Here is a 57,671-nt window from a genome sequence, read left to right on the forward strand (position 1 = left end):
GATATTTCTCTCCTTTAGCTTTTGCTGATAATAACACATATGATAATGCCAACCTTGGTCGGAATGTAAAATAGGAAAATCGTCTTTTTTGAGTTTATTAATGGCTTTATCCAACATATCACCAACCCAAAAAGGCCCGATTTTCCGCCCAAAAAACGTTCAGGAAAGATATTGATTTTATTAAAGTTTTTTCTTGCTGTTTTTTACCAAAAATCACCTTATAAAAAAACAATATCACTTCCCTTGATTTGTCAAAAACAATTGAAGCGATGGATTTTGTGTTTCATTATGAAAACCATAACCCAGTTCAGTCAAATGTTCATCAAATTCACTATTACTATTTTCACTAATTTCAAACGCGGCAAGCACTCGACCATAATCGGTGCCATGGCTACGATAATGGAACATTGAAATATTCCAATTAGTGCCTAATGTTTGTAAAAATTTAAGCAAAGCGCCTTGTGATTCTGGGAATTCAAAGCTGTACACTTGCTCTTGTAGTGGTTTGCATGGTTTGCCGCCAATCATGTAGCGTACATGCAGTTTTGCCATTTCGTCTTCGGTTAGATCGACAACTGGGTAGCCTGCGGCAGTAAGCTCTTGCATGATGTCGTCTTTTTCGTTGCTTTGTGCTATTTTGATGCCGACAAAGATGTAAGCAGACTTTTCGTCATGATAGCGGTAATTAAATTCGGTCACTGAGCGCCCACCAAGAAGTTGGCAGAATTTTAAGAAGCTGCCTTTCTTTTCTGGAATTGTGACGGCTAAGAGTGCTTCGCGTTTTTCGCCAAGTTCGCAACGTTCTGATACATAGCGTAAGTTGTGGAAATTTAAGTTCGCTCCCGATAATATGTGAGCAAGGTTTTCGCCACTGATGTTGTGCTGTTCTACGTATTTTTTTAGCCCTGCTAGTGCAACAGCGCCAGATGGTTCGGCGATTGCACGGACGTCGTCAAACAGGTCTTTTACTGCGGCGCAAATTTCGTCGCTATCGACGGTAATAATATCATCAATATATTGTTGGCAAAGTCTGAATGTTTCATCGCCAATTCGTTTGACAGCCACGCCTTCGGCAAAGAGCCCGACACGCTCTAAATCAACAGGATGACCTGCATCTAATGCGGCTTTTAAGCAAGCGGAGTCTTTAGGCTCGACTGCAATGACTTTGATTGATGGCATGATTTGTTTGATTAATACCGTAACACCCGCCGCAAGTCCACCCCCGCCCACGGGTACAAAAATACGATCAAGCTTGGCGTTTTGTTGTAATAATTCCATGGCAATACTGCCTTGCCCTGCAATCACAAGCGGGTGATCAAACGGTGGAATAAAGATACGTTTTTGTTCTTTTGCCAGTTCCATGGCTTTCGCTTTGGCTTCGTCAAAATTGGCGCCATAAAGGAGTACTTCGCCACCAAAGCTTTTGACTGCTTCAACTTTGATATCGGCAGTTGTTAGTGGCATAACAATTAAAGAACTGATGCCTAATTTTGTAGCCGAAAAAGCCACTCCTTGCGCATGGTTGCCAGCCGATGCGGCAATAACGCCGCATTTGCGTTCTTCTTCACTTAAGCTGGCTATCATGGCTTGTGCTCCACGGATTTTGAAGCTGTGGACGAGTTGGCGGTCTTCGCGCTTGACAAAAATTTGGTTGTTTAATCTTGTTGAGATTTTTTCCATTTTTTCAAGTGGAGTGACTTCGGCCACGTCGTATACGGCGCTGCACAGTGTTGCCTTTAAGTAATCAGCACCGGTGAGCTTGTTATTTTGTTGTTTCACGTTAACCACCTAGTTTGCTTTTATCACGAACAGCACCTTTATCTGCACTTGTTGCTAGACTTGCGTAAGCTTTTAGTGCATAAGAGACATAGCGATCGCGATTATGAGGGGTAAAGGCTTTGTCACCACGGGCAAGTTCGGCTACGCGACGGCGTTCAAGTTCGTCTTCTGGGACTTTTAACGATAATTTGCGATTTGGAATGTCAATATCAATAATATCTCCATCGCGCACAAGACCAATTACACCACCATTTGCAGCTTCGGGTGAGATATGACCAATAGATAAGCCTGAGGATCCACCCGAAAATCTGCCATCGGTGATCAGTGCGCAGGCTTTGCCAAGCCCCATTGATTTTAAGTAGCTTGTTGGATAAAGCATCTCTTGCATTCCCGGGCCACCTTTTGGACCTTCGTAAATAATAACAACTACATCACCAGCCACAACCTTGCCCCCTAAGATGGCATCAACAGCATCTTCTTGGCTTTCAAATACTTTGGCTGGTCCTTGGAAAATTAAATTTTCAGCAGCGACCCCTGCGGTTTTAACTATTGCTCCATCTTGTGCAACATTGCCATAGAGCGTTGCCAGTCCGCCGTCTTGGCTATAGGCGTGAGCTTTATCACGTATACAGCCATTTATACGGTCATTGTCAAGTGAATCCCAATAGCAATCTTGTGAGAACGCTTTGGTGGTGCGAATTCCGGCAGGACCACTGCGATACATTTTTTTGACCGCTTCGTCGTTGGTTTGGTTGATGTCATATTGGGCAAAAGTTTCTTGCAATGATAAGCCTAGTACGTTGTGAACGTTACGGTTGAGTAGGCCGGCTTTGTCTAATTCAGACATGATTGAGACAACCCCACCTGCGCGGTGTACATCTTCCATATGGTATTGGGCAGTACTTGGTGCTACTTTGCATAGGTGTGGAACTTTGCGTGATAGTCTGTCGATATCTGACATGGTGAAGTCGATTTCGCCTTCTTGAGCTGTTGCTAGCAGATGTAAAACGGTGTTGGTTGATCCCCCCATGGCGATATCTAATGACATGGCGTTTTCATAAGCGGCTTTGGTTGCGATAGCGCGCGGTAGGTAAGATTCGTCATCATGCTCGTAATAGCGTTTGGTAATTTCAACAATACGTTTTGCCGCTTGTAAAAAGAGTTGTTCACGTTGTTTGTGGGTAGCAACTAATGAGCCATTGCCCGGTAGTGAAAGCCCTAATGCTTCTGTTAAGCAGTTCATGGAATTGGCGGTAAACATGCCAGAGCAAGATCCGCAAGTCGGGCAAGCTGATTCTTCAATCGCTTTGCTATCTTCGTCACTAACATTGGGGTTAGCACTTTGGATCATGGCATCGACCAGATCTAATTTAATAATTTGATCGGAAAGTTTGGTTTTGCCCGCTTCCATTGGGCCACCAGAAACAAAGATGGTTGGAATATTTAAGCGTAACGAGGCCATTAACATGCCGGGGGTGATTTTGTCGCAGTTTGAGATGCAGATCATAGCATCAGCACAATGCGCATTAACCATATATTCAACAGAATCTGCAATGAGTTCGCGTGATGGTAATGAGTACAGCATTCCACCATGCCCCATGGCGATGCCGTCATCAACGGCGATAGTGTTGAATTCTTTGGCAATACCACCTGATGCTTCAATTTGTTTGGCGACAAGTTGACCAATGTCTTTTAGATGGACATGTCCAGGTACGAATTGGGTAAATGAGTTGACCACCGCAATGATGGGTTTACCAAAGTCTTCATTTTTGACGCCAGTTGCACGCCATAATGCACGAGCGCCAGCCATATTTCGACCTTCGACCGAGGTTGCTGAACGATATTTAGGCATTTCTTGCTCCCAAGTTTTTATTATGCAAACGATTTAATTTTGTTTTGACAATAAATCGGTATAGTTAATTCGATGTTTAAAACAAATCCCCACTAAGCTAGTTAGTGGGGGATGATTTTTTATTTAATTGGATCTAACCAACCGTATTTATCTTCGGTTTTACCATTAAATAAACCAAAGAATGTTTGTTGAATTTGTTTGGTGATTGGACCACAGCGACCAAGGCCAATTTGAATGCGGTCAACACTACGTACTGGTGTGATTTCGGCCGCAGTGCCTGTCATAAAGACTTCGTCAGCTAAATAAAGTGATTCCCGAGACAATGTTTGTTCACGTACTTCAATGCCAATGTCGCGCGCTAGCGTTAATACTGCATCACGTGTGATGCCCGGTAGCGCAGAAGATGAAAGAACTGGCGTGTATAAGATACTGTCTTTAATGATAAATAGGTTTTCGCCAGCACCTTCAGATAGATGACCATGTACATCTAACGCAATACCTTCTTGGAAACCATTGGCCCGTGCTTCAGAACCAATTAATAATGATGATAAATAGTTACCACCGGCTTTAGCGGCTGCAGGAATGGTGTTGGATGCAACACGGTGCCATGATGAGACCATTGCATCAATACCTTGGTCTAAGGCTTCTTCACCTAGATAAGCACCCCATGGGAATGCGGCAATCATGACATCGGTTTTATAACCCTCAGGTGGGTTAACGCCCATACCCACATCACCAATAAAGACTAGTGGGCGAATATAAGCACTTTTTAAATTATTTTTTTTGATGGTTTGGCGAGTCGCTTCCATGATCTCTTCAAGCGAATAAGGTACAGGAAAACGATAAATCTTGGCAGAGTTTAATAATCGTTGTGCGTGTTCTTTGTGGCGAAAAATAGCTGGCCCTTTGTGTGTGTCATAACAACGAACTCCTTCAAATACCGATGTGCCATAATGTAAGGCGTGTGACATGACGTGTACTTTGGCATCTGCCCATGGAACCATTTCGCCATTAAACCAAATATAATCCGATTTTGCTGTAGAACTCATTTTTATTTTCCTCTTTATTTTTTATTTGATAAGCATCTATTTTGCTTTTTAAGTATCTTGCTTAATTTATTATTAAATAATAAGTTATTTTTAAAGTTTTATTATTCAATCGCGATGACATCTTCTAATTTTGCGACTTGATTTTGTAATGTTGATAACGTTCTTTCGGTGGTTAATTTTAGTGTCATTATCAATGCGTTGTTTTCAATTGTTTGCATTTGTATTGATTTGATATGCCCACCCCGATGACGGATTACACGTAATATTCGTTCTAGCGTTCCTAAGTTATCATACGCTTTTATAGTCAATTGATATTGCGTTTGTTCATTCATTGATTACTCCTTACCACTTTTATCTAGCATGTTTTCATTGGCAGCGCCGGGCGGTACTAGTGGCCATACGTTTTCTAATTCATCTATGCAGACATGTAACAGGTAAGCGCCTGTTGAGTTAAACAGGTTATCAAGCGCTGTATTAATTTGTGATTTTTTGCTGATACTTTGCCCCGGTATGTCAAACGCTTTGGCTAACATTAAAAAATCGGGGTTATCAGATAGGTCTGTTTCGCTGTATCTTTCGTTAAAAAATAGCTCTTGCCATTGGCGAACCATGCCTAGTCGCTGGTTATCAATTAATACAATTTTTATTGGTAGTTGTTTACGTTTGATGGTAGTTAATTCTTGAATATTCATCATAAAAGAACCATCGCCCGATATGCAAATAACGCAGTCATTCGGTCTTGCCATTTGCGCTCCAACAGCGGCAGGTAAACCAAATCCCATAGTACCAAGCCCACTCGATGTAATGAAGTTTTGTGGGTGAGTAAAACTCATATGTTGGGCTGTCCACATTTGGTGCTGTCCAACATCGGTTGTGATAATGGTATCGGCCGATTTACGTTCCGATAGGTTTTTTAATAATGCTGGCGCATAGATAGCCTCGCCAGGGTGATCGTAACGGGTTGGGTGCAATGCTTTTAATTCATTAATTCTTTGATGCCATGCGTTTATTGATACGGTTTGGTTTAGAAGCGGTAAGACTTGTTTTATGTCTCCTTGCAATCCTAAATGGGTTTGACGTAATTTGTTGATTTCAGCTTGGTCGATATCGATATGTAACACTTTTGCATGTCGTGCAAACTCGTTAAGGTTGCCTGTTACTCTGTCATCAAAGCGTACTCCTAAGGCGATTAATAAATCGCATTCTTGTACCGCTAAATTAGCCGCTTTGGCACCATGCATACCAATTAATCCTAAATAGTAGGGGTTGTTAAGATCAGCCACGCCAAGCCCTTTTAATGTTGATACACTTGGAATGTGTGTTAATGCCATGAACTCCCTTAGTTCTGTTATTGCGCCAGAAAGCCCAACACCACCTCCAATGTAAAGTATCGGTTTTTGGGCATGGGCGATCATTTGTTTGGCTTGGTTTATATCATCAGGTTGAATTGGATATAATTGGGTATTATCTTGAGTTGTTTTTGATAAGGATGGCGATAAATAGTGTTGGTAGTCTAGGTTTGCAAGCTGTATATCTTTGGGTATATCAATCAATATTGGCCCTGGTCTTCCTGCATTGGCTAAGTTAAATGCCTGTTCTAAGGTGTTGGGTAAGTCTTTGGCATCGTCAATTAAGTAGCTGTGTTTGGTGCAGGCTAGTGATAATCCTAATACGTCCACTTCTTGAAAGGCGTCAGTGCCAATAAGTTTAGTGGGTACTTGGCCTGTTATAGCAACAATTGGTACTGAATCAATTAAGGCATCGGCAAGCCCTGTAATGATATTTGTTGCACCTGGGCCTGATGTGGCAATACAAACGCCGATTTTTCCGGTTGCACGAGCATAGCCAATAGCCGCCATAGCCGCACCTTGTTCATGTCGGCATAGTACATGCTCAATTCCGCCATCATAAAGCGCATCGTATAAAGGCATAATTTGTCCACCGGGATATCCAAAAACGGTGGTAACGCCTTTTTCTTTTAAGGTTTTTACTATCCACTGTGTTCCTAACATTGATACCTCACTTGTTCCTTTTTGCCCATTCATTGTTCATAAAAAAACCCCCGCTTTTTGGGAGCGGGGGTTTTTGATTTATGTATGAAGATATTTTTAATTCAAAAACGCCCCCGCGTTGGAATAATGACCACGCTGACAATAATGTTGATGAGGACGATTTTGAGTGAAAACTTCATAATGTTATTATATGGTTAAATTTTTTGTTATTTTTAAAAATTATTGTTAACAAAATACTCGTTTTAAAAAAAAGTGCAACAGTTTTTTGTCGTTTTTATTATACGGTATAAATATCATATAGAAAAATTTAAAGAAAACATTTGTTTTAGTATAAAAGTTCAAGTTTTGAGGGTTGTTTTGGTGTTTTTACTGATTTAGTATATAAATAGTAAACATAAGTAATATTCAGAAATATTAAATATCTAAAACGCTAAAAGAGATATCAGTATGAAAATATTGCAACTAAGTGTTTTTGTTTTTTTAAATCTATTTTTAGTAAGTTGTGATAATGTTAAGAATCCTTCGCAAAATGTGTCTGCTACGGACTCGCAAAATAGTGATCTTGATGATGCTCAAAATTCAGTGATTGAACCAATAAAAAAAGCGTTACCAATTGATATTGATGAGCTTACTACGTTAGTAGGTATATCAAGAGATCATGATACGATTAACTATACCTATAGTGTTAAAAACACACCTGAACAAGCTCTATTATTGCCAAGCACTATTGATACTATTCGCCAAAAATTACTCAAAGCGTATTGCAAAAATAGTGATGAAATGAAAGAGCTAAAAAACGATTTTCCTGATGGTGTTAACTATCACTACGATATTAATAATAAAGAAATTATAATAATCGAATTAAAATCAACAGATTGCAAGATTGATTAGCCATTTTTTTTATTCGAGATCGCTAGCTTAGTTAATTTTAATTTGCTACACTAAATCATATAAAAAATTATGCAGTATAAATGGCTTTGATATGACTAATTTCACCAATTTCACCAAGCCCAATCAAAGTCACCTTTCATGAATTTTTAGTCTTGATTTTTAATTTATTTAAAAATTTGGAGGATGTTACCAGGTAGCTGAATTCAGTTCTAAAAATAAAAGTCCCAACCTTAAGTCATATAATTTATTAAATTTATTAATTATTTTTAATATTGATATAAGTACACATAGGAATTTGTGAGTATTAATCGATTTTATTTAAATCATATGGAAGTATCATGAAAATATAGATTAAATTAGGAGCAAATTATGCGTAAACAAATCTATAATCCACTTACAAAATATCATCATGACAAGTTCCCAAAACAAAAACAAGTTGCACCAGCTTTACAGTGCGAAATGAATCCAATTCCTGATTGCGGTGAAAAGAGTTATGAAGGTCACGGTCGCTTAGAAGGGCGTAAAATGCTTGTGACTGGTGGTGATTCCGGAATTGGGCGTGCAGCGGCGATTGCTTATGCTAAAGAAGGTGCCGATGTCGCAATCAATTATCTTCCTTTTGAACAAAAAGATGCAGAAGAAGTTGCTAAAGTTATCGAAGCCGCGGGGCGTAAAGCCGTTTTAATTCCCGGTGATCTAAGTGATGAGGCTTTTTGTAAAAAATTAGTTGATGAAGCACACCATAAATTAGGCGGATTAGATAATTTGACATTGGTTGCAGGTAAGCAAACTGCAGTTGAAGATATTATGGAGCTTACCACCGAGCAAATTAAAAAAACTTTTGAAGTGAATGTGTTTTCACTTTTTTGGGTCACTAAAGCGGCTTTAGGATATTTAAAACCGGGTTCAACAATCATTACAACTTCGTCTGTTCAGGCTTATCAACCTAGTGGTAATTTATTAGATTATGCTGCAACTAAAACAGCTATTATCGCGTTTACTCGAGGCTTAGCTAAGCAATTAGCGCAAAAGGGCATTCGTGTAAATAGTGTGGCACCAGGTCCAGTTTGGACACCACTACAAATCTGTGGAGGTCAGCCAAGTGATGTTATCCCTGAATTTGGTAAACAAACTCCACTACAAAGAGCTGGACAACCGGTTGAGCTTGCTGGCGTTTATGTGCACTTAGCGTCAGAAGAATCAAGCTATACAACTGGCGAAACCTATGGTGTTACAGGTGGTATGCATATTAACTAATTAATATTTGTTAGCGCAAAATGGCTTGACTAAGTCATTTTGCTGACAGTGCTATATTCGATTAATTTATTTTAAATAAACGGACTATGATAACTTGATTCATTGTAGTCCTATATAAAATAGAAAACCAAAAGGATAATAAAATGAAACTTTTTAAAGTGATCACTTTAGCTGTGTTGGGACTTTTTTTAGTTAATTGTGATAATTCAAAATCAACAACTAATGATATGAAACAAAAAGCGGAACAAACAGGTTCAGGAATTAGCGATAAGACCAATCAAATGGGATCAGACGCTAGCGAAAAAGCCAAACAAGTGGCCTCGGAGCTTAGCGATAAAGCTAAGCAAACAAGCGCTGCCGTTAGTGATAAAGCCAAAGATTTGTATGAACAAACAAAATCGGAAAGCGAAGAAATTATGAACAAGCTAAAAGATGGCAATTATAGTTTTGCTCAAGATTTGGTGGTTAAAGCGATTAAAACAAAATTGCCTGTAGTTATTGATCAAAACACGACTTTAGTTGATGTGTCAAAAGGTAATAATGTTATTGATTATAAATATACAGTAAAAGATATAACTAAAGATGCGTTACAAACCGAAAGCAATCAAAAAAATATACGCACTAATTTGCTTGGGATTTATTGTAGTAATAATGCCAATATGAATACACAAAGGTTAGTATTCCCTGAAGGTGCTAGTCATAGTTACTATATTAACAACGAAAAAGTCTTGACGTTAGATGTAAAACCAAGTGATTGTGGTGCTAATCAATAATGATTGATTAATGACAAGAACGTTTAATTTATTGGTAATAAAAGGGCTCTATTTGAGCCCTTTTTTATTGGTATGAGTTACATTATGGTTGGGTTTTCTTCTAGTATGTCTGACCAGTTGGTTATTAATTTAGCTAGGATTTTGATGCCTTGTTCTATTCTTTCTTCTGGTACGGTGACAAAAGCAAGTCGCATACAATTAGTTTGAATAGCATTGGCAAAAAAGGTTTCACCGGGTACAAAAGCGACTTTATGTTCAATGGCTTCGCTGAGTAGTTCAGTTGCATTAATATTTTGAGGCAATTCAACCCAAATAAACATGCCGCCTTCGGGTTTGTTCCAAGCAACTGTGGTTGGCATGTATTTTTGTAATGCCTTTAACATTGCTTGGCAGCGATGGCTATATAATTCACGGATAGTGGGGATATGGCTATCAAGAAAACCATCTTTTATCACATGGTAAGCAATACGTTGAGTTAGGCTTGGTGTATGTAGATCGGCAGCTTGTTTTAGTTGTACTAATTTGTTGATTAATTTTTCATTGGCTACGATATATCCAAGGCGTAGTCCAGGTGCTAAAATTTTCGAGAAAGATCCTAAATAGATGGTATTTTCTGGTGCTAGTTTATATAAGCTTGGTAAACGGTGACCTTGATAATCTAACTCTCCATAAGGATCATCTTCGACCAAGGTGAGGTTGTTACGAATTGCCTTTTCCGCTAATTGTTGTCGTCGCTCTAATGATAAACGACGTCCTGTAGGGTTTTGAAAGTTAGGAATGATATACATAAAATTGGCATCGGATGCAGTTTTGTCGTTAAGTTTTTCTGGAATAATGCCTTTTTCATCACTTTCTAACGAAATATACTCGGGTTCATATTGGGTAAAAGATTGTAATCCACCTAAATAGGTTGGGGTTTCAACTAGGACTTTGCTTCCTTTGTCTATCAATGCTTTACCGATAAGATCTAAGGCTTGTTGAGAACCTGTTACAATCAAAATTTGATTAGGTTTAATGTTGGTGTGATCGCGTCGAGATAAATATTCAGCTAACCAGATGCGTAACGGTGCATACCCTTCAGTTGGACCATATTGCAAAGAGCCACTCATTTCGTCAGCAGTAATAATATGGTTAAAGGCATCTTTTATTTCTTGGATCGGAAAGGTATTTGGCGAAGGTAAGCCCCCAGCAAATGAAATTACATCAGGTTGTTCGGTGATTTTTAAAATCTCACGAATAGCGGAGCTTTTTAATGCTATAGCTCGGTTAGATAGTTTCCACAACATAAATACACACCTTAATTTTTATTGATAGTTAGTTTTATTAGTTCATCACTATATCTTGACCAATATGCTTCTGTTTAAAATGGTTTGGATATCGACAATATAATAGTCACAGTATCGTTTTAATCTTCACTATAATATCAGGTGTTTAATTTGTCATTAAAACAAATTAAACAATTTAAGAGTGTTTGAGGTAGTTAATGTGTCTGGCATAAAGAAACAGGGCAATTGCCCTGTTTGTTTCTAATTTTATTCGAGTTCTTTGCCTTTTGTTTCAGGTATTAAAAAGACAAATGCAGCGGCCGATAATAAATAAGCAGCTGATAGTAAAGCTAATGCGTAGCTAATTGAGTAAACGGTGGCTAAATAAGCAATTAGTACTTGTGATGCACCGGCAATGCCTCGACCGACATTAAAAATAATATTTTCAGCACTTGAACGAGCATCTGTTGGGTAATGTTCAGCAAGTAATGCGCCATATCCGCCCATCATGCCATTGACAAAAAAGCCAATTACTGAGCCAAAGATAATTAATATAAACATATCGGTTTGATGAAAATAGAACCAAATTGAAACAGCCGAGATGAATAAAAAGAAGATATAAGAAGGGCGACGACCAAACTTATCACATAACCAACCAAAAATTAGAATTCCTAATGACATACCTATAGTGGTTGAAATAGTCCAAAACATGGTATTTTTAAATGGCAATTTGAGCTCAGTTGCAATCATATTTGGCATCCAAATCATGAGTCCATAAAAACCGAAGTTTTGTACTGCACAAGCGATGGTTAATCCTATTGTGGTTGCTATGGTTCTTGGGTTTTTAAATAATTTGCCAACGGCTATTTTGTTTTTGTTTTGGTCTTTTAGATTTTGCCAGATTTCTGGTTCTTTTAGACCTTTACGTGTCCATGCAACAAATAGAGCAGGTAGCACACCCATCGCAAAAGCCCAGCGCCAACCATGAATTTCGCCAATAAAGTTGACCGTTAATGCAGCTAAAATAATGCCGACTTGAAAACCTAATGCAACAATAGAGGTTGCTCTTGAGCGTTTATTTTTAGGCCAGCTTTCAGAAACTAAAGTCATTCCTATCCCAAATTCACCGCCAAGTCCAAGTCCACTTAAAAAGCGAAATATTAAAAAGCATTCGTAATTAGGTGAAATTGCACATAATCCAGTAAAAAGAGAAAATATTAAAATAGTCCATGAAAAGACTCTTACTCGACCATATTTATCGGCAAGTATACCAAATAAAATGCCACCTAATACGGCGCCAAGTAAGGTTACTGAGGTTAAAGTGCCTAAATCTGTTTTTGTTAAGTTGAAGCTGACTGAAATTAGACTAAAACACACACCTAAAATCATCATATCCATGCCATCTAGTGCGTAACCAACGGTGGATGCAAATAGAGTTCTTTTTTGATATGGGGTTGTGCATTTGCTTTCACTTTCTGCTTGCAGGGCTGCGTTTGCTTCGGTTTTCATGTATACCTCTAGTTTTTAAAATTAGATAGTTACTTAAAATTTCCATTTTATGATGTTTAATTTTTGATTAAACGGCGGGTAAATTAAAGCGGGGCAAGTATATCCTTAAAAGTTAAAAAAAGCCAAGCTTAAAGCTCTAAATAGTCGTTTTATCTGCCGATTTTATTATCGGCAGAGATGTGATGTTATTCTTCGGCAAAGTACCAATAGCCTTTGTTAACAAGATCAAGCATGACTTGAAGCGTGTTTGTATCTTGTAACTGTTGGTAAGAGAGTGTTTCAGTTTTACAAAGAAGATCAATGACGGGCATTGGTAGATCAATTTTTTCGCCATGGATGTAGCCACAATCGCCCACCTTAAGGATTCGAATACTTTGTACTCGGTTTAGTTCTGCTCCATTTTTTAGTAGCGATTCAAATTCGTTATAATCGTATGGTGGTTCAACTGGCAGAATATTTAAATCGTGCATTGGTAGTGTAATGTGTTTACCGAACCAATCGTTAAATAACTCTGGTTTTTTGATTAAATCGATGATTTGATCTTGTAGTTTTGTTAGTTCATAAGGCTGAACTTGGTATGGATCTTTAGGTCGTTTTAAATCTGGATCTTGATAATAAATACCATTTGGCAGATTATCAATGACATAATCTGCAAAGCTACTTAATAGCTCTTGTGAGGTTCGTGTCATAAAACCAACAGAATAACTGAGTGATTCACCAATGGATGTGCCATTATGCGGGCAACCTAGTGGAATGTATAAGATGTCGCCAGCAGTGATTTCTTCATCAATGATGGGTTGATATTCTTCAACATGCAATAATGCTTTGTGTGCATTAAATTGTTTATAATGTTGGTTGCGATCGCCAACTTGCCAACGTCTGCTGCCCATGCCTTGAATGATAAACACATCATAATTATCGATATGGGGTCCAACGCCAGCACCTTGTGTTGCGTAAGAAATCATTAGATCATCAAATTGCCATTGTGGCATGCATTTAAAAGGCTCAAGTAGTGTGGCAGCTTGTTCGTGCCAGTGATCAACAGCTTGTACTAGCAAACTCCAATGATCTTCTCCTAAGTTATCATATTGAGTAAATGGCCCAAATCTAGCATCCCAAATACCATCTTTATTAGAAACAATCCGGCTATCGATTTCTTCTTCCATTGCTAAACCCGCTAGTTCATCGGGTGTGATGGGATCAATAAAATGCGCAAATGCTTTGCGTAGGATTACCGGTTTTTTTTGCCAATAGTTTGTTAAAAAATCATCCCAATCAATGGCTAACTTATAATTCATTTAATTTTCCTTGAAGATTGAATAATTGACAAAAGTTAGATGTGGTCTTTTGCGCTATCTCTTCTAAAGAGACACCTTTTAGAGCAGATAAATATTGTGCCACTTCACGAACATAAGCGGGTTGGTTTTCTTTGCCTCGATATGGAACGGGGGCAAGATAAGGTGAGTCTGTTTCGACCAAGATACGATCAAGTGGCACATATTTGGCAACTTCGCGTAGGGCTTCGGCATTTTTAAAGGTGATTATTCCTGAAAATGAGATATAAAAACCGATATCTAATAGTTGTTTTGCTGTTTCGATATCTTCTGTAAAACAGTGCAATACGCCCGAATGAACATGCTCATTTTTTAAGATTTTTAAGGTATCTTCTTTGGCATTACGTGTATGGACAATGACGGGCTTACTTAGTTTTCGACCTAATCGAATATGCTCTTTAAAATTCTCTTGTTGTTGCTCTAAATTGTCTTGTTGGTAATAATAGTCAAGACCTGTTTCACCTAGTGCTACGACGTTATCTTCTTGGGCTAACTTTTGAAAACGCTCTGCATCGTATATTTCGTCATCAAGGTTAAGTGGGTGAATTCCACACGAAAAAGAGCATTGGTTTTGATAAGGTGTAAGCTTATGTTTCATGGTTTCATAGCCCGACAGCGTTGTTGCCACGCTTAGGCAATGTTTAACGTCGTTGTTGGAAGCTTCTTGTAACACATCTTTGATAGATTTAGTACTAAGGTCTAAACTATCTAAATGGCAGTGAGAGTCAATTAAAAACATAAAAATCTCTTTTTTATTTATCTGAATGTTGTTCAAAATCACGAACAGGTTTTATTGTAGACCACGAACGGCAAGCAGGGCATAACCAGTAGATTGAGTTAACTGTGAACCCACATTTTTGGCATCGGTAATTGGGCACAGTTTTTATTTGTTCGCCAACCATGTTTCTTAAAAGTAAAAGGCTTTCTTTAGCTTTACCTTGTTCTGCATCGGCAACATGATAGTTCATTAATCGATAAAATCCTTTTAAGTTAGGATGTTTAAGTAATTCACGATACATGAAGTATTGTGCAGAATCTAAACCTTTTTGTTTTTCAATAAGATCAGCAAGCATCAGCTCAGCTACATTACCGGTATCTTGATCGACACATAATTGTAAAAATTGCTGAAATTCATGTTGGTTATTGAGTTTTAAATAGCACTCTTTTAATAAAGGTAGTGCTTCGCCAACAAAGGCTTTGTCTTGTTGCAATATTTGTTGAAAAGATTGGATAGCTTGCTCTGTTTTATCTTGTACCATAAGAACTCGCCCCAACATGAGTGAAGTACGAGCACATTTATTATCTGCCATTGCTGATTTTTGTAATAGGCTATTTGCCTTATCAAGATCATCATTAGCAATAGCTTGTGATGCTAATTCACAATAAAATTGTGCGATATCAGTTTTGTATTTTTCATTGCCAAGCTTTACTAGTTTTGTTGCCGCGTGAATGGCATTTATCCATTCACTGGTTGATTGGTATATAATGATAAGTTGCTGTAATGCATGTTGTTGAAAGTCTTCTTCATCGATTAATTGCAAAAACATCTCTTCGGCTCGATCGTAAAGGCCTGCAACCATGTAATCCCGACCCAGTTGTTGAATAGCTAATAATCGTTGTTCAAATGTTAAAGACGAGCTTTCTAAAAGTGCTTGATGAATGTGTATCGCTCTATCAAGTTCGCCTCGAGAGCGAAATAGGTTTCCTAATGTTAAATGTGCCTCAAGTGTGCCATCGTCTTCTTTTAACAGGTCTAAGAAAAGATCAACAGCTTTGTCTTTTTGGTTAGACAATAGGAAATTTAAACCATCTACATATTCACGAGATAGTCGGTTAGATTCATTTAGATGTTTTTGTTTTGCATTTCTGTCACCCATATACCAACCGTATGCGGCGGCAATAGGAAGTAGCAGAAATAACAGTTCAAACATAGTAATCTAATTCTTAATTGGTTTTAGTTAAGTTTGTTTGTTGGTGATTGGTTACGCCTTCATCATATTTTTTTTGTAATTTGTTTAATTTACGTTTTGTTGATGAATGTTGGAATTTAGATTTTAAAAAGAACACGCCTGTTAATATCCAACCAACAATAAAACCTGAACCAAATAAAATGGCTAATAATACCGATAAACGGATTTCAGTTTTAGCCACCAAATAATTAAAAGTTACTATTTGATTATTAGCTGAACCTATTGCTATTGAGATAGCAAAGATGATAATTATCAGTAAAATTGATATAACAAATTTCATAATGTTGACCTTTCTTTTTATTTTTAGTTTTAGTTAAACGTTTTTATTTATTATACTAGACTGTTCATAACAATTACTTTTATTAGTTAAACAGTTATCAATGACATTCAAAAATCAAATTCGTCCATTGTTAATGGCAGTTTTTCAAAATTAGTATTTAAAAATTATTCATCTACTATATGCCATTTTCTAGCATAAAAATAGCTGATTAATGAAATTATCCAAGCGATTAATATGCTTGTTATTAGATCAATCGGGCTGTGCATGCCTAATAATAGCCGGCTAATTTCAATTAATATCGACCAAATAATGGTAATTGATACTATCACATAATGCTGCTTAAATTTAAGTAATGTTAAAGCTAAAAATGCCCAAGTTACAGCAAATAAAGTATGTCCAGAAGGAAAAGCAAATCCAGTTTCATTTTGCCAATGGCTAGATAACCAACTTGGAATTATGGGTGAATTTTTAAATAGCTGCTGAATAAGTTCTTTTCTTTCTAATTCCGATTTAGAATAAAATTGTTGGTTACTAATATTAAATTCTTTTGCCATCCAAAGTACATAAGGTCTTGATTCGGCTGTCTGCGATTTTAAAAAACTTTTAATTGTCTGCCCACTTAATATTGCACTAACAAGAAGTAACCATAATAATATAATTTTTTTTTTCGTTTTACTGGGTGATAATAGACAAAATACTAAGAATAAAATTGTCGATGTAATTATTGCCCAAGGAAAACTTGCTGTTTCAGTTATTACGAATAAATATTTAGATGTGTCATTTAATGACGCTGGTTGCCAATGCCAATTTATAGCTATAATAACTAAAGGCACAACTAAGAAAATAGCCAATATGGCTATTGTTTTTTTTATTACTAACCCCATTTATAAACTCAATTAAGTACAAATTGCTTAATATTTTAGCATAGAAGATAGATTTATTTTTATAAAATCTTAGCTATGTTTTATTTAAAACGGAGACAATAATGCAATTAAAACGCGTTGCACAAGCGAAACTGCCAACGCCATGGGGATGTTTCACTATTGTTGGATTTGAAGAAATTGCAACAAAAAAGGATCATGTGGCATTGGTATTTGGCGATATATCTGGCGATACATCAGTTCTTACAAGAATTCATTCTGAATGCTTAACAGGTGATGCGCTTTTTAGTTTACGCTGTGATTGTGGCTTTCAGTTAGAAGCAGCCTTAAAACAAATTGCAAAAGAAGGTAAGGGCATTTTAATTTATCATCGTCAAGAAGGGCGTAATATTGGGTTACTGAATAAAATTAGAGCTTATGCATTGCAAGATCAAGGCTTAGATACGGTTGAAGCTAATGAGCAATTGGGGTTTGCAGCGGATGAACGCGATTTTACCTTATGTGCAGACATACTAGCTTTATTGGGTGTATCACAAATTCGCTTATTAACCAATAACCCAGAAAAAATAAGAGTGCTTGAGCAGTCTGGCATTAAAATTACACAACGAGAGCCATTGGAAGTTGGCGAAAATCCAGATAATGAACACTATTTAGAAACCAAAGCTAATAAAATGGGTCATTTACTTCATTTACATCACTGTCATTGTAATCATTGATTATTTAAGTAAATAACAACTTAAAATCTCAAAATATATTTTGTATTTTGAGATTTTAAGAGTCTTAGATATCTAAAATATTGTTTTAACTTGTTTTGCCATTAATTTGGCTATGTTAAAATCAGTCTTTATCACAGCGTAGCACGCCACCATTAGCAATCTGATCTTTTGATATTTCATGCATGATGATTTGTACTGCTTCGGGTTTGCAGTTAAGGGTTTCGACAATGGCATCTGTTACGCGTTTTGCCATTTCTCTTTTTTGTTCTATAGTACGACCCTCTAAAAAATCGATAACAACATTTGGCATAGATATCTCCTAGTGATTAATTTTAGTAAGCTGTTCATCCGTCAATGCGATCTCATCATTATGGCATATTCCAATACCGCATTTTATAATTTTTTCGGCGATGGTTTTGGCTTCATCTAATGAATGCATTTTATAAGTACCACATTGATATTCATTTAATTCTGGGATCTGATTTTGCGATTTAACATTTAATACATCATGCATTGATTTTAACCATGCATCAACTATTAATGTTTCGTCCGGCTTGCCAATTAAGCTCATATAAAAGCCTGTACGGCATCCCATCGGTGAAATATCTATTATTTCAACTTTATCACTGTTAAGATGGTCGCGCATAAAGCCTGCAAATAAATGTTCTAATGTATGAATCCCTTTTTCAGGTAGATTATCTTTGTTTGGAATAGTAAATCGTAGATCAAATACAGTAATATTATCACCTTTTGGAGTTGCCATTGTTTTTGCAATTCGTACAAAAGGGGCTTTCATTTTGGTGTGATCAACTTTAAAACTATCTAGTAAAGGCATAACTTCCTCCTTATTTTTTGGTACTTTTTTAATCAATCGATTAACGAGTACCAGTGGGGTTTATTTTTACTGAGCAAGTAAATTTAGCATTTCTTGTTCGTCAATAACTTTGATGCCCAGTTCTTGGGCTTTATTTAGTTTCGAACCAGCGGCCTCTCCAGCAATGACTAGATCGGTATTTTTCGATACACTGCCCGTTACTTTGGCGCCAAATTGTTTTAATTTCTTTTTGGCTTCGTCTCGAGTTAAAACTGATAATGTTCCAGTTAATACTATAGTTTTACCAAAAAACGGCGAGTCAGTATTAAGTGGTTGCATCTGTGGATTGATATCTTGCCAGTGAATACCAATTTCATTACTTGTTAATTGTTCGATGACATTGCGATTATGCGGTTCTTGAAAAAAGTCTATAATGCTTTCTGCAATGACAACGCCGATATCGTTTACCATTTGTAGCTGTTCAAGTGAGGTGTTTTCTATTGCCGATAAATTGCCGAGTTGGTTAACTAGGTTTTCGGCAGTCACTTCGCCCACATTTGGTATACCGAGTGCAAATATAAATCGGCTTAATGTGGTATTTTTAGATTCCTCTAATGCATTTAATAAATTATTGGCAGATTTTTCACCGATTTTATCTAAACTACATAACATTGGTAGATTTAGTTTATATAAATCAGCAGGAGTTTTTACATAGTCTTTATCAACGAGTTGCTCAATGAGTTTGTCACCCATTCCTTCTACGTTCATTGCTTTTCGTGAAACAAAATGTTTTAAAGCTTCTTTACGTTGAGCTGGACAAATTAGACCTCCAGCACAACGAGATATAGCTTGACCTTCATCTCGAACTATTAGTGATCCACAAATAGGACAGTGTGTTGGGAATATGATCTCTTTTGTGTCTTTAGGTCTTTTATCCAATATAACGGCTACAATTTTAGGAATTACATCACCTGCTCGGCGTATTGTTACATAGTCGCCTTCTCGCACACCTAATCGAGCGATTTCATCAATATTATGTAGTGTTGCGTTACTTACAATAACACCTGCGACTGAAACAGGTTCAAGTCTTGCAACTGGTGTAATTGCACCAGTTCGTCCGACTTGGAAGTCTACTTTGTTTAATTGTGTAATTTGTTCTTGAGCAGGGAACTTAAATGCGGTAGCCCATCTTGGTGCACGAGCAACAAAACCAAGTTCGTTTTGTTGTTCAATGCTATTAACTTTGATGACCACTCCATCAATATCAAAACCAAGCGACATGCGTTGTTCGCCAATTTTTTTAAAGTAGGCTAAAGCAGCTTGTGCACCTTGGTGTTTTTGCACTTTATCGCTAACTGGTAGACCCCAAGCTTTGAATTGCATCAAACGGTCATAATGGGTATTTGGCAATGTAGCGCCTTCAACAATACCAACACCATAACACAAGAATGTTAATGGTCGTTTAGCTGTAATTTTAGGATCTAACTGTCTTAATGATCCAGCCGCTGCATTACGTGGGTTGGCAAAGGTTTTTTCGTTATGCTTTTGGGCATCGGTATTAAGTTTTTCGAAGCCTTTATGCGTTATAAATACTTCACCGCGGACTTCTAGTCGAGTTGGAATGTTGTCTCCCCTTAGAGTGAGCGGAATTGTTTTAATGGTTCTTACATTTGCTGTTATATCTTCCCCTGTTGTTCCATCACCTCGGGTTGCAGCCTGTATAAAGTGTCCATTTTCGTAAAGTAGGCTGACAGCAAGTCCATCAAGTTTGAGTTCACAGCAATATTCAACTTTCTCAGTATCACTTAAATGAAGACGATCTTTAATTCGTTTGTTAAATGCAATAAAACTAGCTTCATCAAAAACATTATCAAGTGATAACATAGGTATTTTATGTTTGATCGATGCAAATTGAGCTAATGGGACTCCACCAACTCGTTGGGTGGGGGAATCGGGTGTAATAAGGTCTGGATATTGTTGTTCTAGTGTTTGAAGTTGTTTTATTAATTTATCATATTCAACATCGGGAATTTCTGGCGTATCAAGTACGTAATAGCAGTATTCATGATGCCTAATTAGGTTCCGTAGTGAAGTCAATTGTTTTGTTATATCTTTAATTGATTCAGATAGATTTGTTGAGTTTTCGGATTTATTAGATATTGACATAATAATCGGCTCTTAAATTAAAACGTAGGGTTTGGGGAAATCATTACAATTGCATTAATTTAACTGTGAATAATGCATAGCCAAATTAAGTCATTTAAATAAATATGTTATATTAATATTTATTTGTAGCCACCAACCTAGATTGGTGGCGTTTTGTTAAAGATTTGCTGAAAATACTGTGGCTAGATTTCGTTACAGGCCTTTTTTATTCGATCTTTATAGCTGTCAATTTTTTGCGGAGTTAGCATGTGATGTTCATCATCTAATACCACACCGTTGACATCATCTGCTATGCGTTGCGCTGTTTGTAACATTAATTTAAAATTTTGTTGGTTGTTACCTTCTGTCGGTGCAACCATGAAAATAGATACTCCAGGAGTAGTAAACTCATGCATTGTTTCAGGGTCCAAATAGCCTGGTGTAACCATATTGGCTAAACTAAATAATATTGGACCATTACCAGCAGGATCCACATGGCGGTGGAAAATTCGCATATCGCCAAACTGAAAACCAGATTGCATAATACTAGCAAGTAACACATCACCTTGTAGTAATTTTCCGTTAAGACCAGTGACATTTAACACGATAATTTCGGTTTTGGATTGTTCTTCGTTAGTGTTTAATGTTTTTGGTTTATCGCTATTAGTATGAACTTGTTTTTCTTTTGTTACTTGCGTTGGCTCAAGTTCTTTTTCATCTTCAAAAAGATCACGATTAACGTTAATAACAGGTTCTTGCTCTTTGTCTGCATGAATTTCTTGTTGATCGTCGTTATCAACAAATAAATCTTTTTGTTGAGGCTTATTGTTTTGTTTTTCTATCGCTTCATCTATAACTACACTACTTTCAACGATCTCATTATTTTTTGTTGTTTTAGGTTTGAGTAAAATGACATCATCATCTTCTATTTCATTCATAGATAAATTTTGATTTTGTTGAATTTTTTGCCCGAATTCTCCTTTTTTATTTGAACTAAAAAGAGAAGAACGTTCTTTTTTATTGATCCAAAATCCATGGATAAGCAATGCAATAATGACCAAGGATGCAACAACAATTAGAACAATACGTAAATTATCCATAATAACCATCTCTGTATTAAATTAAATATAGACTCATTAATTATTTAATCATATTTTAAAAAAAATGATTACGGAGCACTGCAATGTAAATTTTTACTTTAATCTTAGCAATTTTCATTAAAGCAACCGTATTTGATATTGGTAGTATAACATTTTCTTTAAGATACTTTATAGCACAAAAAATTAGTTAGTCTATATTACTTTATTTATAGCAATAATCATAATTATCAATATACTTTTTTTTATATGATGACTCACTTAGTTATTTTTTAGAACTCTGTGCTATTAAGCGGTAAAGCTACTTACAATCTATGCATATTTTTTGTAAAATTGCCGATTACTTTTAAATAAGAACTGTTATTTAATTTTAAAAAAAATAAAATAATTATTAAGTTTACTGAGGTCATTTTTATATGAGATTTAACAAGCTGTTATTAGCCTTGCCTGTGGCGTGCGTCGGTCTGCTTTTATTAACAAGCTGTGATAATGGTAAATCACAAAACGGTAATAATAATTTACCGAAAGTAACTGTGTTTAAAGTTGAACCGTTAAACTATACCCTAAAAATTAGTTTGCCGGGTAGGGTTGTTGCATCTCAAATTGCTGAAATTAGACCTCAAGTCGGTGGTATTGTTTTAAAGCGTGAGTTTGACGAAAGTTCAAATGTTAAGGCAGGACAGTCACTTTATCAAATCGATCCAGCTATTTATCAAGCTAATTATGATAGTGCTGTTGCTAGTGTTGCTAGTGCCAAAGCAAATGCGAATATTGCACAGCTTACACTAAAACGTTATGCTGGGTTACTAAATACCAAATCAATCAGTCAACAAGATTACGATAAAGCAGCTGCCGATGCTAAACAGGCAGAAGCCGCTGTATTAGTTGCACAAGCTGCTGAGCATACAGCTAAAGTTAATTTAGAGTATACGAAAGTGTATTCACCAATTGATGGATATATAGGTAAATCAAGCGTAACTGAAGGTGCATTAGTCGCAGCTGGTCAGTCAACACCGCTTGCATTAGTTCAACAACTAGATCCGATTTATGTCGATATGACAGAAGCGGCTACTCGTTATAATAAGTATCTTCAAGATGAAAATGTTATTTATGAGCCAGCAAAAGGAAATAATGTAGAATTATTTTTTAACGATGGTTCAAAATATGCTCTACCTGGTAATATTAAATTTTCAGATATGACTGTAAACGAAACGACAGGTACAGTGACATTACGCTCTCAATTTGCCAACAATGAAGGCAAAATTTTACCAGGTATGTTTGTTAAACCACAAGTGACATTAGGTTATATTAAAAATGCTATACTTGTTCCACAACAAGGTATCACCAGTAATAAACAAGGTCAGTACACTGCAAAAATTTTGAAATCCGACAATACAATTGAATATCGACAAGATATTCAAGTTTATACTGGTATAGGTGGTTATTGGGTTGTGACAAAAGGTATTGATGTTGGTGAACAAGTCATCGTGACAGGCTTACTTAATTTGACGGGTGTTGAAATGGGGAAAACCATGAAAGGTGAAATGGTTGGCGATCCGACAACGCTTACTCAAGGACAGTTAGATAGTATCATCCAAAAAAGCATGAAATAAAACAGGGGTAGATTGAATTATGGCTAAGTTTTTTATTGATAGACCTGTTTTTGCATGGGTGATTGCTATCATGATGATGCTAGGCGGTGCTTTATGTATAAAGCTGTTAGCCGTTGAACAGTATCCTGATATTGCACCACCAGCTGTGACTGTTAGTGCAACCTATCCTGGTGCCGATGCGCAGACTATCGAAAACACTGTTACTCAGCTGCTTGAGCAGAATTTAACTGGATTAGATAATCTCATTTATATGAAATCAACCAGTAGCGCTCAAGGTTTTGTACAAACAACGTTAACTTTTGCGCCTGGCACTAATCCCGATTTTGCGCAAGTGCAAGTGTTAAATAAAGTAGAAAGTATAAAATCCCGTCTGCCTGAAAGTGTGCAAAAAAATGGGGTATCAGTCGCTAAGAATAACACTAACTTTTTAAAGGTTGTTGGTTTTTATTCGACAAATCCACAAAAAACACAAGCCGATATCGCTGACTTTGTCTATTCAACTGTACAAGATCAAATTCGACGAGTGCAAGGTGTTGGTGATACACAATTATTTGGTTCTGAATATGCTATGCGTATCTGGCTTGATCCAAATAAATTAACTTATTACAATTTATCCATTGAGGAAATTATAACTGCTATCCAAGCGCAAAATGCACAAGTAACGGCAGGTCAATTAGGCGCTTTGCCATCAACCGAAGGACAAGAACTTAATGCAACAATTACCGCACAATCGCGTTTAAAAACGCCTGAACAATTTCAAAATATTCTTGTTCGAGTTAATACTAATGGTTCTAATATCTTATTAAAAGATATTGCTACAGTTGAAATTGGTGCATCTGATTACAACTTTATTTCTCGTTATAACGGTAATGCATCAGCTGGTCTTGGGATATATTTGGCAACAGGTGCTAACCAATTAGATACATCTGATAAGGTTGATAAAAAATTAGAAGAGTTATCTAAAATCTTCCCTGAAGATATTAAATATGCTTTTCCATATGATACAACTCCATTTGTTAAATTATCAATTAGTAATGTAATTCACACTTTAATTGAAGCAATTGTTTTGGTTGTTGTTGTAATGTATGTGTTTTTACAAAACCTACGTTCTACACTTATTCCGACTATTACTGTACCTGTAGTATTGTTAGGTACATTTGCGATTCTTTATATTTGTGGATTTACTATTAATACCTTATCTATGTTTGCGATGGTACTCGCTATTGGATTGTTAGTAGATGATGCTATTGTTGTTATCGAAAACGTTGAACGGATTATGCATGATGAAGGGCTGTCACCTTATGATGCAACCGTTAAGTCGATGGAACAAATTACATCAGCGTTAGTGGGTATTGCGGTTGTATTATCTGCTGTATTTGTGCCGATGGCATTTTATGGCGGGGCAGCAGGTGGAATATATCGTCAGTTCTCGATTACCATTGTAACAGCGATGGGATTATCAGTATTGATGGCAATTGTATTGACACCTGCTCTTTGTGTACAGATTTTAAAAGCTCCATCAAAAAATAAAATTAGAAAAATTTCATTGGGCGAAAAATTAGAATCAGTACCGCCATTTAGTTGGTGTTCAAAAGGAACTAAGTCTTTTTTTAAATGGTTTAATAGTTTTTATGATAAAAGTTTACGTTCTTATGAAAAAGGCGTTATTAAAGTTATTCGTAATCCAATAATTGCTTTTGGCTGTTATGCTTTAATATTGGTTGGATTATTATTTGGATTTAACCGTTTACCTACAGGTTTCTTGCCGAGCGAAGATCAGGGAGTTCTTTTAGTTATGGTTGAATTACCTCCAGGCTCAACATTAGAACAAACGATGTCAGTATTAAATAAGGCATCTGATTTTTATACCCAAAAAAAGGCAGATTCTGTTGATGAAATTTTTACTGTTGCAGGTTTTAGTCCGGTGGGACGTGGGCAAAATATGGGGATGGGTTTTGTTCGATTAAAAAATTGGGAACAACGTAAACGAACTGATCAAAAAATTGATGCTTTGGTTAAAAGTGGCGGAGAACTTACTTCTAGTACAACTGAAGGACGGGTAATTGTTGCCAATTTACCTGCCGTACCTGCATTAGGTATGGCCAATGGCTTTTCATATGTACTGAAAGATACTGCTGGTTATGGGCATGATGCGTTGGTTGGTGCATTTTTCCAAATGTTGGGACAAGCGTCTGATCATCCAGAACTACAACAAGTTAGACCAGGGAGTATGCTTGATATTCCACAGTACAAAATTAATGTTGATTTTGAAGCTGCACAAGCATTGGGTGTTTCGGTCAATTCAGTCAATACGGTATTGTCGACAGCGTTAGGTTCTGCTTATATTGATGACTTTGTTTACAATAATCGAGTTAAAAAAGTGTACCTACAGTCTGATGCTCCATATCGTATGTTACCTGACGATTTTGGTTATTGGCATGTTAAAAATCGAAATGGTGAAATGGTTCCATATGATGCATTTGCTACAACGACAAAAACTTATGGTTCACCATCACTCGTTCGTTATGATGGTGTATCAGCAATGGAAATAAGTGGTTCGCCTGCTCCTGGAATGAGTTCTGGACAAGCAATGGCTGTAATGGAAGAGCTATCAAAAAATTTGCCTAAGGGTTTTACCTTTGATTGGACTTCTATTTCTTATCAAGAACGCCAAACAGGCTCACAAACTACAACCCTTTATTTTATTTCTATTATCGTTGTATTTTTATCATTAGCGGCATTATACGAAAGTTGGACCGTTCCTATTTCGATTTTATTTATTATTCCACTTGGTATTTTAGGCACAGTTTATGCAACTATGTTTAGAGGTCTTGATAATGATATTTACTTTATTGTAGGGCTATTAACGACAATGGGTCTATCTGCAAAAAATGCTATCTTAATTGTTGAATTTGCTAAAGATGCTATCGAAAAAGAAGGAAAATCATTAATTGATGCAACGCTTGAAGCTTGTCGCTTGCGTCTACGTCCAATATTAATGACATCATTTGCCTTTATTCTTGGTGTATATCCGTTAGCCTCTAGTAGTGGTGCTGGGTCTGCTGGTCAAAATGCAGTAGGTACAGGTGTAATTGGTGGCATGTTAGCCGCAACATTTTTAACCATATTTTATGTTCCACTGTTCTTTTTGTTTGTAACAAAACTATTTACTAAACATAGAAATAAAGTCGTATTATTGACTAACCGTTCGAAAGTGAAGTCTGAATAGTTGGTTTTATATGCATGAGTTAGATTGTATCGCTTGTGCTGAAAATTAAGATATTAAGAAATAAAATGCGCCAATTTAATGGCGCATTTTTATTTATAGATGTTTGTTAAAAATTAATATTAAGTTTTTACTTACGAGACTTTATTAGTTGTTGGCTAGTGTGAGCGTGGGTAATTGCTATAGCTAATGCGTCAGCAGCATCAGCTTGAGGGCTAGCTGGTAATTTTAATAGTAATTTGACCATATGTTGCACTTGGGTTTTATCGGCAGCACCAGTTCCCACTACAGATTGCTTAACTAAACGAGCGGCATATTCAAATACTGGTAGATCATTATTTACTGCTGCGACAATGGCCGCGCCTCTTGCCTGACCTAACTTTAATGCAGAGTCGGCATTACGGGCCATAAAAACTTGTTCGATTGCAAACATATCAGGTTGGAATTGTAAGATAATTTCACTGACACCAGCGTATACGCGTTTTAACCGGGTTGGTAAATCATCAATAGCAGTTCGAATACAGCCACTGCCAAGGTAAGTGAGTTGACGTCCCGTTTGTTGGATTACGCCGTAACCCGTCAAACGAGAGCCAGGATCGATGCCAAGAATAATGGCCATTAGAGTGCTGCTGCTACCTCGTCTGAAACTTCACCATTATGGTAAACTTCTTGAACATCATCACAATCTTCAAGCATATCAATTAAACGTAATAGTTTTGGTGCAGATTCAATATCAAGATCAACTTTTGTTGACGGAATCATAGATACTTCAGCTGCTTCGGCAACTAAACCTGCTGCATCAAGTGCATCTTTAATTTCACCAAAAGTTTCTGGTGTAGTAAATACATCAATAGCACCATCATCATAAGTTACAACATCATCGGCACCAGCTTCAAGAGCTTCGTCCATGACTTTATCTTCATCTGTGCCAACAGGGTATGAAATAACCCCTTTTTTAGTGAATAAATATGAAACTGAGCCATCAGTACCTAAGTTTCCACCTGATTTAGTAAAGGCATGACGCACTTCTGATACTGTACGGTTGCGGTTATCACTTAAACATTCAACCATGACAGCTGTACCTGCGGGACCATAGCCTTCATAAATAATTGTTTCCATATTGCTATCATCTTCACCACCAACACCGCGAGCAATGGCTCGATTCATGGTATCACGAGTCATATTATTCGATAATGCTTTATCCATTGCAGCACGTAGTCGTGGATTTGACGCTGGATCGCCACCACCAAGTTTTGCTGCAGTTACCAACTCACGAATAATTTTGGTAAAGATTTTTCCGCGTTTTGCATCTTGTGCTGCTTTGCGGTGTTTGGTATTGGCCCATTTACTATGACCTGCCATAAAATTCTCCAGATAATAATTTAAAAATCGCTATATTTTAGCAAATATTTACCTAAAATTCATCATCAATATACCTATAAGTTTTTATGTTCTGTAAAATTATTATTTAACAACAATGATAATATTTTTATCTATATGTAGGAGTTACTCGCGTTGTTTACAGTAATTAGGTAAGCTACTGTACTGAATATACATAAAAAAACAAAGTTAATCTTCAAAAGAATAGAATAGTAGAAAGTGATACCTACTTTAATGGAAAAGCAACATAATTAGCAAAATAATTAGCGATTAACAGATAAAACACCTTATAAGTTTTTTAAAGGGTTATTTTAATTATGATGTGAAAACAACTTGGTGTTTCCCTACATATTATAAATTTTTAAAACTGTATGCTTAGCTGAATCATTTCACATTGATCAAGATCACAAGTTTAATTTTTATATATTGCAGTCATAATCTATCCGATAGATGATAAGCATCGAAACGTTTCGATATTGGTTATTATTCATCTATCCAAGGATTACATTATGTATAAAGGTCAATTGTTTAATTCTGAAATTATTCATGTCTTATCCAAAATGGGGCATACAGATCAAATTGCGATAGGTGATGCAGGCCTGCCCATTGCTAGCGATACTCCACGCATCGATTTAGCCGTGACTTACGGTGTACCATCATTTATTCAAGTTTTCAAAACAGTTTCAAAAGATATGCAGATTGAAAAAGTGATATTAGCTGAAGAAATTATTAAACGAAATTGTGAAATGCATAAGCTAATACTAGAACAAATTAAGAAAATTGAACAGGCTCAAAATAACAGTATAGAAACTATTTATGTCAGTCATGAAAAACTAAAACTTCAAACTCGTCATTGTAAAGCTGTTATTAGAACCGGTGAATGTTCTCCGTTTGCTAATATAATTTTACAATCTGGTGTTATTTTTTAAATCTCAGCTACAAAGCTAAATAATGAGTGATTTATGAACGATAATCTTTTACAGCTTATAAATATTCACAAATCCTTTCCTGGTGTAAAAGCTCTTGCCGGAGTTAATTTAACTGTACGCGCAGGCCAAGTTATGGCTTTGATTGGTGAAAATGGTGCGGGTAAATCAACTTTGATGAAGGTTTTAACCGGAATTTACCCAAAAGATGAAGGTAAGATTATTTATTTAGGTAATAAAGTGAACTTTCATGGGCCTAAATCTTCACAAGAAGCTGGGATAGGTATTGTCCATCAAGAATTGAATTTAATTCCACAGCTTAGTATTGCTGAAAATATATTTTTAGGGCGTGAATTTACCAATAAATTCGGTTGTATAGATTGGAGAAAAACATACGCTCAAGCCGATAAATTACTTGCTGAACTTCACCTGAATTATGATAGCCGTCGTTTAGTTAGTGACTTATCTATTGGTGAGCAGCAAATGGTTGAAATAGCTAAAGTTCTTAGTTTTAACTCCAAAGTAATTATTATGGATGAACCTACTGATGCGCTTACAGATACTGAAACAATGTCTCTTTTTGAAGTAATAAAAAAACTTAAAAAACAAAATTGTGGTGTGGTTTATATATCGCATCGATTAAAAGAGATTTTTGAAATTTGTGATGAAGTGACTGTATTACGTGATGGGCAATTTGTTGGTGAAAAAAAAATTGATCAATTAAATGAAGATATGTTAATTGAAATGATGGTTGGTCGAAAGCTCCAAGAACAATATCCAAGAATTAATGTACCTCGAGGTAACATTGCATTAGAGGTTAAAAATTTAAAAGGTGTAGGCGTAAATGATATTAGTTTTAGTCTTCATGAAGGCGAAATACTTGGTATTTCAGGTTTAATGGGGGCTGGGCGAACGGAATTAATGAAAATGATTTATGGTGCTAACCCTGCAAAGTCAGGTGAAATAATATTAAATGATAAATCAGTTAAAATTAGTTCACCGCGTGAAGGTTTAACAAATGGTATTGTTTATATTTCTGAAGACCGTAAAAAAGATGGACTAATTTTAGGCATGTCAGTGAAAGATAACATGTCACTTAATGCTCTAAATTATTTTGCCAGCAAATTTAAGAAATTACGGTTAACTGAGGAACAAGAAGTAGTTAAAGACTTTGTTGGATTATTTAATATTAAAACACCGTCAATTAATCAAACAATTGGCTTCTTATCTGGCGGTAATCAACAAAAAGTTGCTATTGCTAAAGGTTTAATGACTCGCCCAAGTATATTAATTTTAGATGAACCGACACGAGGGGTAGATGTTGGAGCTAAAAAAGAAATTTATCAACTCATTAATCAATTTAAAGAGCAAGGTTTAAGTGTCATTTTAGTTTCATCAGATATGCCTGAAATACTGGGTATGAGTGATCGTATTTTAGTTATCCACGAGGGAAGAGTGACAGGACACTTTTTAAGTTGTGAGGCAACACAAGAAAAACTTATGGCAGCAGCCGTTGGAAAAACACAGGAGAGCGCTGATGTTGCAAAATAAAACATTTAAGAACATATTAATTGAACAAAAGTCCTTAATCACTTTACTCGTTTTAATTGCTATTGTTTCTTGTTTAAGTGATAACTTTTTTACGTTAAATAATTTTTTCAATATATTACAGCAAACTTCAATTAATGCGGTTATTGCTGTTGGGATGACTCTAGTCATTTTAACTTCTGGAATTGATTTAAGTGTGGGATCAATATTTGCTTTAACAGGTGCAATTACTGCTTCTATGATTGGTGCAGATATTTCACCTTTTATTGCTATTTTTGTCTCTTTGACTTTAGGGTGGTTATTGGGTGCTTTTTCGGGGCTTATTATAGCTAAAGGGAAACTTCAAGCCTTTATTGCCACCTTAGTTATGATGCTTATTCTACGGGGGGTAACACAGGTCTACACTAAAGGTAGTCCTATTTCTACTGGTAGTAATGATAATTCTGAATTATTTGAATGGGTTGCATTTGGTCGAGTACTAGGCATTCCTGTGCCAATATTAATTATGACTATTGTTTTTATCTTTGCATGGTACCTATTAAAATATACTCGCTTGGGTCGCTATATCTATGCACTTGGTGGAAATGAGGCTGCAACTCGTCTTTCAGGAATTAATGTTGATCGGGTAAAAATTATTGTTTATGCCATTAGTGGCTTACTTTGTGCTGTTGCGAGTACTATTGAAGTGGCACGATTATCTTCAGCACAACCTACAGCGGGTACAGGTTATGAAATGGATGCAATAGCTGCTGTTGTTCTTGGTGGTACTAGTATGTCTGGGGGACGAGGAAAGATTATCGGAACACTGATAGGTGCTTTAATTTTAGGCTTTTTAAATAATGGATTAAATATGTTGGGTGTGGATGCTTACTACCAAATGATTGTAAAAGGTGTTGTTATCTTATTAGCAGTTTTAGTCGATAAAAAGACCAATAAATAGTTGCTTTAAACTAGGTGTCTTATTTTAGGAGAAAGTTATGAAATTCGGAAAAATTTTTACAGCCATTGTTGCCATTACATTAAATTTTTCTTTTGCCTCTCAAGCTTTAGCAAAAGAAAATATAGCTTTAGTTGTTTCAACCCTTAATAATCCTTTTTTTGTTAATTTAAAAGAAGGTGCAGTAAATAAAGCTAAGGAGCTGGGTTATGAATTAGTGATATTAGATTCACAAAATAATCCAGCTAAGGAACTTGCAAATGTTGAAGATACTATTGTTAAAGGGACTAAAGTAATTCTTATCAATCCTACTGATTCTGAGGCTGTTGGTAATGCAGTGCTTGCCGCAAATAAAGCGGGAATTCCTGTTATAACACTTGATCGTGCTTCCGTTAAGGGAGAGGTTATTAGCCATATTGCATCCGATAATGTTGCAGGAGGTAAAATGGCTGGTGATTTTATTTTTCAAAAATTAGGTGCTAGTGCAAAAGTGATTCAATTACAAGGTATAGTTGGTACTTCGGCTTCTCGTGAACGTGGTGAGGGCTTTACCAACTCAATGAAAGATAACCAATTTACTATTTTAACTGCACAACCAGCTGATTTTGATCGTGCCAAAGGTATGAATGTTATGCAAAATTTATTAACTGCTTACCCTTTAGTGCAAGCGGTATTTGCAGAGAATGATGAAATGGCATTAGGTGCTGTGCGTGCAATTCAAACTGCTGGACGAAATGATATTTTAGTGGTTGGCTTTGATGGTACTGAGGATGGCATTAAATCTGTTGAACGTGGAAAAATGGCAGCAACGGTAGCTCAACAACCAGAAAAAATAGGTTCAATGGGTGTTGAAATTGCAGATAAAGTTATAAAAGGTGAAAAAGTTGATACAAAAATCCCTGTAGAATTAAAACTTATCACTAAATAAACTTTTTTAGGACGCATTCTAGCGTCCTATTGCTATGTGATTATGGAGTAGTTATATGAATTTAAATAAATTAATTGTGATTGGTAGCGTAAATATTGATCATATCTTAAATGTAAATGAATTTCCTAAACCAGGCGAAACATTAAAAGGTTCAAACTATAAAATTTCATATGGAGGTAAAGGTGCTAATCAAGCTGTTGCTGCTGGGCGTTTAGGTGCTAACGTTCAGTTTATTGCAGCGGTGGGGGATGATGATTTTGGTAAGAAATTTAAGCAACAATTAGAAAGCGATCATATAGATACCCATACTATTGCTGTAGTTGAAAGCAAAAATACCGGTGTTGCATTGATTCTAGTCAATAAACAAGGAGAGAATCAAATTGCTATCCATGAAGGAGCAAATTCAGCGGTTACACCTGAATATGTAGGTCAATTTGAAGATGATATAATAAAAGCAAATGCGATTTTAATGCAACTTGAAACACCATTACAAACTATAAAACATGTAGCAAAATTAGCTAAACAAAATAATACCCAAGTAATTTTAAATCCAGCGCCTGCACAAAATTTATCAGATGATTTACTTAAACACATTGATATTATTACACCAAACGAAACAGAAGCCGAGTTTTTAACAGGTATAAAAATTGTTACAGAACAAGATGCACAAAAAGCATCATTATTTTTACATAATAAAGGTATTAATACCGTTATTATTACACTGGGTAGTAAAGGGGCTTGGGTAAGTTATTGTGGTGAGGGCAAAATTGTTTCAGGATTTCATGTTAAAGCTGTTGATACTATTGGTGCTGGCGATACATTTAATGGAATGTTAGTAACTGCCTTATTAGAAGGAAAAACACTCAATCAAGCTGTTAGATATGCTCATGCCGCTGCGGCACTATCGGTGACTAAAGCGGGAGCACAGACATCAGTGCCAACACGTAATGAAGTAGAAGATTTCATTAAATTACAAGGTTTATAGAAGAGCAATAAAAATTTGGTTACAATAAAGGATGTTGCAAAATCTGCGAATGTATCGACTTCAACTGTTTCTCATGTCATCAATAATGATCGTTATGTTAGCCCAGCTATACGTGAAAAAGTTGAGCAGATAATCAAACAACTAAATTATACCCCTTCAGCTATTGCTCGCAGTTTAAAAAGCAATAAAACTTATACTATTGGTATGTTGGTGACAGCAAGCAATAATCCTTTTTTCTCTGAAGTAGTGCAAGGTGTTGAGCGTAGTTGTTATGAGCTTGGTTATAATTTGATTTTATGTAGTACCGAAGGTGATCATCAGCGTATGCTTGATAATATTGAACATTTACTGCAAAAGCGTGTTGATGGTTTACTGGCTATGTGTACTGAAACTTATTCAATTCCAAAGCAGATATTCGCTCGATACCCTAAGCTTCCTATAGTAATGATGGATTGGACACCATTTGATGGTATGTGTGATATTATTCAAGATAATTCTTTTTTTGGAGCAATGATTGCTACACAATATCTGATTAAGCAAAACTACAAACAGATAGCATGCATCACAGGTCCTTTAAATAATACTCAAGCACAATCGCGCCTACAAGGATATCGGAAGGCTATGCAAAATGCTAGTTTAACAATTTTAAGCAAGTATGAGGCACAAGGTGACTTCCAATTTGCATCAGGAATTGTTGCTATGCAAAATTTATTAAAACTATCTATTCCCCCACAGGCTGTGTTTTGTTCTAATGATGCTATGGCTATCGGTGCTTATCAAGCACTTTATCAAAATGGTCTTGAAGCAGGAAAAGATATTGCAATTATTGGTTATGATGATATTGAAATTGCACAATATATGACGCCACCTTTAACTACTATCCATCAACCAAAAGAAGAATTAGGACAATTGGCTGTTGAAACATTATTAAATCGATTTCATAACCCTACAGATTCACTCCATACATTAACTTTAACACCTACATTAATTAAACGTTTATCTGCTTAGTAAGTATTATAAAAATAAAGCATTGAATGAATTTTGTAATTGTGCTTTAAAATGGAAAAAAGCACCTTATATTAAGGTGCCTTTTATATTATAAAATGTTAAATAATAGACGATTAACTCATTCCGTATTGTTTTAATTTTTTGCGAAGTGTACCGCGGTTGATACCAAGCATATTTGCTGCTCGAGTTTGATTGCCACGTGTATATTGCATAACCATATCAAGGAATGGATGTTCAACTTCAGCTAACACTAATTCATAAAGATCTGTAGGATCTTCACCATTTAATTGCGATAAATAGTTTTTTAAAGCTTGCTTTACGGAATCTCGCAATGGCTTTTGTGTTATTTGGTCCTGAGAATTTACAGTTGTAAATTTAAGTGCTGCAGCTGTAACGCGTTGTTCTGACATAGTATTCTTAACTCTTTGGGTTGTTTCTAATTTGACTAAAAAATGCTTTTAGAGTGTTTACTTGCTCACTTGTATTGCTAAGTACACTAAATAAGCGCCTGAATTGATCGCTGTCAGCATAATTCTTGGTGTACCAATTTACATGCTTTCTGGCAATCCTTAATCCTTTGTATTCTCCATAAAATTGATAAAGTTCATCAAGATGTGACAATACAACTTGTTCTACTTCATCAATACTTTTATTTTTCTGTAACTGTCCATGTGTTAAATAGAATGCAATTTCTTCAAATATCCAAGGTCGCCCCTGTGCCGCTCGGCCGATCATTATAGCATCAGCTTGCGTATATTGAAAAACATCTTTTGCCTGTTCAGGTGTACAAATATCCCCATTGGCAATTACAGGAATTGTAACGTTTTCTTTAACTGCCTTAATAGAATCATATTCAGCCACACCATTGAATAAGCAAGCACGTGTTCTTCCATGAATAGTAATTGCCTTTATGCCACAGTCCTGTGCAATTTGTGCGATTTCTATGCAATTTCTATGATCTTTATTCCATCCAGTCCGCGTTTTTAATGTTACCGGAACATCAACTGCACCGACAACTTTCTGCAAAATTTTTTTAATAAGTTCTGGATACTGCATTAAAGCAGATCCTGCCAATTTTTTATTGACCTTTTTAGCTGGGCACCCCATATTGATATCAATCAATTGAGCGCCATGTTTGACATTAAATTCTGCAGCTCTAGCCATTTCGTCGGGATCAGAACCAACAATTTGTACTGCACGAACACCCATATCCTCGCTTGCAACCATCCGCAAAGCTGATTTATCGGTATGCCAAACATCCGAATTTGCTAAAAACATTTCTGAAACTGTCATACCAGCACCAAACTGATAGCACAAATTACGAAATGGTTTATCGCTGATTCCAGCCATTGGTGCAGCAATTAAATTATTTCTTAATTTAATCTCACCAATGCTAAGCAAATTAAGGCCGGCTATATTACGCATTTTTTCTCTAACTTAAAAGGGGGTAACGTTATTTTTTTAAATTTTTTTACCAGTGATACGGCACCACTCCTCCTGTTCAACAACAGGATCTAGTGTAAAATGAGGTTTATAAGCCATACAAACACTTGGTGATTGAGTTGCTAAAATACCCGATAATCCTAGCTTACCTTGCGGTTTTACTAATTTACTTATATGTGGTTCAAGTTCTTTTAATGGACCAGCTAAAATATTGGCAACAAGGATATCTGCTTGTAAATTATCAGGGATATCTTTTGATAAATAAAGTTCTAACTTTTCGCTGACATCATTACGTTGAGCATTGTCACGGCTAGCTTGAATGGCTTGAGGATCAATATCGATACCAATTACTCGCTTTGCGCCTAATTTAAGTGCTGCAATTGCCAAAATACCAGACCCACAACCGTAATCAATTACTAATTTATCGTTCAGATCTAAACTATCTAGCCAAGTTAAGCATAATGCAGTGGTTGGGTGAGTACCTGTTCCAAATGCTAAACCAGGATCTAACATAACATTGACTGCGTTTGCATCGGGTACATCGCGCCAACTTGGACAAATCCAAAGTCGTTTACCAAATTGCATAGGATGAAAGTTATCCATCCATTCTCGCTCCCAGTCTTTATCTTCCAATTGTTCAAATTTATAAGAATATTGCTCAAGATTTAATATTGCTTTTAATTCATTGATATCTGTTTGAGCATCATATAAGCCAATGACATCGGTGTTACCCCAAAGTTTAGTTTCGCCGGGTAGTGGTTCAAATACAGGAGTATCATACGTGTCTTGAAATGTCACAGATACTGCGCCTGATTCTTCTAATTGCTCGCTAATTTGTTCAGCAATATCACTAGTTGTATTAATTTTGAGTTGAATCCAAGGCATAATTTTCCCTTTTATTGCCAAACATATTGGCTATAATAAAAACAATAAATCCAATAGCTAGAGACGGTACTATTGGGTGGAGAGCTAATAGTTTAATATCATAACTCGCTAATAATGTATAACTCACAGCGCCAGTAAGCATTGAGCAAAGCGCCCCTGTAGCGTTGGCATTTTTCCAGTATAATCCAAGCACTAACGGCCATAGAAAAACAGCTTCAAGCCCTCCAAAAGCAAGTAAATTTAACCAAATAATCATGTCAGGAGGAGTCCATGCAGCTAAAATAAGCAATCCACCAAAAATAAAAGTGATAGTGACTGATATATGAGTGAGAAATTTATCGCTAAAATTAACATGAGTTTTGATTCTTAAAAATAGATCTTTAATAAGAACTGATGATACTTGTAATAACTGAGCATTAATAGTGGACATAATCGCTGCAAGAGGTGCTGCCAAAAAGATACCTGCTGCAAAAGGAGGTAATACATTTATGATCAATGTTGGCACTATTTGATCTGGAATTGTTAAATCACTAATAATAGCACGACCTAAAGCGCCAGATAAGTGCATGGTTAGCATAATCACAGAAACAACAATAGTACCGATAATAATTCCTTGATGCACGGCTTTGCTATCTTTATAGGCCATACAACGCACTGCAGTATGAGGCAAACCAACCACACCAAAACAAACCCAAATCCAAAATGACGCCATAAACGGTAAATCTATGAAATCATTGGGCCCTTGTGGTGTTAAAAGTGCAGGATCAATTTCCATTAATCGATCAATTATTGTCGTAATTCCCCCACCTGCATAAATAATCGCACCAAGTAATAATATCGCGCCAATTATCATCACTAAACCTTGAAATGCATCATTTAAAATGCTGGCTCTAAAACCACCAAATGCAGTATAGATAACAGTACCAATACCGAATATTAATAGCCCGGTATGATAAGGAATACCTATTGATGATTGTAGCAATCGAGCCCCGCCGACAAATTGTACCGTCATCGCACCAATAAAGGCAACGACAAGAGTAATACTTGCAAACCAAACAATGGTTTTACTTTTATAGTGAGCATAAAGCATATCACTTAAGGTTATTGCATCATATTTGCGTGCTAAAATGGCAAATTTTTTGCCTAAAATACCAAGTGAAAGTAGTACTGTTGGGACTTGGATCATCGACAATAGTACCCAACCAAGACCAAATTTATAGGCTGCACCTGGGCCACCAATGAAAGAGCTGGCACTAATATAAGTTGCAGCTAATGTCATGGCGAGTAAAAATCCTCCCATGGTTCGATTACCGATAAAGTAATCAGTAAATTGATTCACCTTTTTGCGTTTCATATAGGAATAAATTGATAACGCAAACACGAAAATAAGATAGATGACAAGAGGTACAATAATATCCAAATTCATTGTTTTATCACTTAGTTTGTTCTAATGAAATATTTTTGAATTGAAATTTTACAACCATCCAGCAGAGTAATACAAAACCAACAGGTACCATGATGCAAGATAGTTCAAACCACAATGGAAGACCTAAAAATCCTAGATTATCGTTAACGCAGTAAGCACAAACAACCCATCCAAGAAGATAAATAAAAGTTAACAATAACGAAAGTATAGCTTCTTTATTAGCTTGCTTATATCGAGCATCCATATTGATTGATTGGTGAATTGAGGGTGGTTTAGATTAAAAGAAAGTAATTAACTTAGCAAGTATGTTGCAATTTATGCAACATTATATTTTAAATATATCAATTTTAGCAATATAAAAAGTAATATATATTGTCGATATTCGATTATGAATAACTCAACTATTGGAGAGAATAATGTCAAACTATTTTAATACACTTAATCTACGTGAAAAATTAGAACAACTAGGTCAATGTCGTTTTATGGCTCGTGATGAATTTGCATCAGAAGCTGATTTTTTGAAAGGTAAAAAGATTGTCATTGTAGGTTGTGGTGCACAGGGCCTTAATCAAGGTCTTAATATGCGTGATTCGGGTTTAGATATATCTTATGCATTACGCAAAGAAGCCATTGCCGAAAAACGTGCATCTTGGAAAAAAGCAACTGAAAATGGTTTTAAAGTAGGAAGTTATGAAGAATTAGTTCCAACTGCTGATCTTGTGATCAACTTAACGCCTGACAAGCAACATTCGGCTGTGGTGCAAGCTGTCCAACCACTAATGAAACAAGGTGCAGCACTAGGTTATTCACACGGTTTTAATATTGTTGAAGTGGGTGAAAAGATTCGTTCTGATATCACTGTTGTCATGGTAGCACCTAAATGCCCAGGGACTGAAGTACGTGAAGAGTATAAACGTGGCTTTGGGGTACCGACACTGATCGCTGTCCATCCGGAAAACGATCCCAAAGGTGAGGGTTTAGCAATCGCTAAAGCATGGGCAGCAGCAACAGGTGGACATCGTGCTGGTGTTTTACAATCTTCATTTGTTGCTGAAGTTAAGTCAGACTTAATGGGTGAACAAACAATACTTTGTGGTATGTTACAAACTGGATCGTTACTTTGCTTTGATAAATTGGTTGCAGATGGTGTCGATCCTGCTTATGCATGTAAATTGCTTCAATTTGGTTGGGAAACAATCACTGAAGCGTTAAAACAAGGTGGAATTACCTTAATGATGGATCGTTTATCAAATCCAGCTAAATTAAGGGCAAACGCTTTAGCAAAAGAATTGAAAGTGATTATGACTGATCTTTATCGTAAGCATATGGACGATATTATCTCTGGCGAGTTTTCATCAACCATGATGAAAGATTGGGCAAATGATGATGTTAACCTACTTAAATGGCGTAAAGAAACGGGCGAAACTGCATTTGAAAAGGCCGCTGAATATCAAGGTAAAATTGATGAGCAGGCTTACTTTGATCAAGGGGTAGTGATGATTGCAATGGTGAAAGCTGGTGTTGAGTTAGCATTCGAAACTATGCTTGAATCTGGCATTTTACCTGAATCTGCTTATTATGAATCATTACATGAATTACCACTTATTGCTAATACTATCGCTCGTAAACGTTTATATGAAATGAATGTTGTAATTTCTGACACGGCTGAGTATGGTAACTATCTATTTGCTAATGCTGCAGTCCCATTATTAAAAGAAAAATTTATGCCGATGTTACAATCGGGAGATCTTGGTAAAGGGATCCCTGAAGGGAGTGTAGATAATGCCCAATTACGTGATGTAAACGAAGAAATTCGCAATCATCCAATAGAAAAAATTGGACGCAAACTCCGTAGCTATATGATTGATATGAAACGTATTAATGTAGCAAGCTAAACTGTAATTTACAGCTAAAAAAGGTGCTTAAAAGCGCCTTTTTTTATGTTTAAAAAATTGATCTAAAAGGATCCAAATGGATCTGAATCAGATCTAACTTAGATTTTTTGGATCCTTTCAGTCATTATTTAAAATTTTTAAAAATTATATAATTAAATAATTTTTATTTTAAATTTTTATTTATTTTTTATCTAAGTTATGTTATCTTTTTGGCTAAATTTGGTTCAATTAACGAGGATAATACATCAATGAAAATGGCTTTTCGGCCGACTGATTGTTGGCGTTGGTATTTTGACAGCGAATACGATAGCCTAATGCTTGAAGTTTCATCTGAAATGTTATTTCGTTCTTGTTATCCAAGTAAAATGTTAATTCCTGATGTTTTTGGTGAATTTTCATTTTCTGTTAGCGATGCAACATCTTATTATCAATTTCATGATAGTTGCCAGTTGCTTAACCTGTCTGACTCACAAAAAATTGAATTATCCATTAACGCTATTGTTGCGGCTAATTTTTTAAAACCTCAAATGCCTAAAAGCTGGTACTTTTCTCAACAACCAATGTTATATACTCCTAAAATAGCCGATATTGTTGAGGTAAATTTACAAGAGGGTGGTCAAAAAATTTGTTTGATGGTTGTCGAAGCTGGAAAAAATGCCTCACTTTGTGTTATTGCACAGCCTTCGTTTATTGCAATGAACAAAACTTTTTATTTTGCCGAAGCAATTAAAGTTATGAATGACCGATTGCAGCCTATGTGGCAACCTTTATCTGAGCAGATGAGATTGGTAGAACATTTTGAATTAGAAGCTATTTCTTAATATCAAAAACAGAAATCAGTAAAATAGTTGTCATATTAATTTTATTCTTTTTTGGATGATTCGATAGTAATATCTCCTTTGGGAACGCAGCTACAGGCTAAAATTCGATTATTAAGTTTTATAGCTGACTGAGTTAATGCACTTATTTCTCCCTTTTTTAAAACAACTGAGCAACGTCCACAAACACCCGAACGACAGGAATAAGGTAATGCTATTTTATGTTGTTCTAACTGTTCTAAAATGGTTTGCTTATTGTTACCTTTAATAGTTTTATCTTCAAAAGTAATTGTGCAAAGTTGTGTTTCGCTTTTTATTTCTGGAGGAAAGTTTTTTATATAGTTTTTGGCTATTTGCTTTTCCAATATCTCTATTTTATCGTGAATTGAAATGGTGCCATGATTTCGGGCAATCATATTCATACCAAAATCAATTTGGCCTTGCTCATCGGCTCTAAAATACCGTAATGTTTTAAGCGGTTCATTATTAGCAAATGGTTTTGATGAATTGACATCGATTGTTGTTAGCACACAGCGAGTACAAGGTTTAACAATATCAAAAATTACCTCGCCAATTTTGATTGTCTTCCAACCATCTTCAGCAAAAGGGAGTGCACCTTGAATAATAATATTACCTCGAAATTGCCTAATATCGAGTTGTTCTGGGCATTGATGTTGTAAATAATTAAATGAAGCCTTGTTCAATAACAAATAAGGATAACCGTCAGCAAAACTAACAGGTACTTCTGGGTAGCGTTTTGTTCGACGAGTTAACTGTTGCCCAACCCATCGTAATTGTACGTCTTTATGTAGAATTTGGCTGAAAAATTGATTTACTCGTATGGGAGCAATTTGCGAGGTGAAATGATTTCCCCAAACTTCGGTTGGCTCATTACTTAATGAAAACTCATCAAGATTGAATTTTATCATTTTTGTTGGAGATATCGAAACGTATACTTCATTTTTTACTATTGATGTTTTGAATTTCAAAAGTTCAGGGTATTGCCTTGCAGTAATAAATGAACCATTGGGTTCACTAAGCATAAAAATACGATCGTGTTCAAAGCCCCCATCGCCAGTATTTGCCTTTGTCAGCGGTATGCCTTGCATCGATTTGATTGGATAGATATAGATCTGATCAATGGAAATCATAATAAATTAAATTAATTATCAATATGTTAGTATGATTATATACTTAATGCTTAATAATTTATATAGTTAAACCTCTAACTTTGTGTAGCTGATCTCTACAATGTAATAAAACGTTTTTCCATTTGGAGTGATAACGGTTATTTCATCATCAACTTTATGTCCTATTAATGCTCTTGCCACAGGGCTGTTGATAGATATCCAATTTTTTTTAGGATTAAACTCATCAGCCCCCACAATGCGATAAACGTGTAGATTTCCATTTTCATCTTCTAACTTTATCCATGCACCAAAAAATACTTTACCCTCTTGTCTTGGATCTGGATCGATAATAGTCAATGATTCTAATCGTTTGGCAAGAAAACGAACTCGTCTATCGATTTCTCTAAGTCTTCGTTTACCATAGATATATTCGGCATTTTCACTGCGATCACCAAGCGCAGCAGCATCTGATACCGCTTGGGTAACTTTAGGCCTTTCTTCTTTCCATAAATATTTTAGCTCACGATCGAGTGCTAAATAGCCCTCTCTTGTTATATAATTAGCTTTTTGCATGTTGAAGATAAATTCCGTTAATTGACAAAATATTCAGAGATACCATGGTAAATAATCAAATTAGTCATATTATAGCTGGTGAACTTATAGTAAAACCAGAACAAGTTTTAGCTGCGATTCAATTATTAGACGAAGGCAGTACTGTTCCATTTATTGCGCGATATCGAAAAGAGGTTACTGGTGGGCTTGATGATACCCAATTACGTAATTTAGATAGCCGATTGAATTATCTGCGTGAGCTTGAAGATCGTAAACAAACAATTTTAAAGTCTATAGAAGATCAAGGAAAATTAACGCCAGAATTAAGTGAACGCATTGTATCAACGTTGAGTAAAACCGAACTTGAAGATCTTTATTTGCCATATAAACCGAAGCGTCGTACTCGAGGTCAAATTGCCATTGAAGCAGGGCTTGAACCACTTGCAGATGACTTATGGCAAAATCCTTCATTAAATCCAGAAATCGAAGCAGAAAAATATCTCAATGTAGATAAAGGTATTACTGATACAAAATCAGCATTAGATGGTGCGCGTTATATTTTAATGGAAAAATTTGCTGAAGATGCGACATTACTGGCAAAAGTACGTCATTATCTTTGGAATAACGCTCATTTAGTTTCACAAGTGGTGAGTGGCAAAGAAGAAGAAGGCGCAAAATTCCGAGACTATTTTTCGCAAAGTGAACTTATTTCTAAAATTCCATCTCATCGTGCATTAGCGATGTTCCGAGGGCGAAATGAAGGCTATTTACAGCTCTCGTTAAATGCCGATCCACAATTCGAAGAGCCACCAAAAGAAAGCTATTGTGAACAAATTATTACTGAATATTTAGGTGTCCATTTTAATGATCAGCCAGCGGATAAATGGCGTAAAGCCGTTATTAATTGGACATGGCGCATTAAAATTTTAATGCACATGGAAACCGAATTAATGACAACATTACGAGAACGCGCCGAAGAAGAAGCGATTAATGTATTTGCTGCCAACTTGCATGATATGTTAATGGCAGCTCCGGCGGGTATGAAAGTGACTATGGGTATGGATCCAGGATTACGTACTGGGGTCAAAATAGCGGTTGTTGATGCAACTGGTAAATTAGTTGCGACTGAAACAATTTATCCACATACTGGGCAAGCCGATAAAGCAGCTATGATGGTGGCAGCGCTTTGTATCAAGTACAAAGTTGAATTGGTTGCTATTGGCAATGGTACGGCTTCGCGCGAAACTGAGCGTTTTTATCTTGATGTTCAAAAAAAATACCCAGAGGTCAAAGCGCAAAAAGTGATTGTTAGCGAAGCTGGAGCGTCAGTGTATTCAGCATCCGAACTTGCGGCGCAAGAGTTTCCTGATCTTGATGTGTCGATTCGAGGTGCGGTATCTATTGCTAGGCGTTTACAAGATCCATTAGCAGAGCTTGTTAAAATTGATCCTAAATCAATCGGTGTTGGTCAATATCAGCATGATGTAAGCCAAACTCAGTTAGCTAAAAAACTTGATGCTGTTGTTGAAGATGGTGTAAATGCCGTTGGTGTTAATTTGAATACCGCCTCAATGATGCTACTTGCACGTATTGCTGGACTTAATAAAGTGATTGCCCAAAATATCATTGATTGGCGTAATGAAAATGGGCAATTTACCGACCGTAAGCAGTTATTAAAAGTATCACGTTTAGGCCCTAAAGCATTTGAGCAGTGTGCTGGTTTTTTACGGATTATGGATGGTAAAAACCCACTTGATGCATCAGCGGTTCATCCAGAGGCTTATCCTGTCGTAGAGCGAATTTTAGAAAAAAATCATAAATCATTAAAAGAGATTTTAGGTGATACAAATTACTTAAAATCGCTTAACGCAGTTGATTATGTTGATGACCATTTTGGCGTTCCTACTGTAACTGATATTATTAAAGAGCTCGACAAACCAGGACGTGATCCAAGGCCTGAATTTAAAACCGCTCAATTTGCTGATGATATCGAAACGATGGAAGATCTAAAAGTTGGCATGATTATGGAAGGTTCGGTAACCAATGTAACCAACTTTGGTGCTTTTGTGGATATTGGGGTTCACCAAGATGGTTTAGTGCATATTTCGGCACTCTCAGATAAGTTTGTTGACGATCCAAGAACAGTGGTAAAAGCTGGTGATATTGTTAAAGTGAAAGTGATTGAAGTTGATATTCCACGCAAACGTATCGCTTTATCAATGCGGTTAAATGATCCTGCTATTTCGAAAGCTGACAATCGTCAATCTATTAATAAAGGGAGCGTCAATAATACCCAAAAAACGCACACATCGTCGAGTGTCAATAATGCGATGGGTAATGCATTTGCTGCCGCGTTTAAAAAAAAATAAATAAACAACATGTTAAAAATTAAGGGACGATTGTCCCTATTTTTTTATTAAAGTCCTTCCGATATATAGCTATTTTAATATTGAATATTATCAATATGAATTTTAGTTTTTTAGCAAAAATCATCAATAATAATCTGTCCAAATATTGATCTAGAACAGATAAGAAAAATGAGCAAACTTATCACCTTACCTAAATCATGTTACAATCAAAAATGGATTATTTCTTAAAAGATTTATCAGAAATAAAAATAATAGGAAAAGGACTATCAAAAACAATGAAAAAATATTTTAATGTTGTTCCACTGACATTATTGGTTATGCTGTCAGGATGTGATAAAAGTAAAGTAAAATTAACGGAAGAAATTAAAGCAACACTGGAAGATCAAGACAAACCAATTTGTTTCTATCTAGGCAAAGTAACATTCCCTTACCTTAAAAAAGATCTCAGTTATCCAGCAAACGAACGATCGGAAGTGTGGATAAATAACGAATTAAATCGGCGATTAGAAGTTTTTACAAGCTTAGGTTTATTAGACCGTTCATTAGATGCTAACAACCAAACCACAACCTATCAATTAGCTAAATTAAACAGCGACACAAAATTTAAAAAAGGTAGTTTTTGTTTTGGACAAGTGACTTTAGATAAACTATTTTTTTTAGGTATGAGCAATAATGTAAATTCATTTGCAACAGTCACTTATAATATTGAACAAATTCCTTCTTGGGTTAATAATGATATCTTTAAACAATATTTTTATGCTGGAGAGTTAGACGAAAATAAAAAAGATGCACATTTTGCCTATAGTTACCCTAAACTCATCGATGGGCAATTTCCAAATCAAATATCGTCTGATATTAAGTTAGCTAAATTGGTCAATGGTGAGTTTATCTTTGATAACGATGATTCAATAAGACAGTCATTTTTTTATAGTGAAGATGAAAACAAATGGGATCAGGAACATTTTACTTATGCATATTACGATAAAGAAAAAGTAGCAAAAATAAGAAAATATTTTTTTTCATATAATCGCATCATTAATGATTGGGGTATAGAATCAGATCCCGTATTATTTGCAAAAGCAAATCCTTCAGAAAATTTAGCTCGCTCAACTAACCAAGTTGTAATGTATTACTTTTTTGATCATGCCCTTACCCAAAATCGTATTAAGTCTGCAACAGGCGATATAAAAAACAAGTTATTGGGTCAATATCAAAATTTGCTAGATAATGGCGGCAGCTCTGTTTTTGAAATGAATTTCGATGATAGTGGGTTAGTTACTTCTTTTGTTGAGACAACTAAAAGTTATAATTATGGACTGAAGCGTAGTATTGTCGCTTCTGACGATTTAGAAACAGAAAGAACGAGCTGGAAATTTTATGATTATTTTACCATGTCTTTGCCTAGCCTAAATCAAAACTATACGAATCCGTTTGCAACCGATAATTATAATAAAACCGATTTATTTGATATTTTCCAAACAGACTATAGAACAAAATTTGTTCAAAAAATGGGTGAGTTAGATAAACTTCGCTCAGTTTCTGTCGGCTACGATGATGAAGATAAGATACTATTTTTTGATAATAATATGACATTTCAATATAATAATAAAAATCAGTTGATTTCTAGAGTGATCGGTAATGAAACATATGCTATGGAGTATAATAAACAAGGTCAGCTAATCAAATTAAAAAAATATGTTGATAACAACAAGAAAGCAACTCTTGAGTGTCAATTTTCTAAACATAATGGAAAAGGTGATTGGATAGTTAAAGAGTGTGATGATCACATGATAACTACACGAACTATTGAATATTATTAATAAATTTCATGATATTTTAATAAGTTACTAAATAAAAATCATTCAATATTAAACACTATAAAAAACTGTAGTGCCAACAATAGGGTATAAACCTTGAACACGGCACTACAGCTATGTTAGCTTAGTTACGATTACCGAATAATATGGTGATTATTCTCGAACAATGTATTCCTAATAAACATTTACGCTCAGGCATTCTTAAATAATTTAATTGTGTATAAATTGTGTTGGTTCATAATCAGAGGCATTAATTGGCGAATGTTCCTCAAAATATTGTTTTACGACATCAGCATCTCGATAACCTGTATCCACATAAGTTGGTGAAGTATTGGTTATTGGATAACCATCACCGCCTGCAGCTAAAAAATCTAGTGTAGCAATACGATATGATTTTTGTAAATCAATGGGTTCATTTTTAATTTTTACATCTTTAATATTATCACCAGATCGTGTTAGAGTGATATTTTTCAGGTGTGGATATCCACCCGAACCTTGTTTTTTATTGAGTGCTATTTTTAGGTAATCGATTAATTCGCTACCAGTCAATTCAAAATAAACAACACTATTACCAAAAGGCTCAACTTTTAGGATGTCGCGATAAGTAATATTGCCTTCAATTAATGAATCACGAATCATGCCACCAGACATAATACCAATGTCAGCCTTGGTTTTTTCAATAAAAGCGCTGAGTAATAATTGTCCCATATTACTTTGTTGATATCTTACAACACTGCGATCTCCTTCAAGGCGACCGATTAATTCACCACTTTTAACCAGTAATTGTTGTTTACCTTGTTCTTGATAAGGTTTTAAATTTTCGAGTAATGTTTTATCTTGTAAGATCTCTTTAGTGTAATATTCAAGGCGTTTTGTCCCGTCACCATTATCTACTTCTTTTTTTAGATTGATTGGAATTAACTGGTAATTTTGTAAAGTTATTTTGCCATTTAAAAAGACAAAATCAGCACGCCCAACATATTTACCCCATTCATGGGCTTGTACAATCCATGTGCCATTTTGTTTATCGGGTGCGCATGGAGTACCGGGTACATATTCGGTAATGCGTTTATTCGGGCTAGCCATACAAACGGGATTTTGCGAATGACCACCGACAATCATATCTAATTCGCCACTTTGCAATCCTCGGGCTAATTCAACATCACCCGGTGCCATCGATCCATGTTCGCCATTTTCGTAATGTCCCATATGTGTAACGGCAATAATCATATCTGGACTTTCTGTCTTTTTTATTTGGGCAATAACTTTTTGTGCTTCGGGTAATGTTTTTCGAAATTCAACGCCATCAGTATTTTTGGGAGAGGCTAAAAAAATGGTATCATCTGTGGTTAATCCAAATACCGCTACTTTAATGCCATTTAAATCAAACATTTTATAAGCATCAAAAACACGATTATCAGTACCTTTAAAGTAAGTATTGGCAGATAAAAATGGAAAATGGGCCCATTTTTGTTGCTCACGAATAACGGTTAAAGGGTGATCAAATTCATGATTACCCACCGCCATCGCATCATATCCAACTTCATTCATACCCAAAAAATCTGGTTTAGCTTGAAGTACATCTGATTCAGGAACACCAGTATTGATATCACCACCAGATAGAAGCAACAACTTTCCACCTTTCGTGGCTACTTCCTTTCTTATTTCATCAACAACTGTTTTTTGTGCAGCAAGACCATATTCACCGATATCATTTTGCCAAAAACGACCATGGTGGTCGTTAGTATGTAAAATAGTAAATTGATAAGGCTTGTTTTTCTCCCAACTTGGTGTTGTTGATTGTATTGTTGAAGCAGCCGCTATAGCGTTAACTGAAAATAGCCCCAAAACAACAAGCAGTGATATTTTTTTATTCAAATTTGAGTTATACATGGTGCCTCCTAAATCCTTATTGCCAATGATTACTCAGTAATCACTTTATAAATCAATTGTGGTTCATTGGCACAATCACTAATAATAATATTGTTATACAATTTTTGCTTAATCGCATCAAGCTTATCTGTACTAGCATGAATGGTTAACAATGCTTCGCCTTCGGCAACTTGATCGCCCACTTTTTTATGTAACACGATTCCAACCGCGGGATCAATAATATCCTCTTTGGTTGCGCGCCCAGCGCCTAGCTGCATTGCCGCAATACCAATTTGATCTGCAATAATTTTTGATACATAACCTGATTTAAGAGCCGGTAGGGCAATTTGGTAAGGTGCACTAGCCAGTTTTTCAGGATGATCAACAATTGAACTATCACCACCTTGTGCTTCAATTAAAGTTTTGAACTTCTCGATAGCTTTGCCATTTTTAATGACTTCTTGAAGTTTTGCTCTAGCTTCTTCCAATGTCTTGGCTTTATTGGCAAGCACAACCATTTGGCTACCTAATGTTAAAACTAATTCAGTTAAATCAGCAGGGCCATGACCTTTTAAAGTATCAATGGCTTCTTTTATTTCAAGCGCATTACCAATTGCAAAACCAAGCGGTTGTGACATATCTGAAATAATTGCCATGGTTCTGCGGCCAATTTGGTTACCGATATTTACCATTTCATGGGCTAATTTTTCGGAGTCCGCCATCTCTTTCATTAGTGCACCATCACCAGTTTTGATATCTAGCACAATGGCATCAGCGCCAGCGGCTAATTTTTTGCTCATAATTGAGCTTGCAATAAGCGGAATAGAATTAACTGTCCCAGTTACATCTCGTAAAGAGTATAGCTTTTTATCTGCTGGTGTTAAATTTCCAGATTGGCCAATCACGGCAAGACCGCTATGATTAACTTGATTAATAAAATCTTGTGTACTTAATTCAATTTTAAATCCTGGAATAGACTCAAATTTATCGGTGGTACCACCGGTGTGCCCAAGTCCACGCCCTGACATTTTAGCTACAGGTACATCTAAAGCAGCAACTAAAGGGGCAAGCACTAATGTCGTTGTATCGCCCACACCACCTGTTGAATGCTTATCCACTTTAATACCTTTAATTGAAGACAAATCTACTGTATCGCCCGAATGCATCATTGCGTTAGTTAAATCTGCACACTCTTTTGATGTCATACCTTGATAGTAAATTGCCATTAATAAAGCGCTAACTTGATAATCGGGAATTTTTCCGTTAGTGTAGTTTGTAATAAAAAATTGTATTTCCTCGGTTGATAGTGCTTTTCCGTCGCGTTTTTTTTCAATAATATCAACAAATCTCATAACGATACTCTCTTATATTGATAATAGGGTGAATCTTTAATTGTTAAATCACCCTAAGTGTTAATGGCTTAATTAGGAAAATAATTGAGACTAAATTAGTCCAAATCACTTGGTGAAAAAGACCAGGGTAATAATTCTCCAACAGTGGTTTCCTGAATTTTACCGTTCATATTGGTCAAAATAACTGGCATATTTTTAGCACAAAACTCGCTAATAACTTGACGACAAGCACCACAAGGTGAAATTGGTCCATCGGTATCGCCAATTACCACCAATTTTTTGAACTTACGTTTACCTTCTGATACCGCTTTAAAAATCGCCGTGCGTTCTGCGCAGTTAGTTAAGCCGTAAGAAGCATTTTCAACATTGCAACCTAAAATTGCTTCATCATCTTCAGTAATGAGCACTGCGCCAACTTGAAATTTAGAATAAGGCACATAAGCTTTAGAACGTGCTGTTTTAGCAAGCTCAATTAGTTTTTCTATTTTCATATTGATAAATCCTTTGGGGCATAATAATACTAATTAATTTTGGAGCTGAGTGTTAATCAATGATTGTAAATCAAGTCGATAAACCCCAAAACCTGAGTCATCTTTTTCGATAAAGTGAATAGGGTATATTGAATGTTTTTCAATATAATCTTTAGCTTCATCAGTTGGTGATGATTCAAAACGAATATCCAAATTGGTATCGCTAGTAATTGGGGCAATTCGCCAATTATTGTCGACGGTAACCTCCACAGCGCCGTATTTTTGGGTGGTGTTGGTGATATAAGCTGAAAGAATCACTCTTAAATCATCAGGTGAATTAAATTTGACATTTTTTTCACCTGTTCCCGGAAATATACCGCTATAAGCACGATAATTATTGGTGGCAATTAAAAATGTTTGGTTAGGATCAATTGGTTTTTGTTGATAAGTAAGATTGTTAATTCTTTCTGATGAAGGATTAACTAGCTGACAATTTGCATCATAACGTGGTGGTTTAGTGACATCTATTTGATAATTGACCCCGTCAATCGTATCAAAATTATAGGTTCTAAATTTGTCCCAATTAATCAAATATTGTGTTTGGGATGAATGGGGATCGATTTGGTTATAGACACCAGCTGAGCATTCTAACCACTCTTTAACATCTTTACCTGTCAATTTTATGGCAGACAAAATATTCGGATAAAGGTAGATATCTGCGGCATTTCTAAATGACAAATTACCCTTTTTAACATCAACAAAAGCGCTAGGATCGTTTTTCCTGCCGCCAGCTTTAAATGGTGCAATGGCCGATAAAACAGGTAATCCATCAAGGTCAGGATCGCCTTGAACAAACTGCTTAACATAATCGATCTGTGCATCGCTAATAATTTGTAAGGCAGAGCTATCTTCAACCAAGGCTAAATAGCTGGTAATATCAGTTAAAACCTTACCAATTGGTTTACCAACAAATTCACGCGTACCTTGGTGATCTTTGGTTAGAATATCAACAATTTTTGGGTCTGCTTCAACTAGTGCTTTTTTATTTTTGACATCATAAATCGGTCTAGCTTCAGATTTGCCTGACGTCACTTGCCAATTAGATTTATCGCCATCAAGCACTAAATCCACCACGCCCAAATGGTTACCCCAATGTCCGGGCATAACAGCAGGCACATGATTAATGTTACCAGTTTTGATATCGGTATTTGGTAATGATTTAAACTCCTCGCTCGGGAACACACCATGGGCGTGGCCAAACATAATTGCATCAATACCTTTAACCTGACTTAAATAATAAACCGAATTTTCGGCCAAAGCTTTATAAGGTTCAGAAGAAACCCCCGAATGGGGAATAGCAATAATGATATTAGCACCTTGCTTTTTCATTTCTGGAATCAAGTGCTTGGCTGTTTCGGTAATATCTTTAACCACAACTTTACCATCAAGATTAAGTTTGTCCCATTGCATAATTTGCGGTGGTACAAAGCCAATGTAACCAATTTTTATTGTTTGCTTATTGCCGCTTCTATCAATGACGGGGGTATCGACAATAAGATATTGCTTAAAGAACGGCTTATTGGTTTTAGCATCATAGACATTTGCATTAACATAAGGGAATTTAGCGCCAGCAAGGCTTTTTTGTAAAAATTCCAAGCCAAAATTAAATTCATGATTACCAATATTACCAACAACATAATCAAGCGTATTGAGAGCTTTATAAACTGGATGAATATCGCCATCATTAAGGCCTTTATGCACTGCATAATCAGCCATTGGGCTACCTTGAATCAAATCGCCATTATCGACAAGCACACTATTTTTTACTTCACGTCTTGCTTGGTGAATCAAATTAGCTGTTTTGGCTAATCCAAAAGCATCGATGGATTGATCTTTAAAATAATCATAATTCATCATATTACCGTGCAAGTCGGTTGTTTCGATAATCCTTAAATCAACCGTTTCAGCACACGCCGCGCCAGAAATAAATAGGGCTAAAAAGGTGAGGGATAACTTAGTTTTTTTCATGCAAATCTCCTATTATTCTGACAACTAATTTAGTTAATGGGTATGGCTAGCAACAATTTTTGGTATTCTAACAAGCGTTCAATAATTGCTGGGTGATATTTTTGGTCACTGATGCATGTTTCTAATAATTGCTTATCATCAGATGTAAAATATGCCAGAACTTTGCCAATCAATTGATTTTTAACTTCGTTTTCAACAAATGCCGCCTGAACACCACAGAGCGTGATATCAAGCAATTCTAATCGTGAAAATGCGAAAATCGATTGGGCAATGTGATACTCTTTTTCGATATCAGTGCCAAAAATCCCTGCATCATCGGTATTTAGCGTAATACGAACGCCTTGGTCGTAAAGCTGCCTAATGGGGTGCTTATAAATATCGCCATGCAGCTCATTAACTAAAATTCGATTGCTTGTTAAGGCAATTTCAAGGGTGACTTTTTTATCGATCAGTTCACGAATGAGCGCTTTGTCTTCAATGGCGCGAATACCGTGCCCAATTCTGTTTGCACCATGTTTAAGAGCTTGAATAATACTTTCGGCTGAATCTATTTCGCCTGCGTGGTACGATTTTTTTAAATTAAGCTGAGCGGCTAATTCATGGGCGGCTTTAAAATCATCAAAATGGCCAGCTTTTTCATTACCTGCGATATTGAAACCGGTAATCAACGGATGAGAGTTATTTTGAATAAATTGCAGAGTATCATAAACCACATTCGCACCAAGATGTCTAACACCAATTACATGATATCGCACAGTAATATCATATTGCTGACTAACGTCAATAATAGCCTTATCCATCTGCTTTAGCGTTTGGTGAAATCTATCTTGATTCCAAATAACTTGCCCGTCGTGGGATGGTGTTGCACAGATATGAAAAGGGGAGATAAACAGCTCGCAATAAATTAACCCTTGTTTAGCATTTCTAAAAAGAAAATCATAAGTAATGTCATAATAATCTTCAGGATTTTTTAGAAAACTAGAAACGATATCATACGTTTTAATAAACTCTTCAAACTTAGATTCGTCGTACGAATATCTACCATTTTTATACTCATTAGCATCATATTGGCCCGGTAGATAACATAAAGTTGTAGGGAACGGAATATTGTTTTTTTGGGCTAACTGGCGAGCCATCATTGGGGTAATACTCCCTTCAATGTGCTCATGTAATATGACTTTGGGTATTATTTGATTTTTCATTAGAAATTTAATCTATTTAAATAAGCTAAATGGGCTCTGGTAATAATGATATAAACACTTATCAAAAAGCTCAAAATAGCATACTAACATTGTGAATTATAAACTCAGTTAGTGTACCTTGATCAGATACCTTTCAGCCATTTATTTTGTATTACTGATTGATTTTTTGTGTGGTAAATCATATTTCTAAAGCTGACTGATTGATAATTAAAAAGGCAACAACCTATATTGTTGCCATTATATTGGTAGTGCTAAATTTAATCTACCACACAATAAATGATTAATTAATAGCTTGAGCTGTTTCTTTGTTTGAATGTTCGTTTTTAAAAATCAACATAAACACAATAGCTAAAACTAAAGCATAACCTGAAAAAACAAGCCAAACAGCATGCCAGTTTACGGTTTTCCCTGAAGTATAATAATCGACCACGAAACCACTAGCCATTGTTCCTAAATAAGCGCCGATCCCATTGGTCATCATCATAAATAACCCTTGTGCACTATTACGGATATCGGGTGAAACTGTTTTTTCAACATACATGGAGCCTGAAATGTTATAGAAGTCAAAGGCACAACCATAAACAATCATTGATAGAAGTAATAATACAAAACCGAAAGGAGAAGGATCGCCGTAAGCAAATAGTCCAAAGCGAGCAACCCAAGCAAATATACTAATTAACATAACATATTTAATACCAAGGCGCTTCATAAAAAATGGTACAAATAAAATAAATATCACTTCTGAAATTTGTGAAATAGAAAGTAATACAGCAGGGTATTGAATTGCTAAGCTATCTTTGAATTCTGGAATATCATCAAAACTATGCAAAAATGAATTACCGAAGGTATTGGTAATTTGTAAAATACCGCCTAAAAAAGCTGCAAATAGAAAAAAGATAACCATTTTAGGTTGTTTGAATAACACAAACGCATCTAACCCTAATGAGCTAATAAGTGATCTTTTTTTATCTGTGTTTTGTGATGTCGAAATAAATGGAAGTGTTAATGAATACAAACTTAGTAAAAGAGAACCCGCAGCGGCGATATAAAGTTGTGTATTGCTAGCTTCTAATTTCAAAAAGCTAACTATCCACATTGCAACGATGAAACCGATAGTACCATATATCCTAATTCCTGGAAACTGAGTGATAACATCAAGTCCTTGAGAGTTCAAACATGAATAAGAAATTGAATTTGAAATAGCGATGGTAGGCATAAAGGCTAAACAATGAATTAACATAACAATTGTCATCATTAACGGTGATGTAATAGATGCAGCAATAATTAGTGTTATAGCACCAATTAGGTGACAAAGAACATAAAGGCGATTAGCTGGTATCCATCTATCGGCAACAATACCGAGTAAACTTGGCATAATTAGTGAAGCAATTGCCATCGAACCATATACAGAAGCTACCTCAATACCAATAAAATTTAATTGATGCTCAAGATAATAATTTAAGGTGATTAACCAGCTTCCCCATATGAAAAATTGCAGAAAAAATATTATTTTAAGTTGTAACTTGGTGTTCATTTTGTTTCCTTATTAAACAAGATTTTTATAACCTACTACACATAAATATGAATAACGCATTTTAAAACTGCTATCGCTATCAATATTGATTAGCTAAAAAAAATGGCAGTTATTCTGCCATTTTTAGTTTCAGTTTTGATTTAATAATACCGACTCTAGTGCAACGGTGATCATTTCTTTAAAGCCTAATTGTCTTTGCTCTGCCGACATTGCTTCGCCTTTTCGAATATGATCCGAAACCGTGCAAATGGCCAGTGCTTTAGCGCCATATTCGGCAGCAACCCCATAAATCCCAGCTGCTTCCATTTCAACACCTAAAATATTATATTTTTCCATTACGTCAAACATATCAGGCTCAACGCTATAAAAAAGATCGGCAGAAAAAATATTACCCACTTTCACATTTACACCTAACTTTTTAGCTGCATTAACGGCATTACAGGTCAAATCAAAATCAGCGATAGCGGCAAAATCATGATTTTTAAAACGTAAGCGGTTAACTTTTGAATCGGTACATGCGCCCATTCCAACAATAACATCACCCACATTAACATTAGGGCTAATTGCACCACATGAACCAATACGAATAATGTTTTCAACACCATAAAATTTAATCAGTTCGGTTGCATAAATAGAGCAAGATGGAATACCCATACCATGCCCCATAACTGAAATCTTTTGGCCTTTATAATAACCTGTAAAACCTAACATCGATCTTACATTAGTTACTTCTTGGGCATTTTCTAAAAATGTTTCTGCAATAAATTTTGCCCGTAGAGGATCGCCAGGCATTAAAACGGTTTTTGCAAACGCATTATCAATGGCATTAATATGCGGGGTAGACATTAACTTCTCCTGATATTTATTACTAAGTCGGTATGACTCAAATTTAAATTACTTCTTTTTTATAAACGATTTACCGTAATCCATTGGCGATAAATCAAAATAATCGGCAACACTTTGTCCAATATCGGCAAATGTTTCACGATGACCTAAAGATCCTACAGGTACACTGTCGCCATAAACAATGACAGGGATATGTTCGCGAGTATGATCGGTACCAGCCCAAGTTGGATCGCAGCCGTGATCGGCACTGATAATAAGCAGATCGCCGGGTTCAATAAGTGCTAACATTTCAGGAAGACGACGATCAAAATATTCTAACGCAGCAGCATAACCCGAAACATCACGACGGTGGCCATAAGAAGAGTCAAAATCGACAAAATTGGTAAAGACAATAGTATTATCTTTAGCTTGTTTGATTTCTTCAAGTGATGCATCAAACAGTGCTTCAAGACCGGTTGCTTTCACTTTCTTGGTGATCCCAACGTGAGCATAAATATCGGCAATTTTACCAATTGATACTACTGTGCCGTGTTTTTCATCAACCAATTTTTTAATCATCGTTGGTGCTGGTGGTTCAACAGCAAGATCGTGACGGTTACCTGTACGTACAAATTCTCCCGTTTTTTTACCTACAAATGGCCTTGCAATAACACGGCCAATATTGTAATTACCCTTATTTAGCTCATCGCGAGCAATTTCGCAAACTTCATACAGTCTATCTAAACCAAAAGTCTCTTCATGACAGGCAATTTGGAATACTGAATCAGCAGAAGTATAAAAAATAGGCTTATTAGAAGCCATATGCTCTTCACCCAATTCATCAAGGATAATGGTACCAGATGAATGACAATTACCAAGGTAACCAGGGAGTTTAGCGCGGGAAACAATTTTATCTAAAAGATCTTGAGGAAAGCTGTTGGTGGTATTGGTAAAATAGCCCCAATCAAAAAGCACTGGCACGCCGGCGATTTCCCAATGTCCTGACGGCGTATCTTTACCAGAAGAAATTTCACTCGCATAGCCATATGAGCCAATAATTTCACCTTCAGTTTGCATACCTTTGGGATAATGGCCAGTCGATTCGTACGCCGCTTTGATTAAACCTAATTTACCTAAATTTGGCAATTTTAATGGTCCACTACGGCCTTGTTCAGCTTGACCTAAAGCGCAAGCCTCAGCAATATGTCCTAAAGTGTTAGCCCCTTCATCGCCATATTTTTTGGCATCTTCAGCGCCGCCGATCCCAAACGAATCTAGGATCATAATAAATACTCTTTTCATAATATCCTCTAACTGATAAACAACACTTAACTCAAGTACAATCGATATAATCAATCACTGCTAATCAAATACCGACGACTATTTTGGGGCTAACAATAATTTATAAAATATCACTCGTATATTTGCCATATATAATAACAAAAAACAAAAAAGATTTAAGCATTGCTTTAATCAAATAGTTGAATATTTGTTTAAATAATGTCATTAATTTGAATTGATTCATACTTTTTATAAAAAAATAACATCGTTTTAGTAAAATGCAGACAACAGCAAATTTATAAAAAATTCAAATGCATTCATGACCAAATAAATCATCAAATAACATCAACCCTGTGATAATATAGAAAGCAAGTACAATAGAGCCCAAACTATAACAATAACAGATAAAATCGAATTGAACTTGGGCATCTACTTTCACAAAATAAAGGTAATGATTAATGAAACAAAAAATTCCTAACACATTTGGTCTAACTGTTTTTGCTCAAAAAGTTATTACTGTCACAACAGTCGAACAATTACAACAAATTTGGCAAGATAACTTGTCGCATTTACCTATTATGATTATTGGTGAAGGCA

49 protein-coding genes and 1 pseudogene (1 of these 50 running past the window's edge) are annotated in these 57,671 nt (G+C 35.9%); 17 read left to right on the forward strand and 33 right to left on the reverse strand.

The annotated features are described in order from the left end of the window. Window positions 1–234 precede the first annotated feature (234 nt). The 5 genes from ilvA to ilvG all read right to left on the reverse strand — a co-directional run bounded on the left by ilvA (window position 235) and on the right by ilvG (window position 6,692). A complete protein-coding gene (gene ilvA / locus ACYH9I_RS09030) occupies window positions 235–1,779 on the reverse strand; it encodes a threonine ammonia-lyase, biosynthetic (protein ID WP_483560430.1) in 1,545 nt (514 codons plus the stop codon). A 1-nt stretch (window position 1,780) separates the two neighbouring features. Beyond that, window positions 1,781–3,631, reverse strand: coding sequence for a dihydroxy-acid dehydratase (gene ilvD / locus ACYH9I_RS09035; RefSeq protein WP_483560431.1), 1,851 nt, complete (start codon window positions 3,629–3,631; stop codon window positions 1,781–1,783). A 119-nt stretch (window positions 3,632–3,750) separates the two neighbouring features. Beyond that, window positions 3,751–4,680, reverse strand: coding sequence for a branched-chain amino acid transaminase (locus tag ACYH9I_RS09040; RefSeq protein ID WP_483560432.1), 930 nt, complete (start codon window positions 4,678–4,680; stop codon window positions 3,751–3,753). A gap of 101 nt (window positions 4,681–4,781) precedes the next feature. Further along, window positions 4,782–5,012 (reverse strand): acetolactate synthase 2 small subunit, encoded by a 231-nt coding sequence (gene ilvM / locus ACYH9I_RS09045; RefSeq protein WP_483560433.1) that lies wholly within the window; start codon window positions 5,010–5,012, stop codon window positions 4,782–4,784. A 3-nt stretch (window positions 5,013–5,015) separates the two neighbouring features. Continuing rightward, on the reverse strand, window positions 5,016–6,692 hold the full coding sequence (ilvG, locus tag ACYH9I_RS09050) for an acetolactate synthase 2 catalytic subunit (protein ID WP_483560434.1): 1,677 nt from the start codon (window positions 6,690–6,692) through the stop codon (window positions 5,016–5,018). A 447-nt stretch (window positions 6,693–7,139) separates the two neighbouring features. Between ilvG and ACYH9I_RS09055 the strand changes: the two genes are divergently transcribed. The 3 genes from ACYH9I_RS09055 to ACYH9I_RS09065 all read left to right on the forward strand — a co-directional run bounded on the left by ACYH9I_RS09055 (window position 7,140) and on the right by ACYH9I_RS09065 (window position 9,613). Beyond that, complete coding sequence (locus ACYH9I_RS09055) at window positions 7,140–7,583, forward strand: hypothetical protein (protein ID WP_483560435.1); 444 nt, start codon at window positions 7,140–7,142, stop codon at window positions 7,581–7,583. 369 nt (window positions 7,584–7,952) lie between these two features. Then, window positions 7,953–8,840 (forward strand): SDR family oxidoreductase, encoded by an 888-nt coding sequence (locus tag ACYH9I_RS09060; RefSeq protein WP_483560436.1) that lies wholly within the window; start codon window positions 7,953–7,955, stop codon window positions 8,838–8,840. A gap of 143 nt (window positions 8,841–8,983) precedes the next feature. Beyond that, complete coding sequence (locus ACYH9I_RS09065; protein WP_483560437.1) at window positions 8,984–9,613, forward strand: hypothetical protein; 630 nt, start codon at window positions 8,984–8,986, stop codon at window positions 9,611–9,613. Between the two features lie 77 nt (window positions 9,614–9,690). Here the strand turns inward: ACYH9I_RS09065 and ACYH9I_RS09070 are convergent, their stop codons facing one another. The 7 genes from ACYH9I_RS09070 to ACYH9I_RS09100 form a co-directional block, all read right to left on the reverse strand. Beyond that, a complete protein-coding gene (locus ACYH9I_RS09070) occupies window positions 9,691–10,899 on the reverse strand; it encodes an aminotransferase-like domain-containing protein (RefSeq protein WP_483560438.1) in 1,209 nt (402 codons plus the stop codon). A 246-nt stretch (window positions 10,900–11,145) separates the two neighbouring features. After that, window positions 11,146–12,387, reverse strand: a complete 1,242-nt coding sequence (locus tag ACYH9I_RS09075; RefSeq protein ID WP_483560439.1) for an MFS transporter — start codon at window positions 12,385–12,387, stop codon at window positions 11,146–11,148. Window positions 12,388–12,572: 185 nt separating this feature from the next. Beyond that, window positions 12,573–13,685, reverse strand: a complete 1,113-nt coding sequence (locus ACYH9I_RS09080) for a ribosomal protein uL16 3-hydroxylase (RefSeq protein ID WP_483560440.1) — start codon at window positions 13,683–13,685, stop codon at window positions 12,573–12,575. Next, a complete protein-coding gene (locus tag ACYH9I_RS09085) occupies window positions 13,675–14,460 on the reverse strand; it encodes a YchF/TatD family DNA exonuclease (RefSeq protein ID WP_483560441.1) in 786 nt (261 codons plus the stop codon). Before ACYH9I_RS09085 ends, ACYH9I_RS09080 begins: the two co-directional genes overlap by 11 nt. A 13-nt stretch (window positions 14,461–14,473) precedes the next feature. Beyond that, a complete protein-coding gene (gene lapB / locus ACYH9I_RS09090) occupies window positions 14,474–15,652 on the reverse strand; it encodes a lipopolysaccharide assembly protein LapB (protein WP_483560442.1) in 1,179 nt (392 codons plus the stop codon). A 13-nt stretch (window positions 15,653–15,665) separates the two neighbouring features. Beyond that, window positions 15,666–15,971 carry a LapA family protein gene (locus ACYH9I_RS09095; RefSeq protein ID WP_483560443.1) on the reverse strand — a complete coding sequence of 102 codons (306 nt, stop codon included), beginning with the start codon at window positions 15,969–15,971 and terminating at the stop codon, window positions 15,666–15,668. Window positions 15,972–16,135: 164 nt separating this feature from the next. Beyond that, entirely contained in the window at window positions 16,136–16,855 is a 720-nt protein-coding gene (locus ACYH9I_RS09100) for a phosphatase PAP2 family protein (protein ID WP_483560444.1), read from the reverse strand. Between the two features lie 101 nt (window positions 16,856–16,956). Here ACYH9I_RS09100 and ribA point away from each other — a divergent pair, with 101 nt between their 5' ends. Further along, window positions 16,957–17,568 (forward strand): GTP cyclohydrolase II, encoded by a 612-nt coding sequence (gene ribA / locus ACYH9I_RS09105; protein ID WP_483560445.1) that lies wholly within the window; start codon window positions 16,957–16,959, stop codon window positions 17,566–17,568. Between the two features lie 121 nt (window positions 17,569–17,689). Here ribA and ACYH9I_RS09110 read toward each other — a convergent pair whose 3' ends face one another. From ACYH9I_RS09110 to zipA, 4 genes are all read right to left on the reverse strand, one after another. Then, window positions 17,690–17,878, reverse strand: a complete 189-nt coding sequence (locus ACYH9I_RS09110) for a 2-hydroxymuconate tautomerase (RefSeq protein WP_267353069.1) — start codon at window positions 17,876–17,878, stop codon at window positions 17,690–17,692. 9 nt (window positions 17,879–17,887) lie between these two features. Further along, entirely contained in the window at window positions 17,888–18,403 is a 516-nt protein-coding gene (luxS, locus tag ACYH9I_RS09115; RefSeq protein ID WP_483560446.1) for an S-ribosylhomocysteine lyase, read from the reverse strand. A gap of 66 nt (window positions 18,404–18,469) precedes the next feature. Then, window positions 18,470–20,500: an NAD-dependent DNA ligase LigA gene (gene ligA, locus ACYH9I_RS09120; protein ID WP_483560476.1), complete on the reverse strand. Its 2,031-nt coding sequence runs from the start codon at window positions 20,498–20,500 to the stop codon at window positions 18,470–18,472. A 230-nt stretch (window positions 20,501–20,730) separates the two neighbouring features. Beyond that, on the reverse strand, window positions 20,731–21,630 hold the full coding sequence (gene zipA / locus ACYH9I_RS09125) for a cell division protein ZipA (protein WP_483560477.1): 900 nt from the start codon (window positions 21,628–21,630) through the stop codon (window positions 20,731–20,733). Between the two features lie 410 nt (window positions 21,631–22,040). Between zipA and ACYH9I_RS09130 the strand changes: the two genes are divergently transcribed. Next, the gene (locus tag ACYH9I_RS09130; RefSeq protein ID WP_483560447.1) at window positions 22,041–23,237 is read left to right on the forward strand and encodes an efflux RND transporter periplasmic adaptor subunit; all 1,197 of its coding nucleotides are present in this window, start codon (window positions 22,041–22,043) and stop codon (window positions 23,235–23,237) included. Window positions 23,238–23,256: 19 nt separating this feature from the next. Further along, window positions 23,257–26,466 (forward strand): efflux RND transporter permease subunit, encoded by a 3,210-nt coding sequence (locus tag ACYH9I_RS09135; RefSeq protein WP_483560448.1) that lies wholly within the window; start codon window positions 23,257–23,259, stop codon window positions 26,464–26,466. 127 nt (window positions 26,467–26,593) lie between these two features. Here the strand turns inward: ACYH9I_RS09135 and ruvC are convergent, their stop codons facing one another. Further along, window positions 26,594–27,082 (reverse strand): crossover junction endodeoxyribonuclease RuvC, encoded by a 489-nt coding sequence (gene ruvC, locus ACYH9I_RS09140; protein ID WP_483560449.1) that lies wholly within the window; start codon window positions 27,080–27,082, stop codon window positions 26,594–26,596. After that, complete coding sequence (locus ACYH9I_RS09145) at window positions 27,082–27,825, reverse strand: YebC/PmpR family DNA-binding transcriptional regulator (protein ID WP_483560450.1); 744 nt, start codon at window positions 27,823–27,825, stop codon at window positions 27,082–27,084. The genes ruvC and ACYH9I_RS09145 overlap by 1 nt, the downstream gene beginning before the upstream one ends. A 527-nt stretch (window positions 27,826–28,352) precedes the next feature. Between ACYH9I_RS09145 and rbsD the strand changes: the two genes are divergently transcribed. Genes rbsD through rbsR form a run of 6 tightly spaced genes read left to right on the forward strand, consistent with a single transcriptional unit; the run spans window position 28,353 to window position 34,175 of the window. Next, window positions 28,353–28,772: a D-ribose pyranase gene (rbsD, locus tag ACYH9I_RS09150; RefSeq protein WP_483560451.1), complete on the forward strand. Its 420-nt coding sequence runs from the start codon at window positions 28,353–28,355 to the stop codon at window positions 28,770–28,772. Between the two features lie 33 nt (window positions 28,773–28,805). Next, window positions 28,806–30,320 carry a ribose ABC transporter ATP-binding protein RbsA gene (rbsA, locus tag ACYH9I_RS09155; RefSeq protein WP_483560452.1) on the forward strand — a complete coding sequence of 505 codons (1,515 nt, stop codon included), beginning with the start codon at window positions 28,806–28,808 and terminating at the stop codon, window positions 30,318–30,320. Then, entirely contained in the window at window positions 30,307–31,257 is a 951-nt protein-coding gene (gene rbsC, locus ACYH9I_RS09160; protein WP_160431084.1) for a ribose ABC transporter permease, read from the forward strand. The genes rbsA and rbsC overlap by 14 nt, the downstream gene beginning before the upstream one ends. A 37-nt stretch (window positions 31,258–31,294) precedes the next feature. Further along, entirely contained in the window at window positions 31,295–32,182 is an 888-nt protein-coding gene (gene rbsB, locus ACYH9I_RS09165; protein WP_483560453.1) for a ribose ABC transporter substrate-binding protein RbsB, read from the forward strand. Window positions 32,183–32,237: 55 nt separating this feature from the next. After that, window positions 32,238–33,167: a ribokinase gene (gene rbsK / locus ACYH9I_RS09170; protein WP_483560454.1), complete on the forward strand. Its 930-nt coding sequence runs from the start codon at window positions 32,238–32,240 to the stop codon at window positions 33,165–33,167. Window positions 33,168–33,182: 15 nt separating this feature from the next. After that, window positions 33,183–34,175 (forward strand): ribose operon transcriptional repressor RbsR, encoded by a 993-nt coding sequence (gene rbsR / locus ACYH9I_RS09175; RefSeq protein WP_483560455.1) that lies wholly within the window; start codon window positions 33,183–33,185, stop codon window positions 34,173–34,175. A gap of 113 nt (window positions 34,176–34,288) precedes the next feature. On the opposite strand, the gene fis is transcribed toward rbsR, so the two are convergent. Genes fis through ACYH9I_RS09200 form a run of 5 tightly spaced genes read right to left on the reverse strand, consistent with a single transcriptional unit; the run spans window position 34,289 to window position 38,173 of the window. Beyond that, window positions 34,289–34,585, reverse strand: a complete 297-nt coding sequence (gene fis, locus ACYH9I_RS09180; protein ID WP_034883623.1) for a DNA-binding transcriptional regulator Fis — start codon at window positions 34,583–34,585, stop codon at window positions 34,289–34,291. Between the two features lie 7 nt (window positions 34,586–34,592). Next, window positions 34,593–35,600 (reverse strand): tRNA dihydrouridine synthase DusB, encoded by a 1,008-nt coding sequence (dusB, locus tag ACYH9I_RS09185; protein ID WP_483560456.1) that lies wholly within the window; start codon window positions 35,598–35,600, stop codon window positions 34,593–34,595. Between the two features lie 36 nt (window positions 35,601–35,636). Then, window positions 35,637–36,503: a 50S ribosomal protein L11 methyltransferase gene (gene prmA, locus ACYH9I_RS09190; RefSeq protein WP_483560457.1), complete on the reverse strand. Its 867-nt coding sequence runs from the start codon at window positions 36,501–36,503 to the stop codon at window positions 35,637–35,639. Continuing rightward, entirely contained in the window at window positions 36,478–37,929 is a 1,452-nt protein-coding gene (gene panF / locus ACYH9I_RS09195; RefSeq protein WP_483560458.1) for a sodium/pantothenate symporter, read from the reverse strand. Before panF ends, prmA begins: the two co-directional genes overlap by 26 nt. Before the next feature lie 7 nt (window positions 37,930–37,936). Beyond that, on the reverse strand, window positions 37,937–38,173 hold the full coding sequence (locus tag ACYH9I_RS09200; RefSeq protein ID WP_483560459.1) for a YhdT family protein: 237 nt from the start codon (window positions 38,171–38,173) through the stop codon (window positions 37,937–37,939). Window positions 38,174–38,345: 172 nt separating this feature from the next. Here ACYH9I_RS09200 and ilvC point away from each other — a divergent pair, with 172 nt between their 5' ends. Both ilvC and ACYH9I_RS09210 read left to right on the forward strand, forming a co-directional pair. Next, window positions 38,346–39,824: a ketol-acid reductoisomerase gene (gene ilvC, locus ACYH9I_RS09205; RefSeq protein ID WP_483560460.1), complete on the forward strand. Its 1,479-nt coding sequence runs from the start codon at window positions 38,346–38,348 to the stop codon at window positions 39,822–39,824. Window positions 39,825–40,072: 248 nt separating this feature from the next. Continuing rightward, window positions 40,073–40,645 carry a cell division protein ZapC gene (locus ACYH9I_RS09210; RefSeq protein ID WP_483560461.1) on the forward strand — a complete coding sequence of 191 codons (573 nt, stop codon included), beginning with the start codon at window positions 40,073–40,075 and terminating at the stop codon, window positions 40,643–40,645. A 41-nt stretch (window positions 40,646–40,686) separates the two neighbouring features. Here ACYH9I_RS09210 and ACYH9I_RS09215 read toward each other — a convergent pair whose 3' ends face one another. After that, the gene (locus ACYH9I_RS09215) at window positions 40,687–41,793 is read right to left on the reverse strand and encodes a YcbX family protein (protein ID WP_483560462.1); all 1,107 of its coding nucleotides are present in this window, start codon (window positions 41,791–41,793) and stop codon (window positions 40,687–40,689) included. Window positions 41,794–41,859: 66 nt separating this feature from the next. Beyond that, on the reverse strand, window positions 41,860–42,345 hold the full coding sequence (gene greB, locus ACYH9I_RS09220; protein WP_091347290.1) for a transcription elongation factor GreB: 486 nt from the start codon (window positions 42,343–42,345) through the stop codon (window positions 41,860–41,862). A gap of 44 nt (window positions 42,346–42,389) precedes the next feature. Between greB and ACYH9I_RS09225 the strand changes: the two are divergent. Beyond that, window positions 42,390–44,556 (forward strand): annotated as a pseudogene (locus ACYH9I_RS09225) (Tex family protein); the annotation flags it as partial. Window positions 44,557–44,890: 334 nt separating this feature from the next. Beyond that, window positions 44,891–46,513, forward strand: a complete 1,623-nt coding sequence (locus ACYH9I_RS09230; RefSeq protein ID WP_483560463.1) for a hypothetical protein — start codon at window positions 44,891–44,893, stop codon at window positions 46,511–46,513. Between the two features lie 207 nt (window positions 46,514–46,720). On the opposite strand, the gene ushA is transcribed toward ACYH9I_RS09230, so the two are convergent. From ushA to ACYH9I_RS09270, 8 genes are all read right to left on the reverse strand, one after another. Then, entirely contained in the window at window positions 46,721–48,403 is a 1,683-nt protein-coding gene (gene ushA, locus ACYH9I_RS09235; RefSeq protein ID WP_483560464.1) for a bifunctional UDP-sugar hydrolase/5'-nucleotidase UshA, read from the reverse strand. 29 nt (window positions 48,404–48,432) lie between these two features. After that, window positions 48,433–49,734 carry a pyrimidine-nucleoside phosphorylase gene (locus ACYH9I_RS09240; protein WP_483560465.1) on the reverse strand — a complete coding sequence of 434 codons (1,302 nt, stop codon included), beginning with the start codon at window positions 49,732–49,734 and terminating at the stop codon, window positions 48,433–48,435. A gap of 95 nt (window positions 49,735–49,829) precedes the next feature. Then, window positions 49,830–50,225 (reverse strand): cytidine deaminase, encoded by a 396-nt coding sequence (locus tag ACYH9I_RS09245; RefSeq protein WP_091347280.1) that lies wholly within the window; start codon window positions 50,223–50,225, stop codon window positions 49,830–49,832. A gap of 33 nt (window positions 50,226–50,258) precedes the next feature. Continuing rightward, on the reverse strand, window positions 50,259–52,232 hold the full coding sequence (locus tag ACYH9I_RS09250) for a bifunctional 2',3'-cyclic-nucleotide 2'-phosphodiesterase/3'-nucleotidase (RefSeq protein ID WP_483560466.1): 1,974 nt from the start codon (window positions 52,230–52,232) through the stop codon (window positions 50,259–50,261). A gap of 29 nt (window positions 52,233–52,261) precedes the next feature. Next, window positions 52,262–53,434 carry an adenosine deaminase gene (gene add, locus ACYH9I_RS09255; RefSeq protein WP_483560467.1) on the reverse strand — a complete coding sequence of 391 codons (1,173 nt, stop codon included), beginning with the start codon at window positions 53,432–53,434 and terminating at the stop codon, window positions 52,262–52,264. Between the two features lie 280 nt (window positions 53,435–53,714). After that, window positions 53,715–54,968 carry a nucleoside permease gene (locus ACYH9I_RS09260; RefSeq protein WP_483560468.1) on the reverse strand — a complete coding sequence of 418 codons (1,254 nt, stop codon included), beginning with the start codon at window positions 54,966–54,968 and terminating at the stop codon, window positions 53,715–53,717. A gap of 129 nt (window positions 54,969–55,097) precedes the next feature. After that, complete coding sequence (deoD, locus tag ACYH9I_RS09265; RefSeq protein ID WP_091347273.1) at window positions 55,098–55,814, reverse strand: purine-nucleoside phosphorylase; 717 nt, start codon at window positions 55,812–55,814, stop codon at window positions 55,098–55,100. A 48-nt stretch (window positions 55,815–55,862) separates the two neighbouring features. Further along, window positions 55,863–57,095, reverse strand: a complete 1,233-nt coding sequence (locus ACYH9I_RS09270) for a phosphopentomutase (RefSeq protein ID WP_483560469.1) — start codon at window positions 57,093–57,095, stop codon at window positions 55,863–55,865. A 437-nt stretch (window positions 57,096–57,532) separates the two neighbouring features. Between ACYH9I_RS09270 and murB the strand changes: the two genes are divergently transcribed. Then, on the forward strand, window positions 57,533–57,671 hold the start of the coding sequence (gene murB, locus ACYH9I_RS09275; protein WP_483560470.1) for a UDP-N-acetylmuramate dehydrogenase. The gene runs 872 nt beyond the window's last position; 139 of the gene's 1,011 nt are visible here — the first part of the coding sequence; the start codon lies at window positions 57,533–57,535; its stop codon lies off the right edge, out of view.

This window comes from Gilliamella sp. X-23, from assembly GCF_057063545.1.

Bases quoted from the DNA above. Each gene is read 5' to 3' on its own strand.
- ACYH9I_RS09240 (WP_483560465.1), bottom strand. From the start codon at position 49,734: ATGAGATTTGTTGATATTATTGAAAAAAAACGCGACGGAAAAGCACTA.
- rbsB (WP_483560453.1), top strand. From the start codon at position 31,295: ATGAAATTCGGAAAAATTTTTACAGCCATTGTTGCCATTACATTAAAT.
- rbsD (WP_483560451.1), top strand. From the start codon at position 28,353: ATGTATAAAGGTCAATTGTTTAATTCTGAAATTATTCATGTCTTATCC.
- rbsC (WP_160431084.1), top strand. From the start codon at position 30,307: ATGTTGCAAAATAAAACATTTAAGAACATATTAATTGAACAAAAGTCC.
- ACYH9I_RS09145 (WP_483560450.1), bottom strand. From the start codon at position 27,825: ATGGCAGGTCATAGTAAATGGGCCAATACCAAACACCGCAAAGCAGCA.
- greB (WP_091347290.1), bottom strand. From the start codon at position 42,345: ATGCAAAAAGCTAATTATATAACAAGAGAGGGCTATTTAGCACTCGAT.
- ACYH9I_RS09230 (WP_483560463.1), top strand. From the start codon at position 44,891: ATGTTACAATCAAAAATGGATTATTTCTTAAAAGATTTATCAGAAATA.
- ACYH9I_RS09040 (WP_483560432.1), bottom strand. From the start codon at position 4,680: ATGAGTTCTACAGCAAAATCGGATTATATTTGGTTTAATGGCGAAATG.
- ACYH9I_RS09070 (WP_483560438.1), bottom strand. From the start codon at position 10,899: ATGTTGTGGAAACTATCTAACCGAGCTATAGCATTAAAAAGCTCCGCT.
- ruvC (WP_483560449.1), bottom strand. From the start codon at position 27,082: ATGGCCATTATTCTTGGCATCGATCCTGGCTCTCGTTTGACGGGTTAC.
- ACYH9I_RS09100 (WP_483560444.1), bottom strand. From the start codon at position 16,855: ATGGGGTTAGTAATAAAAAAAACAATAGCCATATTGGCTATTTTCTTA.
- deoD (WP_091347273.1), bottom strand. From the start codon at position 55,814: ATGTCTACCCCGCATATTAATGCCATTGATAATGCGTTTGCAAAAACC.
- fis (WP_034883623.1), bottom strand. From the start codon at position 34,585: ATGTCAGAACAACGCGTTACAGCTGCAGCACTTAAATTTACAACTGTA.
- prmA (WP_483560457.1), bottom strand. From the start codon at position 36,503: ATGCCTTGGATTCAACTCAAAATTAATACAACTAGTGATATTGCTGAA.
- ACYH9I_RS09260 (WP_483560468.1), bottom strand. From the start codon at position 54,968: ATGAACACCAAGTTACAACTTAAAATAATATTTTTTCTGCAATTTTTC.
- dusB (WP_483560456.1), bottom strand. From the start codon at position 35,600: ATGCGTAATATAGCCGGCCTTAATTTGCTTAGCATTGGTGAGATTAAA.
- ribA (WP_483560445.1), top strand. From the start codon at position 16,957: ATGCAATTAAAACGCGTTGCACAAGCGAAACTGCCAACGCCATGGGGA.
- ilvG (WP_483560434.1), bottom strand. From the start codon at position 6,692: ATGTTAGGAACACAGTGGATAGTAAAAACCTTAAAAGAAAAAGGCGTT.
- ilvM (WP_483560433.1), bottom strand. From the start codon at position 5,012: ATGAATGAACAAACGCAATATCAATTGACTATAAAAGCGTATGATAAC.
- ACYH9I_RS09080 (WP_483560440.1), bottom strand. From the start codon at position 13,685: ATGAATTATAAGTTAGCCATTGATTGGGATGATTTTTTAACAAACTAT.
- ACYH9I_RS09130 (WP_483560447.1), top strand. From the start codon at position 22,041: ATGAGATTTAACAAGCTGTTATTAGCCTTGCCTGTGGCGTGCGTCGGT.
- ilvC (WP_483560460.1), top strand. From the start codon at position 38,346: ATGTCAAACTATTTTAATACACTTAATCTACGTGAAAAATTAGAACAA.
- ACYH9I_RS09215 (WP_483560462.1), bottom strand. From the start codon at position 41,793: ATGATTTCCATTGATCAGATCTATATCTATCCAATCAAATCGATGCAA.
- ACYH9I_RS09060 (WP_483560436.1), top strand. From the start codon at position 7,953: ATGCGTAAACAAATCTATAATCCACTTACAAAATATCATCATGACAAG.
- ACYH9I_RS09250 (WP_483560466.1), bottom strand. From the start codon at position 52,232: ATGAAAAAAACTAAGTTATCCCTCACCTTTTTAGCCCTATTTATTTCT.
- lapB (WP_483560442.1), bottom strand. From the start codon at position 15,652: ATGTTTGAACTGTTATTTCTGCTACTTCCTATTGCCGCCGCATACGGT.
- ACYH9I_RS09075 (WP_483560439.1), bottom strand. From the start codon at position 12,387: ATGAAAACCGAAGCAAACGCAGCCCTGCAAGCAGAAAGTGAAAGCAAA.
- luxS (WP_483560446.1), bottom strand. From the start codon at position 18,403: ATGCCTTTACTAGATAGTTTTAAAGTTGATCACACCAAAATGAAAGCC.
- ilvD (WP_483560431.1), bottom strand. From the start codon at position 3,631: ATGCCTAAATATCGTTCAGCAACCTCGGTCGAAGGTCGAAATATGGCT.
- rbsK (WP_483560454.1), top strand. From the start codon at position 32,238: ATGAATTTAAATAAATTAATTGTGATTGGTAGCGTAAATATTGATCAT.
- add (WP_483560467.1), bottom strand. From the start codon at position 53,434: ATGAAAAATCAAATAATACCCAAAGTCATATTACATGAGCACATTGAA.
- ACYH9I_RS09055 (WP_483560435.1), top strand. From the start codon at position 7,140: ATGAAAATATTGCAACTAAGTGTTTTTGTTTTTTTAAATCTATTTTTA.
- ACYH9I_RS09270 (WP_483560469.1), bottom strand. From the start codon at position 57,095: ATGAAAAGAGTATTTATTATGATCCTAGATTCGTTTGGGATCGGCGGC.
- panF (WP_483560458.1), bottom strand. From the start codon at position 37,929: ATGAATTTGGATATTATTGTACCTCTTGTCATCTATCTTATTTTCGTG.
- ushA (WP_483560464.1), bottom strand. From the start codon at position 48,403: ATGTATAACTCAAATTTGAATAAAAAAATATCACTGCTTGTTGTTTTG.
- ACYH9I_RS09245 (WP_091347280.1), bottom strand. From the start codon at position 50,225: ATGAAAATAGAAAAACTAATTGAGCTTGCTAAAACAGCACGTTCTAAA.
- ACYH9I_RS09210 (WP_483560461.1), top strand. From the start codon at position 40,073: ATGAAAATGGCTTTTCGGCCGACTGATTGTTGGCGTTGGTATTTTGAC.
- ACYH9I_RS09110 (WP_267353069.1), bottom strand. From the start codon at position 17,878: ATGCCAAATGTTGTTATCGATTTTTTAGAGGGTCGTACTATAGAACAA.
- ACYH9I_RS09095 (WP_483560443.1), bottom strand. From the start codon at position 15,971: ATGAAATTTGTTATATCAATTTTACTGATAATTATCATCTTTGCTATC.
- ACYH9I_RS09135 (WP_483560448.1), top strand. From the start codon at position 23,257: ATGGCTAAGTTTTTTATTGATAGACCTGTTTTTGCATGGGTGATTGCT.
- rbsA (WP_483560452.1), top strand. From the start codon at position 28,806: ATGAACGATAATCTTTTACAGCTTATAAATATTCACAAATCCTTTCCT.
- ACYH9I_RS09200 (WP_483560459.1), bottom strand. From the start codon at position 38,173: ATGGATGCTCGATATAAGCAAGCTAATAAAGAAGCTATACTTTCGTTA.
- ACYH9I_RS09065 (WP_483560437.1), top strand. From the start codon at position 8,984: ATGAAACTTTTTAAAGTGATCACTTTAGCTGTGTTGGGACTTTTTTTA.
- ACYH9I_RS09085 (WP_483560441.1), bottom strand. From the start codon at position 14,460: ATGTTTTTAATTGACTCTCACTGCCATTTAGATAGTTTAGACCTTAGT.